Annotated in this window: 45 protein-coding genes, 2 tRNA genes and 1 pseudogene (2 of these 48 running past the window's edge); 27 read left to right on the top strand and 21 right to left on the bottom strand. The window is 41.4% G+C overall.

Annotated features, from left to right (window positions below):
- The 3 genes from EGS47_RS13540 to EGS47_RS13530 all read right to left on the bottom strand — a co-directional run.
- On the bottom strand, window positions 1-1,381 hold the 5' portion of the coding sequence (locus EGS47_RS13540) for a TolC family outer membrane protein (RefSeq protein WP_171394544.1). Its footprint begins 128 nt before the window's first position; only the first 1,381 of its 1,509 coding nucleotides appear in the window; it begins with the start codon at window positions 1,379-1,381; the stop codon falls past the left edge of the window.
- 147 nt (window positions 1,382-1,528) lie between these two features.
- Window positions 1,529-12,727, bottom strand: coding sequence for a tandem-95 repeat protein (locus EGS47_RS13535; RefSeq protein WP_125269731.1), 11,199 nt, complete (start codon window positions 12,725-12,727; stop codon window positions 1,529-1,531).
- 302 nt (window positions 12,728-13,029) lie between these two features.
- Complete coding sequence (locus EGS47_RS13530) at window positions 13,030-13,455, bottom strand: hypothetical protein (RefSeq protein ID WP_104794793.1); 426 nt, start codon at window positions 13,453-13,455, stop codon at window positions 13,030-13,032.
- Between the two features lie 328 nt (window positions 13,456-13,783).
- Here EGS47_RS13530 and EGS47_RS13525 point away from each other — a divergent pair.
- Window positions 13,784-14,549, top strand: a pseudogene (locus EGS47_RS13525) (IS5-like element ISAba31 family transposase).
- Window positions 14,550-14,769: 220 nt separating this feature from the next.
- On the opposite strand, the gene lptB reads toward EGS47_RS13525, so the two are convergent.
- Genes lptB through EGS47_RS13500 form a run of 5 tightly spaced genes read right to left on the bottom strand, consistent with a single transcriptional unit; the run spans window position 14,770 to window position 18,155 of the window.
- Window positions 14,770-15,516 (bottom strand): LPS export ABC transporter ATP-binding protein, encoded by a 747-nt coding sequence (lptB, locus tag EGS47_RS13520; RefSeq protein ID WP_004986798.1) that lies wholly within the window; start codon window positions 15,514-15,516, stop codon window positions 14,770-14,772.
- A complete protein-coding gene (lptA, locus tag EGS47_RS13515; RefSeq protein WP_004986800.1) occupies window positions 15,516-16,064 on the bottom strand; it encodes a lipopolysaccharide transport periplasmic protein LptA in 549 nt (182 codons plus the stop codon). The genes lptB and lptA overlap by 1 nt, the downstream gene beginning before the upstream one ends.
- On the bottom strand, window positions 16,048-16,596 hold the full coding sequence (lptC, locus tag EGS47_RS13510; protein WP_004996841.1) for an LPS export ABC transporter periplasmic protein LptC: 549 nt from the start codon (window positions 16,594-16,596) through the stop codon (window positions 16,048-16,050). The genes lptA and lptC overlap by 17 nt, the downstream gene beginning before the upstream one ends.
- Before the next feature lie 38 nt (window positions 16,597-16,634).
- Window positions 16,635-17,174: a KdsC family phosphatase gene (locus EGS47_RS13505; protein ID WP_004986805.1), complete on the bottom strand. Its 540-nt coding sequence runs from the start codon at window positions 17,172-17,174 to the stop codon at window positions 16,635-16,637.
- Between the two features lie 3 nt (window positions 17,175-17,177).
- Entirely contained in the window at window positions 17,178-18,155 is a 978-nt protein-coding gene (locus tag EGS47_RS13500; protein ID WP_004986806.1) for a KpsF/GutQ family sugar-phosphate isomerase, read from the bottom strand.
- A gap of 211 nt (window positions 18,156-18,366) precedes the next feature.
- Here EGS47_RS13500 and cysS point away from each other — a divergent pair, with 211 nt between their 5' ends.
- Both cysS and EGS47_RS13490 read left to right on the top strand, forming a co-directional pair.
- Window positions 18,367-19,788 (top strand): cysteine--tRNA ligase, encoded by a 1,422-nt coding sequence (gene cysS / locus EGS47_RS13495; RefSeq protein WP_119686881.1) that lies wholly within the window; start codon window positions 18,367-18,369, stop codon window positions 19,786-19,788.
- 64 nt (window positions 19,789-19,852) lie between these two features.
- Window positions 19,853-19,928: transfer RNA gene (locus EGS47_RS13490), tRNA-Gly, on the top strand.
- A 118-nt stretch (window positions 19,929-20,046) separates the two neighbouring features.
- Here EGS47_RS13490 and EGS47_RS13485 read toward each other — a convergent pair.
- The 5 genes from EGS47_RS13485 to tauA form a co-directional block, all read right to left on the bottom strand.
- Entirely contained in the window at window positions 20,047-22,482 is a 2,436-nt protein-coding gene (locus EGS47_RS13485) for a membrane-bound PQQ-dependent dehydrogenase, glucose/quinate/shikimate family (RefSeq protein WP_004986809.1), read from the bottom strand.
- A gap of 423 nt (window positions 22,483-22,905) precedes the next feature.
- Complete coding sequence (tauD, locus tag EGS47_RS13480; RefSeq protein WP_004986814.1) at window positions 22,906-23,751, bottom strand: taurine dioxygenase; 846 nt, start codon at window positions 23,749-23,751, stop codon at window positions 22,906-22,908.
- Window positions 23,752-23,766: 15 nt separating this feature from the next.
- A complete protein-coding gene (gene tauC / locus EGS47_RS13475) occupies window positions 23,767-24,642 on the bottom strand; it encodes a taurine ABC transporter permease TauC (RefSeq protein WP_104794791.1) in 876 nt (291 codons plus the stop codon).
- Complete coding sequence (locus EGS47_RS13470; protein WP_104794790.1) at window positions 24,639-25,442, bottom strand: taurine ABC transporter ATP-binding protein; 804 nt, start codon at window positions 25,440-25,442, stop codon at window positions 24,639-24,641. The genes tauC and EGS47_RS13470 overlap by 4 nt, the downstream gene beginning before the upstream one ends.
- 12 nt (window positions 25,443-25,454) lie before the next feature.
- Entirely contained in the window at window positions 25,455-26,483 is a 1,029-nt protein-coding gene (gene tauA / locus EGS47_RS13465; RefSeq protein WP_004986820.1) for a taurine ABC transporter substrate-binding protein, read from the bottom strand.
- A 274-nt stretch (window positions 26,484-26,757) separates the two neighbouring features.
- Between tauA and EGS47_RS13460 the strand changes: the two genes are divergently transcribed.
- From EGS47_RS13460 to pal, 11 genes are all read left to right on the top strand, one after another.
- Window positions 26,758-28,098 (top strand): deoxyguanosinetriphosphate triphosphohydrolase, encoded by a 1,341-nt coding sequence (locus EGS47_RS13460; RefSeq protein WP_004986824.1) that lies wholly within the window; start codon window positions 26,758-26,760, stop codon window positions 28,096-28,098.
- 56 nt (window positions 28,099-28,154) lie between these two features.
- Window positions 28,155-28,760 (top strand): Holliday junction branch migration protein RuvA, encoded by a 606-nt coding sequence (gene ruvA / locus EGS47_RS13455; RefSeq protein ID WP_004996820.1) that lies wholly within the window; start codon window positions 28,155-28,157, stop codon window positions 28,758-28,760.
- A 6-nt stretch (window positions 28,761-28,766) separates the two neighbouring features.
- The gene (gene ruvB / locus EGS47_RS13450) at window positions 28,767-29,768 is read left to right on the top strand and encodes a Holliday junction branch migration DNA helicase RuvB (RefSeq protein WP_005004883.1); all 1,002 of its coding nucleotides are present in this window, start codon (window positions 28,767-28,769) and stop codon (window positions 29,766-29,768) included.
- A gap of 335 nt (window positions 29,769-30,103) precedes the next feature.
- Window positions 30,104-30,391, top strand: a complete 288-nt coding sequence (locus tag EGS47_RS13445; RefSeq protein ID WP_005004884.1) for a Bor family protein — start codon at window positions 30,104-30,106, stop codon at window positions 30,389-30,391.
- A gap of 15 nt (window positions 30,392-30,406) precedes the next feature.
- Window positions 30,407-30,703 carry a Bor family protein gene (locus EGS47_RS13440; RefSeq protein WP_005004885.1) on the top strand — a complete coding sequence of 99 codons (297 nt, stop codon included), beginning with the start codon at window positions 30,407-30,409 and terminating at the stop codon, window positions 30,701-30,703.
- A gap of 213 nt (window positions 30,704-30,916) precedes the next feature.
- The gene (gene ybgC, locus EGS47_RS13435; protein ID WP_004986831.1) at window positions 30,917-31,324 is read left to right on the top strand and encodes a tol-pal system-associated acyl-CoA thioesterase; all 408 of its coding nucleotides are present in this window, start codon (window positions 30,917-30,919) and stop codon (window positions 31,322-31,324) included.
- A gap of 26 nt (window positions 31,325-31,350) precedes the next feature.
- Window positions 31,351-32,049: a protein TolQ gene (tolQ, locus tag EGS47_RS13430; protein WP_005004888.1), complete on the top strand. Its 699-nt coding sequence runs from the start codon at window positions 31,351-31,353 to the stop codon at window positions 32,047-32,049.
- Window positions 32,049-32,495, top strand: a complete 447-nt coding sequence (gene tolR / locus EGS47_RS13425) for a protein TolR (protein ID WP_125269730.1) — start codon at window positions 32,049-32,051, stop codon at window positions 32,493-32,495. Before tolQ ends, tolR begins: the two co-directional genes overlap by 1 nt.
- 3 nt (window positions 32,496-32,498) lie before the next feature.
- Complete coding sequence (gene tolA, locus EGS47_RS13420) at window positions 32,499-33,848, top strand: cell envelope integrity protein TolA (RefSeq protein WP_125269729.1); 1,350 nt, start codon at window positions 32,499-32,501, stop codon at window positions 33,846-33,848.
- 98 nt (window positions 33,849-33,946) lie between these two features.
- Window positions 33,947-35,230 carry a Tol-Pal system beta propeller repeat protein TolB gene (gene tolB / locus EGS47_RS13415; RefSeq protein ID WP_035272143.1) on the top strand — a complete coding sequence of 428 codons (1,284 nt, stop codon included), beginning with the start codon at window positions 33,947-33,949 and terminating at the stop codon, window positions 35,228-35,230.
- A gap of 62 nt (window positions 35,231-35,292) precedes the next feature.
- Window positions 35,293-35,862: a peptidoglycan-associated lipoprotein Pal gene (pal, locus tag EGS47_RS13410; protein WP_004986839.1), complete on the top strand. Its 570-nt coding sequence runs from the start codon at window positions 35,293-35,295 to the stop codon at window positions 35,860-35,862.
- Window positions 35,863-35,919: 57 nt separating this feature from the next.
- On the opposite strand, the gene EGS47_RS13405 is transcribed toward pal, so the two are convergent.
- A complete protein-coding gene (locus EGS47_RS13405; protein WP_005004901.1) occupies window positions 35,920-36,111 on the bottom strand; it encodes an NF038105 family protein in 192 nt (63 codons plus the stop codon).
- 179 nt (window positions 36,112-36,290) lie between these two features.
- Here EGS47_RS13405 and EGS47_RS13400 point away from each other — a divergent pair, with 179 nt between their 5' ends.
- The 5 genes from EGS47_RS13400 to EGS47_RS13380 all read left to right on the top strand — a co-directional run bounded on the left by EGS47_RS13400 (window position 36,291) and on the right by EGS47_RS13380 (window position 39,568).
- On the top strand, window positions 36,291-37,262 hold the full coding sequence (locus EGS47_RS13400) for a class 1 fructose-bisphosphatase (protein WP_004986849.1): 972 nt from the start codon (window positions 36,291-36,293) through the stop codon (window positions 37,260-37,262).
- A gap of 50 nt (window positions 37,263-37,312) precedes the next feature.
- Window positions 37,313-38,089 carry a TrmH family RNA methyltransferase gene (locus EGS47_RS13395; RefSeq protein ID WP_049176157.1) on the top strand — a complete coding sequence of 259 codons (777 nt, stop codon included), beginning with the start codon at window positions 37,313-37,315 and terminating at the stop codon, window positions 38,087-38,089.
- A 169-nt stretch (window positions 38,090-38,258) separates the two neighbouring features.
- On the top strand, window positions 38,259-38,882 hold the full coding sequence (locus EGS47_RS13390) for an RNA polymerase sigma factor (protein WP_004986856.1): 624 nt from the start codon (window positions 38,259-38,261) through the stop codon (window positions 38,880-38,882).
- Window positions 38,869-39,189: a hypothetical protein gene (locus EGS47_RS13385; RefSeq protein WP_004986858.1), complete on the top strand. Its 321-nt coding sequence runs from the start codon at window positions 38,869-38,871 to the stop codon at window positions 39,187-39,189. Before EGS47_RS13390 ends, EGS47_RS13385 begins: the two co-directional genes overlap by 14 nt.
- Window positions 39,179-39,568: a DUF3106 domain-containing protein gene (locus EGS47_RS13380; RefSeq protein ID WP_119686883.1), complete on the top strand. Its 390-nt coding sequence runs from the start codon at window positions 39,179-39,181 to the stop codon at window positions 39,566-39,568. The genes EGS47_RS13385 and EGS47_RS13380 overlap by 11 nt, the downstream gene beginning before the upstream one ends.
- Window positions 39,569-39,616: 48 nt before the next feature.
- Here EGS47_RS13380 and EGS47_RS13375 read toward each other — a convergent pair whose 3' ends face one another.
- Complete coding sequence (locus tag EGS47_RS13375) at window positions 39,617-40,873, bottom strand: GGDEF domain-containing protein (protein ID WP_119686884.1); 1,257 nt, start codon at window positions 40,871-40,873, stop codon at window positions 39,617-39,619.
- A 151-nt stretch (window positions 40,874-41,024) separates the two neighbouring features.
- Here EGS47_RS13375 and pyrC point away from each other — a divergent pair, with 151 nt between their 5' ends.
- The 5 genes from pyrC to EGS47_RS13350 all read left to right on the top strand — a co-directional run bounded on the left by pyrC (window position 41,025) and on the right by EGS47_RS13350 (window position 45,396).
- On the top strand, window positions 41,025-42,059 hold the full coding sequence (gene pyrC / locus EGS47_RS13370; RefSeq protein WP_119686885.1) for a dihydroorotase: 1,035 nt from the start codon (window positions 41,025-41,027) through the stop codon (window positions 42,057-42,059).
- Entirely contained in the window at window positions 42,044-42,709 is a 666-nt protein-coding gene (gene rnt, locus EGS47_RS13365; RefSeq protein ID WP_034697642.1) for a ribonuclease T, read from the top strand. The genes pyrC and rnt overlap by 16 nt, the downstream gene beginning before the upstream one ends.
- Before the next feature lie 18 nt (window positions 42,710-42,727).
- Window positions 42,728-42,803: transfer RNA gene (locus tag EGS47_RS13360), tRNA-Glu, on the top strand.
- A 120-nt stretch (window positions 42,804-42,923) separates the two neighbouring features.
- Window positions 42,924-44,342, top strand: a complete 1,419-nt coding sequence (locus tag EGS47_RS13355; protein WP_119686886.1) for an amino acid permease — start codon at window positions 42,924-42,926, stop codon at window positions 44,340-44,342.
- Between the two features lie 130 nt (window positions 44,343-44,472).
- Window positions 44,473-45,396: a hypothetical protein gene (locus EGS47_RS13350; protein ID WP_162897722.1), complete on the top strand. Its 924-nt coding sequence runs from the start codon at window positions 44,473-44,475 to the stop codon at window positions 45,394-45,396.
- A gap of 54 nt (window positions 45,397-45,450) precedes the next feature.
- Here EGS47_RS13350 and fdhD read toward each other — a convergent pair whose 3' ends face one another.
- The 4 genes from fdhD to hrpA all read right to left on the bottom strand — a co-directional run bounded on the left by fdhD (window position 45,451) and on the right by hrpA (window position 53,986).
- Window positions 45,451-46,248, bottom strand: a complete 798-nt coding sequence (gene fdhD / locus EGS47_RS13345) for a formate dehydrogenase accessory sulfurtransferase FdhD (RefSeq protein ID WP_119686888.1) — start codon at window positions 46,246-46,248, stop codon at window positions 45,451-45,453.
- A gap of 59 nt (window positions 46,249-46,307) precedes the next feature.
- Window positions 46,308-48,719 (bottom strand): FdhF/YdeP family oxidoreductase, encoded by a 2,412-nt coding sequence (locus EGS47_RS13340; RefSeq protein ID WP_119686889.1) that lies wholly within the window; start codon window positions 48,717-48,719, stop codon window positions 46,308-46,310.
- A 272-nt stretch (window positions 48,720-48,991) separates the two neighbouring features.
- Entirely contained in the window at window positions 48,992-50,101 is a 1,110-nt protein-coding gene (locus EGS47_RS13335; protein ID WP_119686890.1) for a beta-ketoacyl-ACP synthase III, read from the bottom strand.
- Window positions 50,102-50,131: 30 nt separating this feature from the next.
- The gene (gene hrpA, locus EGS47_RS13330) at window positions 50,132-53,986 is read right to left on the bottom strand and encodes an ATP-dependent RNA helicase HrpA (RefSeq protein WP_119686891.1); all 3,855 of its coding nucleotides are present in this window, start codon (window positions 53,984-53,986) and stop codon (window positions 50,132-50,134) included.
- A 434-nt stretch (window positions 53,987-54,420) separates the two neighbouring features.
- Here hrpA and ahpC point away from each other — a divergent pair, with 434 nt between their 5' ends.
- A complete protein-coding gene (gene ahpC, locus EGS47_RS13325) occupies window positions 54,421-54,984 on the top strand; it encodes an alkyl hydroperoxide reductase subunit C (RefSeq protein ID WP_004986882.1) in 564 nt (187 codons plus the stop codon).
- 183 nt (window positions 54,985-55,167) lie between these two features.
- A complete protein-coding gene (locus tag EGS47_RS13320; protein WP_004986883.1) occupies window positions 55,168-55,374 on the top strand; it encodes a KTSC domain-containing protein in 207 nt (68 codons plus the stop codon).
- Between the two features lie 101 nt (window positions 55,375-55,475).
- On the opposite strand, the gene EGS47_RS13315 is transcribed toward EGS47_RS13320, so the two are convergent.
- Together EGS47_RS13315 and EGS47_RS13310 are read right to left on the bottom strand one after the other, a co-directional pair.
- Complete coding sequence (locus EGS47_RS13315) at window positions 55,476-56,063, bottom strand: O-methyltransferase (protein ID WP_125269728.1); 588 nt, start codon at window positions 56,061-56,063, stop codon at window positions 55,476-55,478.
- A gap of 20 nt (window positions 56,064-56,083) precedes the next feature.
- Window positions 56,084-56,299 (bottom strand): DUF1653 domain-containing protein, encoded by a 216-nt coding sequence (locus tag EGS47_RS13310; RefSeq protein WP_004986886.1) that lies wholly within the window; start codon window positions 56,297-56,299, stop codon window positions 56,084-56,086.
- A 225-nt stretch (window positions 56,300-56,524) separates the two neighbouring features.
- Here EGS47_RS13310 and ahpF point away from each other — a divergent pair, with 225 nt between their 5' ends.
- On the top strand, window positions 56,525-57,671 hold the 5' portion of the coding sequence (gene ahpF, locus EGS47_RS13305; RefSeq protein WP_005004919.1) for an alkyl hydroperoxide reductase subunit F. 413 nt of this gene lie beyond the right edge of the window; the window shows 1,147 of its 1,560 coding nt (coding positions 1-1,147); it begins with the start codon at window positions 56,525-56,527; its stop codon lies beyond the right edge, outside the window.

The raw sequence follows: 57,671 nt of genomic DNA, 5'->3' as shown, positions 1-57,671 counted from the left end.
TGTTGGCCGCATGAATAGCCATTTCTGCGTTGAGCAAATCCAGTACTGAGCGCGTCCCCAGTTTATATTGTTCCTGATATAGCTCACGGGTTCTGACCGTGGTTGCTTGTCGTTCTGACAATACTTGTATTTGTCTTTGTTTGTTTTCGATGTTTTCGCGTGTGGTACGCAGTTGATCCAGTACATCTAGATACACGGTGTTGACTTTGGAGCGTGCCGCTTCTTCTGCATAGCTGGCAAATTTTACTTGGGCAGCCACTGCACCCCCCTGAAAGAAGTTACTGGAGGCTTCCAGCATGATGCTGTTATAAAAGCCATCGTCTTTGTTGTTATTGGGATTGACCCCATTTAGGGCCTGACTCAGTGAACCTTTGACAGATAAGGTCGGATAGAGGCTGAGCTGAGTTTGTTTTTTTTGGGATTTGGCAACTTCTACTTCTGCCTGTGCTGAAATCATTTTTGGGATGGTGTTAAATTCCGGGTCTCTAAAGAGATCAGAGGATTGCACCAGATTTTCTGGAATCGTCCAGTTTTTATTGCTGACATCAAAGCCCAAAAGTGTGCGTAGCCGCTGTTGGTATTGTCGCAGTAAGGATTGTTGGGCGATCAGGCTCGATTGTGCCGATTGTAAGTAAGATTCAGCCTGTACAGGGTCAGCCTGACTGCTAATCCCTGCGTTAGCTCGCAAGTTGGCAATATCCAGAATGCGCTGGATACCTGCCACCTGTTGTTCTCCGATCTGACTGATGCGTTGGTAGCGTTCAATATTGATCACCGCAGAGGCAACCTGATAGGCAATGTCATCGATGCTGACCAGTACGTTGGCCTGTTCTACGATCAGTTTGGCTTTTTGGGTATCGACACTGGATTTGACTTTGCCAAAGTCATACAAGAGTTGGGTGGCACTCAAGGTCAGGAGCTGGCGACCGCGTTCGCCTGTGGTTAAATCACCTGTACTGATCCCAGCTGTGAGTTGTGGGTAGTACTGGGCTTTGGCCACATCGATATTGGAGTTTTGTGCAGCAAGACTAGCAATACTTTGGCTGATCTCAGGGTTGCGTTGTACACCGATCTTTACTGCATCTACAAGATCAATTTGGTGATTTGCTAAATTGCTTGTCGAATATGCTTGTGTTGAAGGAGTTGAAAAGCTTCCCACTACAGGTAAACGATCTAAACTAGATGTATCTACTTGAAAGTTAGATAAATCCTGAAAACTTACTTTATTAAAATTATTATCTGGTGTTGAGTGAAACAGGTTTTCTACGCTTTGTTTAAGTGATTTACCCACCGTGGAGGAAGAGTCTGCATAGCTAATAGGTATATAAAAACCACATAATAAATAAAGAGGAATTCTTATAAAATGCCGCCATTTGTTCATTCTTTTATTCCAGAATTTGAACTTAATATTCAAGTCAAAAATTGTACTTGATTTCAAGTACAATTTTATCATTTCACTAAATTTTATTTCACCAATAAAAAAACTGCTTCATGACTGAAGCAGTTTTTAAAAATGTCTTAATTCGGTTTAACCGATGATGATTTGATGATTATTCAATAGATCCTGTAAGTTTACTTCAGTCGTTGTATGATTCTGTAGAACAACAAGTTCAGACCAGTTTTGTACAGCGCCTTGAGTACCATCACGGTCTACAGAAAGAATGACATCGTTACCGCTCTGAGTAAACTTAATGTAATTCGCAATATTACTATTATTTGCTAATAATCCATCAAAGAAGCCTGTACCAAACTTAATCACGTCAGCGTTCCCATCTGTTGTCACATTTCCAACATGAAAATCAATCCATGTATCACGACCATTTCCAGCATTGGCATCAGCAGTATTCAAAACATTATAGAGAACGGTGTCATTGCCTTGACCAGTAGATAAGATATCATTACCAGCTCCACCATTTAGCGTGTCGTTTCCACCTTGACCATAAAGAATGTCATTACCATTTCCACCATTCAGTGTATCGTTTCCACCTCTGGTATCAGTAGCAACATTAAAATCACTATAATGATCTTTAATATATTGATATCTTTCAAGATCAGTCGGTGTATGACCCAAAGTGACTTGTAATTGTTTATCTAATGCCGCCATCCCTGAACCAAGAGCATCAGGTTGAGAGGCCGAGTTAAAGTTACGGGTTCCACCAAAAGTAAGTGCGTCAGTATTAATTACATCACCAAAAATAATGTCGTTACCATCACCTCCATTAATGGTGTCATTTCCAACAGGATTTAAAGTTGGATATAACCCCCCAGCTTGTAGCGCGTACTGTAATTGATCAGCCGTCATTACAATATCTGGCTGTCCACCAGATCCAGTCACAGTATCATTGCCTGAACTTACATTCCACTGAAGATCATCAATTTGTGCTTGATAATTTGCAGTACCATTTTTATCTTCAACTGTAAATACAAAGCGATAAGCTCCTTCACTGGTAATAATACCTGTTTGCATAGTGAGCGCATTTGTATTGGTCGCATGATCATTTGCAGAAGCATTCGAACCTGTTTCGACACTCGTCCAAGTCCCATCATTATTTTTCTTCTGTAGAGTCCAAGTAAAGCTATCATTTGCAATCCAGTTTTGCTGTGTATAACTGAATGAAATATAACCTTTAGATACCTTAGTATTATCTACAATAATCTCAGGTCCTTCATATACTGCTGCTTTACCATTTACGGCTACATTGTCTTTTAAAACAAGACGGTTATTACTTGAACCCGATGCTGTAACAACCCCGTCTGTATTACCAGACTGCACTTTCCAATTGCTGCGTGCATTTAAACCTGTATCATTATTGAAATTGGCGATTGTAGTCACAGTTGGTGAATTACTAGAACCAGCATCAACAGTAATATTTCCCACAGAATCACTGTTATCAAATAACTGTAACCACGATTTATCAACAGCATTACCAATCCCGATCGCATTGACTTTGCTAATATTACCTAAGCCAACATTACCTGTAGTAGCATTATAGCCATTGTCAAATGTGGTTTTAGATTCACTTAATACAGTTTGTTGATTACTATTTGTAGATTCAGTATTACCATTCATACGCGATGTAGGATCACCATCGGTAATAAAGAATGTTAGATTCTGATAATTATTGGAAGTATTTGCAGCACCAGTGCTTGTGTTTACAGCTGTAGAAGGTAAACTTTTAAACCATTCAACCGTTTTACCGAAAGCAGCTTCATAGTTTGTTCCACCTCCAGCTGCAAGATTATCAATAGCTGTATTAATTGCACTCCAGTTCCCACTTTTCACATCATTGATACTAATTCTAACACTAGTTGATGCACTAGATGAAAAACCAATTAAGGCGATATTTATCTCTCCCCCATTTACCGTGCCATCAGCATCAGCAAATGGTAAGACAGTATTTTGAATATACTGTTTTAACCCTGCTTTTAATAGGTTAATACGTTCATTGGTAGTTCCAGAATCACGATCAAGGTCATCAGCCATACTTCCAGAAACATCCAAAAGAAAGGCAATATTGTAGTTGGTACCTGGAACAAGAACTGTTTTGACTCCCCCTGAATCTCCCAGTAAAACATCATCACCATTACCGCCATTAATTATATTATCACCATTATTTGCAGTAGATCCTGGAGTCCCTGGAGCGACAATACTACTTACATCTATCTTGGTCGTTGCAATATTACTATCAGCACCACCAATATCTGTTAGTTTAACTGAAATCTCACGAGTAACCACCGATGTAGTGGTACCAGAACCTGTACTAAATGTAATTGCCTTAATCGCAGTTTCATAATTAGCAAGCGTACTCGTTCCACTCAAAGTAATTGTATTACCTGATTGTGTAGCAGTAATACCACTTGGTAATGTACCTGCTTGTAACACATCGCCAGATTGAGTATTGGTTAATGTAATGGTTGCCCCTGAAATCTGTTGAGGGACTGTGGCTGCATCAACATCAGTAATTTTAATGTCTGTGTCTGCTATCGAAATGGCAGCAGCGCCTGCAAGATAACTTGTACGGTAATTACTGCCAGTTTCACCTGAGCTGTCATTGGCATCAAGATCAAGAACTGGTGCATCATTCACCGTAGTCACCGTAATCGTGCCTGTCGCATTGCTGCTTGAGACTAAACCATTGTTGTCGGTTGCACTGTATTGGAAGTTGGTGCTGCCATTCCAGTCTGCATTCGGTTTGAAGTAGATCGTCGCGCCATTTGAAGTCGCTGTGATCACATCTGTCGTCGTTAATGCAGTGCCTGTCCCAGCAGAGTTGCTGTAGAAGCTGCCATTGGATGGAAGTGTGCTGAGTTTGAAGCTTGCAACTGTACCATCGACATCTGTACCGCTTAAGTTAACTGCAATGATGTTGTCTTCGTTACCCGATGCGGTGGTCGCTTGTACCACTGGTGCATCATTCACCGCAGTTACCGTAATCGTGCCTGTCGCATTGCTGCTTGAGACTAAACCATTATTGTCGGTTGCACTGTATTGGAAGTTGGTGCTGCCATTCCAGTCTGCATTCGGTTTGAAGTAGATCGTCGCGCCATTTGAAGTCGCTGTGATCACATCTGTCGTCGTTAATGCAGTGCCTGTCCCAGCAGAGTTGCTGTAGAAGCTGCCATTGGCTGGAAGTGTGCTGAGTTTGAAGCTTGCAACTGTACCATCAATATCTGTACCGCTTAAGTTAACTGCAATGATGTTGTCTTCGTTACCCGATGCGGTGGTCGCTTGTGCCACTGGTGCATCATTCACCGCAGTTACCGTAATCGTGCCTGTCGCATTGCTGCTTGAGACTAAACCATTGTTGTCGGTTGCACTGTATTGGAAGTTGGTGCTGCCATTCCAGTCTGCATTCGGTTTGAAGTAGATCGTCGCGCCATTTGAAGTCGCTGTGATCACATCTGTCGTCGTTAACGCAGTGCCTGTCCCAGCAGAGTTGCTGTAGAAGCTGCCATTGGCTGGAAGTGTGCTGAGTTTGAAGCTTGCAACTGTACCATCGACATCTGTACCACTGAGGCTCACTGCAATGATGTTGTCTTCGTTACCCGATGCGGTGGTCGCTTGTGCCACTGGTGCATCATTCACCGCAGTTACGGTAACTGGAACAGTTACTGTCGTGCTGCCACCTTTGCCATCAGCAACCGTCACTTCAAAGCTGTCTGAACCGTTGTAGTTCGCATTCGGGGTATAGGTATAACCACCTGTTGCTGGATCGATGCTGACGGTACCATGACTTGGATTGGTGCTTACTGTATAGCTTAAGCTATCTCCATCAACATCTTGTCCAACCACATTGCCAGTCACTGCGGTATCTTCATCTGTAGTCACTGAATTGGCAGTCGCTGTCGGTGCATCATTTACCGCAGTTACCGTAATCGTGCCTGTCGCAGTGCTGCTTGAGACTAAACCATTGTTGTCGGTTGCACTGTATTGGAAGTTGGTGCTGCCATTCCAGTCTGCATTCGGTTTGAAGTAGATCGTCGCGCCATTTGAAGTCGCTGTGATCACATCTGTCGTCGTTAACGCAGTGCCTGTCCCAGCAGAGTTGCTGTAGAAGCTGCCATTGGCTGGAAGTATGCTGAGTTTGAAGCTTGCAACTGTACCATCAATATCTGTACCACTGAGGCTCACTGCAATGATGTTGTCTTCGTTACCCGATGCGGTGGTCGCTTGTGCCACTGGTGCATCATTCACCGCAGTTACGGTAACTGGAACCGTAACAGTCGTCGTTCCGCCTTTGCCATCAGCAACCGTCACTTCAAAGCTGTCTGAACCGTTATAGTTCGCATTCGGAGTATAGGTATAACCACCTGTTGCTGAGTCAATGCTGACGGTACCATTTGCTGGTCCAGTCGCAATCGTATACGTCAACGTATCACCATCTACATCCTGTCCAACCACATTGCCTGTGACAGGTTTGTCTTCGTCTGTGATGATTGAGTTTGCAGTCGCTGTCGGTGCATCATTCACCGCAATTACGATAACTGGAACAGTTACTGTCGTGCTGCCACCTTTGCCATCAGCAACCGTCACTTCAAAGCTGTCTGAACCGTTGTAGTTCGCATTCGGGGTATAGGTATAGCCACCTGTTGCTGAGTCAATGCTGACGGTACCATGACTTGGATTGCTGCTTACTGTATAGCTTAAGCTATCTCCATCAACATCTTGTCCAATCACATTGCCATTGATTGGTGTATCTTCATCTGTAGTCACTGAATTGGCAGTCGCTGTCGGTGCATCATTCACCGCAGTTACGGTAACTGGAACCGTAACAGTCGTCGTTCCGCCTTTGCCATCAGCAACCGTCACTTCAAAGCTGTCTGAACCGTTGTAGTTGGCATTCGGGGTATAGGTATAACCACCTGTTGCTGAGTCAATGCTGACGGTACCATGACTTGGATTGGTGCTTACTGTATAGGTTAAGCTATCTCCATCAACATCTTGTCCAACCACACTGCCACTCACTGCGGTATCTTCATCTGTAGTCACTGAATTGGCAGTCGCTGTCGGTACATCATTTACCGCAGTTACCGTAATCGTGCCTGTCGCATTGCTGCTTGAGACTAAACCATTGTTGTCGGTTGCACTGTATTGGAAGTTGGTGCTGCCATTCCAGTCTGCATTCGGTTTGAAGTAGATCGTCGCGCCATTTGAAGTCGCTGTGATCACATCTGTCGTCGTTAATGCAGTGCCTGTCCCAGCAGAGTTGCTGTAGAAGCTGCCATTGGATGGAAGTGTGCTGAGTTTGAAGCTTGCAACTGTACCATCAATATCTGTACCACTGAGGCTCACTGCAATGATGTTGTCTTCGTTACCCGATGCGGTGGTCGCTTGTGCCACTGGTGCATCATTCACCGCAGTTACGATAACTGGAACAGTTACTGTCGTGCTGCCACCTTTGCCATCAGCAACCGTCACTTCAAAGCTATCTAAACCGTTGTAGTTGGCATTCGGGGTATAGGTATAGCCACCTGTTGCTGGATCGATGCTGACGGTACCATGACTTGGATTGGTGCTTACTGTATAGCTTAAGCTATCGCCATCAACATCTTGTCCAATCACATTGCCAGTGACTGGTGTATCTTCATCTGTAGTCAATGAATTGGCAGTCGCTGTCGGTGCATCATTCACCGCAATTACGGTAACTGGAACAGTTACTGTCGTGCTGCCACCTTTGCCATCAGCAACCGTCACTTCAAAGCTGTCTGAACCGTTATAGTTCGCATTCGGAGTATAGGTATAACCACCTGTTGCTGAGTCAATGCTGACGGTACCATGACTTGGATTGGTGCTTACTGTATAGGTTAAGCTATCGCCATCAACATCTTGTCCAATCACATTGCCAGTGACTGGTGTATCTTCATCTGTAGTCACTGAATTGGCAGTCGCTGTCGGTGCATCATTCACCGCAGTTACGGTAACTGGAACAGTTACTGTCGTGCTGCCACCTTTGCCATCAGCAACCGTCACTTCAAAGCTGTCTGAACCGTTGTAGTTGGCATTCGGGGTATAGGTATAGCCACCTGTTACTGGATCGATGCTGACGGTACCATGACTTGGATTGGTGCTTACTGTATAGCTTAAGCTATCTCCATCAACATCTTGTCCAATCACATTGCCAATGACTGGTGTATCTTCATCTGTAGTCACTGAATTGGCAGTCGCTGTCGGTGCATCATTTACCGCAGTTACCGTAATCGTGCCTGTCGCAGTGCTGCTTGAGACTAAACCATTGTTGTCGGTTGCACTGTATTGGAAGTTGGTGCTGCCATTCCAGTCTGCATTCGGTTTGAAGTAGATCGTCGCGCCATTTGAAGTCGCTGTGATCACATCTGTCGTCGTTAACGCAGTGCCTGTCCCAGCAGAGTTGCTGTAGAAGCTGCCATTGGCTGGAAGTATGCTGAGTTTGAAGCTTGCAACTGTACCATCAATATCTGTACCACTGAGGCTCACTGCAATGATGTTGTCTTCGTTACCCGATGCGGTGGTCGCTTGTGCCACTGGTGCATCATTCACCGCAGTTACGGTAACTGGAACCGTAACAGTCGTCGTTCCGCCTTTGCCATCAGCAACCGTCACTTCAAAGCTGTCTGAACCGTTGTAGTTGGCATTCGGGGTATAGGTATAACCACCTGTTGCTGAGTCAATGCTGACGGTACCATGACTTGGATTGGTGCTTACTGTATAGGTTAAGCTATCGCCATCAACATCTTGTCCAACCACATTGCCAGTCACTGCGGTATCTTCATCTGTAGTCACTGAATTGGCAGTCGCTGTCGGTGCATCATTCACCGCAATTACGGTAACTGGAACAGTTACTGTCGTGCTGCCACCTTTGCCATCAGCAACCGTCACTTCAAAGCTGTCTGAACCGTTATAGTTCGCATTCGGAGTATAGGTATAACCACCTGTTGCTGAGTCAATGCTGACGGTACCATGACTTGGATTGGTGCTTACTGTATAGGTTAAGCTATCGCCATCAACATCTTGTCCAATCACATTGCCAGTGACTGGTGTATCTTCATCTGTAGTCACTGAATTGGCAGTCGCTGTCGGTGCATCATTCACCGCAGTTACGGTAACTGGAACAGTTACTGTCGTGCTGCCACCTTTGCCATCAGCAACCGTCACTTCAAAGCTGTCTGAACCGTTGTAGTTCGCATTCGGGGTATAGGTATAACCACCTGTTGCTGGATCGATGCTGACGGTACCATGACTTGGATTGGTGCTTACTGTATAGCTTAAGCTATCTCCATCAACATCTTGTCCAACCACATTGCCAGTCACTGCGGTATCTTCATCTGTAGTCACTGAATTGGCAGTCGCTGTCGGTGCATCATTTACCGCAGTTACCGTAATCGTGCCTGTCGCAGTGCTGCTTGAGACTAAACCATTGTTGTCGGTTGCACTGTATTGGAAGTTGGTGCTGCCATTCCAGTCTGCATTCGGTTTGAAGTAGATCGTCGCGCCATTTGAAGTCGCTGTGATCACATCTGTCGTCGTTAACGCAGTGCCTGTCCCAGCAGAGTTGCTGTAGAAGCTGCCATTGGCTGGAAGTATGCTGAGTTTGAAGCTTGCAACTGTACCATCAATATCTGTACCACTGAGGCTCACTGCAATGATGTTGTCTTCGTTACCCGATGCGGTGGTCGCTTGTGCCACTGGTGCATCATTCACCGCAGTTACGGTAACTGGAACCGTAACAGTCGTCGTTCCGCCTTTGCCATCAGCAACCGTCACTTCAAAGCTGTCTGAACCGTTGTAGTTGGCATTCGGGGTATAGGTATAACCACCTGTTGCTGAGTCAATGCTGACGGTACCATGACTTGGATTGGTGCTTACTGTATAGGTTAAGCTATCGCCATCAACATCTTGTCCAACCACATTGCCAGTCACTGCGGTATCTTCATCTGTAGTCACTGAATTGGCAGTCGCTGTCGGTGCATCATTCACCGCAATTACGGTAACTGGAACAGTTACTGTCGTGCTGCCACCTTTGCCATCAGCAACCGTCACTTCAAAGCTGTCTGAACCGTTATAGTTCGCATTCGGAGTATAGGTATAACCACCTGTTGCTGAGTCAATGCTGACGGTACCATTTGCTGGTCCAGTCGCAATCGTATACGTCAACGTATCACCATCTACATCCTGTCCAACCACATTGCCTGTGACAGGTTTGTCTTCATCTGTAGTCACTGAATTGGCAGTCGCTGTCGGTGCATCATTCACCGCAGTTACGGTAACTGGAACCGTAACAGTCGTCGTTCCGCCTTTGCCATCAGCAACCGTCACTTCAAAGCTGTCTGAACCGTTATAGTTCGCATTCGGAGTATAGGTATAACCACCTGTTGCTGGATCGATGCTGACGGTACCATGACTTGGATTGGTGCTTACTGTATAGCTTAAGCTATCTCCATCAACATCTTGACCAACCACATTGCCAGTCACTGCGGTATCTTCATCTGTAGTCACTGAATTGGCAGTCGCTGTCGGTACATCATTTACCGCAGTTACCGTAATCGTGCCTGTCGCATTGCTGCTTGAGACTAAACCATTGTTGTCGGTTGCACTGTATTGGAAGTTGGTGCTGCCATTCCAGTCTGCATTCGGTTTGAAGTAGATCGTCGCGCCATTTGAAGTCGCTGTGATCACATCTGTCGTCGTTAACGCAGTGCCTGTCCCAGCAGAGTTGCTGTAGAAGCTGCCATTGGCTGGAAGTGTGCTGAGTTTGAAGCTTGCAACTGTACCATCAATATCTGTACCACTGAGGCTCACTGCAATGATGTTGTCTTCGTTACCCGATGCGGTGGTCGCTTGTACCACTGGTGCATCATTCACCGCAGTTACGGTAACTGGAACAGTTACTGTCGTGCTGCCACCTTTGCCATCAGCAACCGTCACTTCAAAGCTGTCTGAACCGTTATAGTTCGCATTCGGAGTATAGGTATAACCACCTGTTGCTGAGTCAATGCTGACGGTACCATTTGCTGGTCCAGTCGCAATCGTATACGTCAACGTATCACCATCTACATCCTGTCCAACCACATTGCCTGTGACAGGTTTGTCTTCGTCTGTGATGATTGAGTTTGCAGTCGCTGTCGGTGCATCGTTCACTGCGGCAATCGTCACTGGAACAGTTACTGTCGTGCTGCCACCTTTGCCATCACCAACCGTCACTTCAAAGCTGTCTGAACCGTTATAGTTCGCATTCGGGGTATAGGTATAGCCACCTGTTGCTGAGTCAATGCTGACGGTACCATGACTTGGATTGGTGCTTACTGTATAGCTTAAGCTATCGCCATCAACATCTTGTCCAATCACATTGCCAGTGACTGGTGTATCTTCATCTGTAGTCACTGAATTGGCAGTCGCTGTCGGTGCATCATTCACCGCAGTTACGGTAACTGGAACAGTTACTGTCGTGCTGCCACCTTTACCATCAGCAACCGTCACTTCAAAGCTGTCTGAACCGTTGTAGTTGGCATTCGGGGTATAGGTATAGCCACCTGTTGCTGAGTCAATGCTGATGGTACCATGACTTGGATTGGTGCTTACTGTATAGGTTAAGCTATCTCCATCAACATCTTGTCCAACCACATTGCCATTGATTGGTGTATCTTCATCTGTAGTCACTGAATTGGCAGTCGCTGTCGGTGCATCATTCACCGCAGTTACGGTAACTGGAACAGTTACTGTCGTGCTGCCACCTTTGCCATCAGCAACCGTCACTTCAAAGCTGTCTGAACCGTTGTAGTTCGCATTCGGGGTATAGGTATAGCCACCTGTTGCTGGATCAATGCTGACGGTACCATGACTTGGATTGGTGCTTACTGTATAGCTTAAGCTATCTCCATCAACATCTTGTCCAACCACATTGCCAGTCACTGCGGTATCTTCATCTGTAGTCACTGAATTGGCAGTCGCTGTCGGTGCATCATTCACCGCAGTTACGGTAACTGGAACAGTTACTGTCGTGCTGCCACCTTTGCCATCAGCAACCGTCACTTCAAAACTGTCTGAACCGTTGTAGTTCGCATTCGGGGTATAGGTATAGCCACCTGTTGCTGGATCAATGCTGACGGTACCATGACTTGGATTGCTGCTTACTGTATAGGTTAAGCTATCGCCATCAACATCTTGTCCAATCACATTGCCAGTCACTGCGGTATCTTCATCTGTAGTCACTGAATTGGCAGTCGCTGTCGGTGCATCGTTTACTGCGGCAATCGTCACTGGAACAGTTACTGTCGTGCTGCCACCTTTACCATCAGCAACCGTCACTTCAAAGCTGTCTGAACCGTTGTAGTTGGCATTCGGGGTATAGGTATAACCACCTGTTGCTGAGTCAATGCTGACGGTACCATGACTTGGATTGGTGCTTACTGTATAGGTTAAGCTATCTCCATCAACATCTTGTCCAACCACATTGCCAGTCACTGCGGTATCTTCATCTGTAGTCACTGAATTGGCAGTCGCTGTCGGTGCATCATTCACCGCAGTTACGGTAACTGGAACAGTTACTGTCGTGCTGCCACCTTTGCCATCAGCAACCGTCACTTCAAAGCTGTCTGAACCGTTGTAGTTGGCATTCGGGGTATAGGTATAACCACCTGTTGCTGAGTCAATGCTGACGGTACCGTGCGTCGGCTTCTCTGAAACACTATAAGTAAGATGATCACCATCTGGATCCGTGACATTGATAATTACACCAGTTTTAGGTACATCTTCAATGACACTTATAGGTTGTTGTTTATTAATTTCGAGAACTTGTGGTGCTTTATTGACTGATTCATTATTATCTTTCCCACTACTTCCACTGCTTCCCAAAGCAGTTCCACCTATCACGGCGAGTCCACCAGCAATCCATGGAAGAAGCGCACCTGAGCTACTGCCACTCGCAATCGGCAAAAGAACTTCTAAACCAGAAATTTCTTTAAATAATGGAGCACCATTGTTCCAGTCAAACCACAAAAAAGCACAATCATTATCTTCAAAAACTAAATCTGAAACGATCTTATCTTCATATTGTACAAAGAAATTTTGGATGGTAATGACATCGCCATTTTGCAGTTTTAAAATTAAATTATTACCATCTTGAATAAACTCAGCAACATCTTCTCGATGTAAGTTAACCTGAACAATAGCCGCCGCTTTTAATATGACTTGCGAATTATCTATCGTATTCTTTACTAAAGATTTTTTTTCAGTTACTACAAATTTTGTCATGTCTTATCCCCAATAATGAGTAAACCCATTACTAAACCCTTGATAAATAATTTATGATTTACTTTCTTTTAACGGCTCAGATCTCTGAGTATGAGTTCTTTAAGAAAGCTCGAATTCGTCCATTAACCATTTTTGAGCCGCCAAATTTCACTTAAAAACGATTACATTTTTTAGATACAATCATTCTTTTGAAAAATTGAATCTGATTTTTTAAAATTTTCAGCTAAATAAAGCACTTACTTCAAAATTTCATATCTATAGATAAGATTTTTTGCATCAAAATTTAGATATACTTATAGAAATCAGCTAACTCCTTGAGTGCTAATTTGCGTAATAAATGGCTTGTCATTTTCATCAATTGAAATTTTAAAATCTGGAGCTTTAAGCTGATTATTTAAATTCAATTTGAATACATAAGTTGCACATTCTGTTTTACAACTCTTAACTTTTAGGACATAGGCATCAGGTTTCAAATAATAATTTGCTTTATTATTAATATAGAAAGTTCCAGCCTTAAAATCATCGATATAAAAATTAATTGGACAGACCTGTCTATTTTTATCATCGTTTAAACAAAGCTTATTATCACGATAAACATGAATTACCTGATTACTATTTCCATCTTTTTGTTGAAATAATAAATTTGAAGGCTTTTTATATGTACTTAAAGGCGTACCACAAGCCGTGATTAAAAGGCTAAGAAGAACAAGACTACCGCTACGAATCATAAGAACCCCCATAAAATGTTAAATTTTGCATAGATATTACAACATAAAAATTACAATAAAAAGATAAATTAATCACATTTTTTAAAAAAAAGACTAACAGTGATACGCTTATAATCTGACTAAAAAGTCATCACTTTTATTTATAAGTTTTATTGATATGCAGAATTTATTTTTGAATATTTTTTACAAAAATTTATTTTAAAAAAAATGGTGAGTCTTTATTTTATAAACAAATATTATTTTTTATTTAGGGTGTGTTGACACTTTTAGCTTAAAAAAATAGCGAAGTAGTAAAATCAAATCGCCGAACCCAATTTTACTATTCGCTATGCCTCGTACCATGCTGACAGATCAACACTGGCAAAAGTTGAAAGTTATTCTGCGTAATTTATCCATTCACCACAACTCAAATTTACGCAATTTTATTGAAGCTATTCTCTATAGAATTAGAACAGGCTGTCCGTGGCGAGATATTCCTTCTTGTTTTGGTCATTCCAACTCTATTTTCAAACGTTTTAATCGTTGGTCAAGCAGCGGTAAGTTACTTAGATTATTCAAATTACTAGCCTCATGCCCCGATATGGAGTGGATTTTTATTGATGGCTCTCATGTACGTGCTCATCAACATTCTGCCGGCATAGCGAATCAATCTATTTCTAAAAGTGTAGGAGGAAACTCCTCAAAAATACATTTGATTGTTGATGCACATGGCAATCCTATTGATTTCATGATTACCGATGGAACCACACATGATGTTAAAGTTGCACCTGATTTAATATCAACATTAGATTTAAAAGAGACAAAAGTGGTATGTGCAGATAAAGGCTATGATTCAGAACCACTGCGTGAACAGATCAGGAAAACAGGGACTAAAGCGAATATACCAAAGAAAACAAATAGCCAATCGAACAATGACCATATGGACTGGTATTTATATAAAATCAGGCATTTAGTTGAAAATATGTTTTGTAGATTAAAGCAATTTAGAGGAATAGCTACTCGATATGACAAGCTCAAAAGAAATTATCAAAGTTCTGTTGCTTTAGCCTGTATATTTTTATGGCTACCTTTATAGGGTTAATTATGAACAGTAAATGTCAACAGACCCTAGTTAAAATTTATATGATTATTCAAATATAATATAAAAATTCAATTACATTCCCTTTAACTAAAAAATTGCATGGAATAAATATACAATTCATCATTAATATAATCTTAATAATCATAATGTTTTTATATTAAAAAAATAATCCCCTTTCTGTTTTTCAACAAAAAGGGGACCATTTCAATCCAACAAGAGCAGTTACTTAAAAGTTAAACTGTAAAATCATCACCTAAATAGACTTTGCGAACTTGTTCATTTTCGAGAATATCCTGCGGAGAGCCCTCTGCGATGACGGATCCCTCACTCACAATATAAGCATGCTCGCAAATTGCCAATGTTTCACGTACATTATGGTCAGTAATCAGAACACCAATCCCTCGTTCTTTAAGATTACGAATAATCTCTTTAATATCACCCACTGAAATAGGATCAACCCCCGCAAAAGGCTCATCTAACAACATAAATTTTGGATCAGCCGCCAAAGCGCGAGCGATTTCTGCACGACGACGCTCACCACCCGAAACACTCATGCCAAGCGAATCTTTGATATGACCAATTTTAAAATCCGCCAATAATTCATTTAAACGCTGTTGACGTTGTTGTTTATTCAAATCTTTACGAGTTTCCAAAATTGCCATAATGTTTTCGGCAATGGTGAGCTTTCTAAAAATAGAGGCTTCTTGTGGTAGATAACCAATACCTTTTCTGGCACGTTCATGCATCGCAAGATGAGATAAGTCTTCATTGTCTAAATGAATTTCTCCTTTATCCATACGAACCAAGCCAACCACCATATAGAAACTGGTCGTTTTCCCTGCACCGTTTGGACCAAGCAATCCCACAATTTGTCCACTTTGCATTTGAAAGGACACATCTTTAACCACCCAGCGTTTATTATAGTTTTTTGCCAAGTGTTTGATACAAAGAGTTTGTGGTTTTTGACGTGTTTGCTCCATTAATCACGTGCTCCCGGAAAACTTTTAGAACTTGATGGTGGAATAATCAGTTGAACACGATTTGAACTTGAACCTTGTGCTTCAATATCACCTTTATTCATACTATATTTTAAGCTATTGCCTCGAATGCTAGCTCCATCCTGAAATAAATAAGCATTGCCTGTTAAAGTAATAATGCCTGTATCTGCGTTATAAATAATTTTCTGTGCTTCACCACGTGCGACCCCTTTTTCAGCACTAATCTGTTGCTGAAATTTGGATGGTCGACCATTGGCAGTAATGGTTTGAATTTCACGTTTGGAATTCAGTTGTGCAACAATCGAATCCGCCTGTAATTTCATAGTGCCCTGTTCGATCACCACATTTCCGGTATAGGTTGTAATGCCTGTTTTATCATTATAGGTGGCTTTGTCAGCGACCAATGAGATAGGCTGACTACGATCTGAAGGGAGCGCCAACGCAGATGCAGACATCACGGCAAAGATCGTAAAACCTGTCACTTGTTTCAGGAAAGTCGAACAAGAAATCGATTTAAGAGTTTGGTGCATACTTTCCTCGAATATTAAAAAATTCGTATTGGCTATTTTCCAGATCTGCTTTTAAACCATTGCTGACAAAAGAAGCCTGTGGTGATTGCACATCCACCTGATGTGTCGTTTCAATTTTTTTTGTTTTCGGATAGGTCGTCAGCTCATCCGTTCGAAAAACAATTTCACCTTGTTCAGCAATTCTTGTTGCAATAACATCACCTGAAAGAATAACCTTTTCGTTATCATCATAACCATTTGCAACTTTTGAAGAAAAAGTCGCATTCACTTGTCCATTCTCATACATTGATGCATGTAAATTTTCAAGTTTTGACGTTTGTTTCTGCATATCCTGTTCAAGTCGATCGACCTTTGCACGAATATACAAATGACCAAGATCGTTCGTCTGAGTCAAATTGATATCATTTGCTGTATAAGTCATATTGCGACTATCATCAGCATCCAGTTTGTTCGCATTGCCACTGTAGTAATAATAGCCACCACTTACAGCTGCGATTGCAATCGCCACGATATATAAAACTCTAGTATCCATAAGCGGCGTAATATCACCTTTTTCTCTGGCTTAGAATATTAATGGGGTACAGTCAGATATTTTGCAAGAAGTTCTTCGTAAACTCCTTTTGCATTCAGTAACATATCACAGACTTCACGCACTGCTCCACGACCGCCCATCGCTTGAGTCACCAAATGAGCACGACGGCGTAATTCTACATGGCCATTTGGAACAGTCACGCACATTCCTGCAAGTGAAAAAGCCGATAAATCAGGCCAATCATCACCCATATATAAACAATCAGAAGGTGCTAAATTAAATTGCGCACATGCTTCACGCAACGCCACGCCTTTATCTTCACGCCCTTGAAAGATCAGATCGACGCCTAAATCAGACATCCTTTTTTCAACAATCTGACTTTTACGACCTGTTATGATAATGACTTTAAGACCAGCTTGCTGAACCAGTTTCATCCCCAAACCATCACGAATATCAAAAGATTTGATTTCATCGCCACTATTGGTCAATGTCACAAATCCATCACTCAAGATACCGTCCACATCTAAAACCAGTGCCTGAATATGACGAGCCTGTTCAAGTAATGCATAAGATGCCATGAATTAATTTACCCCTGCCTGAATAAGGTCATGCATACTGATCACACCAATGACTTTATTTTGATCATCAACAACTACAAACTGACTAATTTTTTTAGCATTCAGTTGTTGTAATGCTTCTACTGCACGAGCTTCCTGAGAAATCGTCGCAGGATGTTCAATCATCACCGCAGACACAGGAAGTTTGACATCAAAACCTTGTTGCTTATCAATTAGACGACGTAAATCACCATCCGTAAAGATACCTAATAAATGATCTTGTTCATCAACAATGGTCGTCAAACCTAAACGTTTGTTTGAAATTTCGTAGAGGACCTGATTCATTGGAGTATCAGGAGATACTTTTGGAAGCTCCTCACCGGTATGCATTAAATGTTTTACATGTAAAAGTAAACGTTTACCTAAAGCACCTGCCGGATGCGAACGAGCAAAATCGTCGGCAGTAAAGCCTCGCGCTTCCAACAATGCAACCGCGAGCGCATCACCTAATACCAATGTCGCAGTGGTACTTGAGGTGGGTGCAAGCCCTAATGGACAAGCTTCGTTTGACTCACCCAAAGTTAAAGCTACATCTGCATTTTTTGGCATTGGACCTGTATCATCACGGCTAATGGTGATCAATGGTACTTCCAGATGTTTAATCAAAGGCATCAGCATCATGATCTCATCACTTTTGCCTGAATTGGAAATGGCAATGAGTACATCACCCCGTACTAACATTCCCAAATCACCATGCCCCGCTTCACCAGGATGCATAAAAAACGAAGGTGTACCCGTGGAAGCAAAAGTGGCTGCCATTTTTCGACCAATATGACCAGATTTACCCATACCTGTCACGACTACACGACCCTGACACTGTAGAATAATTTCACAAGCCTGATCAAAACGATCGTCTATTTGACTTGCCAATACATCTAGGGCATGTTGTTCTATCGCAATGGTTTCCAGTGCAATTTTCTTAAAATCGGTGGTACTGGTCATAAAATATGAGCTCAAACAATTCGCTACTGCCAAACCGACAATAGACTTTTTAACTAAAAATTTTGCGCTATTCTAGCACATCTCATTTCTTGTCACGTTTTTAAATGTACAAGTTTTCACTTACTTATAAAAATTATGGATAAACCTTTGTGAAATATGTGGCTTACGTTAAGATGTAACACTATTTTTGGTGAATGTTTTTAAGAGTCTTATGCAACCATTCGTTTTATATAACTCAGAGCAACGTAAAAAAGTTGAATTTGTCCCACGTGTTGATGGCCAGATAGATATCTATGTCTGCGGCATGACGGTGTATGACTACTGTCATATTGGACATGCTCGAGTCATGGTTGCTTTTGACTATATTATTCGTTTTCTGCGTAGTCAGGGCTGGAAAGTACGGTATATCCGTAATATCACCGATATTGACGATAAAATTATCAGTCGTGCCAATGAAAATGGTGAAACGATTCAGGAACTAACCGCGCGTTTTATCACTGCCATGAATGAAGATGCAGCCAGTCTTGGTTGTGCTGAACCTGATGAATCGCCAAAAGCAACCGAATACATCGATCAAATGCAAAGTATGATTGGGACTTTGGTCGAAAATGGCACCGCTTATCCTGCTGCCAATGGTGATGTTTATTATGAAGTCACTAAATTTGCCAAATACGGTCGCCTATCGGGACGTAAACTGGATGATATGCAAGCAGGAGCCAGTGAGCGTGTTGATGTCGAAGTCGAGAAAAAACATCCATTTGACTTTGTGCTATGGAAACATGCCAAAGCCAACGAGCCGTCATGGCAATCCCCTTGGGGCAATGGTCGTCCGGGTTGGCATATTGAATGTTCAGCCATGTCAACTTGCTGCTTAGGCAATCACTTTGACATTCATGGTGGTGGGTCAGACTTATTATTTCCACATCATGAAAATGAAATCGCGCAAAGCGAGGCTGCAACAGGCGAACAGTATGTGAATTATTGGATGCATGTGGGCTTTATCAATGTCGATGGCGAGAAAATGTCAAAGTCTTTGGGAAATTTCTTTACCATTCGTGATGTAATGGAAAAGTTTCATCCTGAAGTGATTCGCTACTTTATTGTGTCTTCGCACTATCGTAGTCCTGTGAACTTTTCAGATACTGCGTTAAAAGAAGCGAAAACTGCACTCACTCGCTTCTATCATGCTTTTAAAGCTTATGAACAAACCTATGGTCAAATTCATTCTGACCAGTTAGATCATGAGTTTATAGAACGTTTTAACTCAGCCATGCGCGATGACTTTAATACACCAGAAGCCATGGCGGTTCTGTTTGATTTGAATCGTGAACTCAATCGAGCGGTGAAAGAGCAATGCGCTGAACAAGCGGCGCTTTATTATGCAACTTTGCGCCATTTAACGACAATTCTGGGCTTGGTTCAGCATAATGTTGATGAATTCTTAAAATCAGATATTGGCCAACAAGCACTCAGCTTGAATGACGATGAAATTGAAGCTTTGATTCAACAACGTCATGACGCAAAAAAAGCAAAAGATTTTGCCAAAGCCGATGGTATTCGCCAGTCTTTACTTGAAAAAGGTGTTGCACTTGAAGATACCCGCCAAGGAACCGTTTGGCGACGTGCTGATTAAATCGACAATTAAAATGGATGGATGTTGACAGTTAAATGAAACTGTCTATAATGCATCTCACATTGCGGGAATAGCTCAGTTGGTAGAGCACAACCTTGCCAAGGTTGGGGTCGCGAGTTCGAGTCTCGTTTCCCGCTCCAAAATTTTAAAAAGCCCTAATCAAAAGATTTGGGCTTTTTATTTATCTATACCAAAACCATGCAGACTAAAATAAAAAAACGGACTGATTAACAGTCCGTTTTTTCACATAAAACCCGATTATTTTTTCAGTTTATAAGCAATTACATAATCACCTACTGGTGTTTTCATAAAGTGATGTCCACCCGCCATGATCACAATATATTGCTCTCCATTGATGGCATAAGTCATCGGTGTTGCTTGACCACCCGCAGGCAAATTTGCAGTCCAGACGAGTTTACCTGTACGGTTGTCCAAGGCGTGTAATTTATTATCTGTTGCAGCAGCAACAAATGTTAAACCACCGGCTGTAATAATTGGACCGCCGTTATTTGGTGTACCAATATTAATTGGCAAGTAAGTTGGCAAACCAAACGGGCCATTGTGTTCAGCACTACCGAATGGGTGCTGCCAAAGTACTTTTTTGCTATGTAAATCAATAGCCGTAATCATGCCATAAGGTGGTTCGTTACAGAGGACTTGAGAAATTGGAGCATAAAATGGTGATACATTAATTCCATAAGGGGTATCAGCCATCGCACCATTTCCTTCAGCACCGCCACCACCTGATTTATAACTTGGGTCATCAATTGACTTTAAGCCCTGCTTATTGGCTTCTGTACGGGTAACCAATTTGTCGTACATTGGTGTCACATTCCAGTTTGCAATCATTAAACCAGAATGAGGATTTACCGCTACACTGCCCCAATCACTTCCACCATTGTAGCCAGGGAATTCAATCCATGGTTTATCGATACTTGGGGGTGTAAATTCTCCAAGATAATTTGCCTGTTTAAATTTAATACGACACAGCATTTGATCAATTGGAGAAATTCCCCACATGGTTTTTTCCTGAAGATCAGGCAAACCTAAACGTGGAATCTCGACAGACCACGGTTGAGTTTTAGCACGAGGATCATTTGGCACAGCATGATAAGCCTTTGCATCGTTTGGTACAGGTGCTGGTCGTTCTTCAACTTTGGTTAAAGCTTTACCAGTAGCGCGATCAAGAATAAACGTCTGACCACGCTTGGTTGGCATAATCAAGGCTGGAACTTTTTTTCCTGAAGCATCTGGATAATCCACCAATGTTGGCTGAGAGCCGATATCATAATCCCATACATCTTTATGTGCAGTCTGGAAGACCCATTTTTCACGTCCCGTATTTACATCGAGCGCAACAACTGCTGAAGACACACGATTTTCATTAGCGCTGCGCATCGCACTGTAATAATCCGCAGCCGAGTTCCCTGTTGGAACATAAACCAATCCTAATTTTTCATCGCCAATCATGGCAGCCCATGAGTTTGGTGTACCACGACTGTATTGCTCACCTGTTTTAGGTTCAGTGTTGTCATTTGGACGATTGACATCCCATGCCCATTTAAACTGACCTGAATCTGCATCATAGCCACGGATTACACCAGAAGGTGCCCATCGACGCTGTCCATCAAGAACCTGATGATTGACTACAATTACACCATTAATGATTGGTACAGGTGCAGTAACCGCAAGTTGACCAGGTACCCACTTACCAATACCTACAGATAAATCAGTTTGACCATGCTGACCAAAACCTTGACACGACTCACCTGTTTCTGCGTCAACCGCCAGCAAACGCATGTCTAAGGTACCAACAATAAGTTTGTTGTGACAAGCCTGTCCTTCGGGAATAGTTTTAGATTGATAAAAAGTGACTGCCTTACATGCAGCGGTATATGGAATATTTTCATATTTCACACCAGACTTGTGTTCCCAGATTTTTTTGCCTGAGGCTGCATCCAATTTAATAATATTATTGGTCGCACTACATAAATATACGGCATTACCCACTTTAATTGGCGTGGTTTCAGCAGCCCATTTATTGGTTTGACCTGCCTGAGGCACATCACCTGTCCGATACGTCCATGCCACCTCAAGTTTATTGACATTGTCAGGAGTAACTTGGTTAAGCGGTGAATAGCGGGTCGCATTTTCATCACGACCATAATATTGCCAGTCAGTGTCAGGTTGAATTGTTGTAGCATTTGATGAATTGGTGCTAAAAGACTGCGCTGAAATTTCCTGCCCTGACACATAGGATGAATGTGGATAAAAAGCCAGACCACCCGCAACAACAAAGCATAGAATAATAAAGCCAGTTAAACTATATGAAATTTTCTTACTCGCTCCTGAACCAATATTTGGCATAAGTAAGCTCATAAAAAATGCAAAAACAGCCACTATAGCGAGCCGAGGCACCCAGCCCCAGTAGCGTGTACCCGCTTCCCATATTGTCCAGATCAGAGTGTAGAAGAAGAACAGCCAAAAAAGTTTTACACCTAATTGATCATTTTTAAGCAAATAAACACTAGAAGCGATTAAGATCACTCCATTGATGACGTAGTACCACGAACCTCCTAAATACGCTAAATAGATACCGCCAATGAATAATGTAAGGGCAAATAACAGTAAGATCACCGAAAATATTTTTACGGGTATACTGCTGTTTTTTCTATAGATGGAAGAATGAACCATAGCTTTAAACCTTATTAATTTTATTTAGTATGGGAGTCGCTATTACATCATTTTAAGAATTAAAAACGCTCATGGTATCGTTGCTTAAATGTGTTCTGAAACTTAAAGTTTTCTTAAAAAATAAAAGAACTTCTGCCGTAAAATAAAAAATAATTTACATTCAAAAAGTTAAATAACATTTATATAAAAAGACATTCATTTTAGCCTTCTATCTTATCTGCAATAAAATAGGATGACACAGGCCATAAATATGTTTTCGCAAAGTTTAACAGCCTTCTTTCATCAGTCCTTTTTATTTCTTCCTTTGGAGGAAAAATAAAGAGAGTTCAAACAATTATGAAAGAAGTCTAATCATTTATTAAAATTATGATGTGAATAAAAAACCCCATCATTCAGATAGGGCTATTCGCTATTTTTATAAGGTTAACTGGCTTGTTGATAATAAGGTGTATCGCCATTTATAGTTGCGCGATGCATAATTCGATGTGCATCTCCATAATCAAACAATGCCTTATGCTGAGTACAGCGATTGTCCCAAATCGCGACATCACCTTCTTGCCATTGCCAGCGCAAATGAAATTGTTCCTGAGTAGATTTCTCAAATAAAAACTCTAATAATTCATCACTTTCCTGTTGGCTTAACTCATTTATTCGGGTAGTAAAACCTTCGCTCACAAATAAAATCGGTTGTCCTGTCACAGGATGTGTTCTGACGACAGGATGAATAACAGGTGGATTACGTTTAAACGTTTGTAGCAGTTTTTCACGTTCTACCTCATTTGTTGCAAATCGTTCAATTGGGAAGGATTTTCGAATATCGTGAGTTGCCGTTAATCCTCTCAGCTTATGCTGCAAGTTGATATCAAGTCCAGTAAACGCAGCAACGCCACTTGACCACAGTGTATCACCACCTGTTGCAGGGATTTTTATCGCTTGCAGTACGCAGCCTAATGGCGGAGTTTGACTAAAAGTGACATCGGTATGCCAAAGCTCGTTATCGCGTAAATCCTGTTGCCAACTATCCAAAACTAACACTTCAGGTACATCTTCAATGGAAGGATAAATCGGATGGATATGCAAAGAGCCAAAACTACGCGCCAATGCTGCCTGAGCTTGTGGCGCTAATTGCTGCTCACGAAAAAAGATCACATGATGTTTCAATAAAGCCTGTTGAATTTCAGTTGTGTGCTGTTTGTTCAAATGATTTAAATCAACGCCAGTAATGATTGCGCCAATGGCTGGTTTGATTGTTTCGATAATTAAACTCATTTTATCGCCTATACCCTATAACTGCTGGCCATACCAGGGAGATAATTGCTGTTGTAACCAACGTAAAAATAATTCAAAACTGACCGCAACCACAGCAATCACGATAATCCCTAAAATCACCGTATCAGTAATTAAAAATTGCGCAGCCGATTGCACCATAAAGCCAATACCACGATCAGCTGCCACCAATTCTGCTGCGACCAATGTTGACCAACCCACACCAAGTCCAATTCTGATTCCTGTTAAAATGTGTGGTAAGGCTGTAGGCAAAATCACTTTCCAAAACACTTGTGCCTGTGTTGCACCGAGTGACAAAGCAGCACGTTCACGATTCAGCTGATGACTGATCACGCCATGTGTACTACTGATAATTACCGGTGCCAAAATCGAGAAAAAAATCAGCAAAATTTTTGTGGTTTCGCCAATACCAAACCAAATGACGAGTAATGGTAAATATGCCAAAGGTGGGATAGGTCGTAATAATTCAACCAATGGATCAAGCACCGCTCGCGCATATTTATTCAGCCCCATCCATAATCCAACCGGAACACCGATTGCAATGGCAGCAAGCAATGCAAATAAAACTCTGGAAATACTGGCCGCCAAATGTTGCCAAAGTGTGGCTTTCATAAAACCCTGCTGACTGACTTCCAAAAACTTTTGCCAGACTGCTTGGGGACTCGGTAAAAATAATGCAGGCACAAGATGTAAAGCAGTAATCAAAAACCACAGCAATAACACACTAAAAACACTCAACGCACTTAATGCCAGACGATGATGTCGAGTTAACCACACGCGAAAATTTCCGAAAGAACGCTGTGTTGGACGTGCTGTCGTATTACTCTTTGCGATCTGATTTTTGTAACTGACCGACTCAGTTCGACTATTCATGTCAACACCTCATGGCTAGGTTGTTTTCGTGGTTGCTTTTGTTCGCGTAGTCGCTCAAACAACTGTTCCCGCAAAGCGATAAATTCTGGATCAGATTTAATCGAACGAATCGACTCTCCTGCCCGATAACGCTCCGCAAAATTTAATTGCAATGTCTGCACAATTTTTCCAGGATGAGCGGTCATCAACACCAACTGTTGGCTCAGTAATAAGGCTTCTTCAATATCATGGGTGATCAGGAAAAAGCCCTTATTTTGCTGAATCCATAAATCCAGAACCAGCTGTTGCATCGTTTCACGTGTAAAGGCATCCAACGCTGCAAAAGGTTCATCCAATAGAATAAAAGGCGCATGACTGACCAAAGCACGCGCGATCCCCACACGCTGCTTCATACCGCCTGAAAGCTCCCAGATATTGCCTTTGGCTACATGAGACAGCCCCACAATGTTTAAAATCGAGGTCACTTGTTGTTCGATTTCGCTTTCCCTTAACCCTTTAAGCTCCAAAGCGAAACCAACATTTTGCTCGACATTGAGCCACGGTAATAAGGCATGATCCTGAAAGACCACCGCACGACGTGCATCAGGGCCGTTCAAAACTTCATCATCAATTTTGACTTGGCCTGTATCTACTTTTTGGAAGCCCGCCAAAATATTGAGCAATGTGGTTTTACCGCAGCCAGATTCCCCCAAAATTACATTCAAAGTGCCCGATTCAATCGAGAGATTGACATCCTGCAAAACAGGTAATGATTGCTTTGGAAACTGTAATTGCACATGTTCAGCTTTCAAGGTACTCATGGCACACTCCAATTATTGCAAAAAGGCGGTCGTGACATTTTCGGCATAACTTGCTTTAACTTGATCGACCTTGCCCTGACTTTTCAAAAAAGTCGCTGTATCGAAAATATTTTTAGCAAACTCGCCTGATAATGTTTTTTGTTGCTGTTCGAGATTGAGATAATCATTTCCTGACAATAACAATGGAATATCTTTTGGATATGAACCTGTCAGTTTGGCAATCTTGTCGATATTTGCTTGATCTTGCACAAATGCTTGCGGATTTTGCTGATAAGCATCGATTTGTTTCAGTGTGGTTTTAACAAAAGATTTGATGAAATCTGGATTCTTTTCTGCAAAGTCTTTACGCACCACCCATAGGTCATAAGTCGGCGCACCCCATTCCCCCACTTGTTTAGAGTCAGTAAGTACCTTCCCTGTTGCTTTGGCTTTGCTTAAAGCAGGTTCCCAGACATAAGTGGCATCAATATCGCCACGTTCCCAAGCCGCGGCAATTTCTGGTGGGCGTAAATTAATAATTTTGACCTGATTTTCAGAAATTCCCCAATGTTTCAGTGCAGACAATAAACTGTAATGGGTGGTTGAAACAAAAGGCACCGCAATGGTTTTACCTATTAAATCCTGTGGCGACTGAATGTTAGATTTTTGACTGACCACCAATGCCTCTGATCCACCCAGTTTTGCAGTAATTAAAAACACTTCAATAGGGACATTTCGGCTTGCTGCTGCAGCCAAGGGACTTGATCCAATATTGCCAATCACCACATCGCCTGAAGCCAACGCATTGACGACATCTGAACCCGCATCAAATTTTTTCCATTGAATGTGCTGCTTACTGTCTTTTTCATAATCACCGTTTGCCTGTGCAACTTTGCTCGGATCAACACCAGTTTGGTAGGCAATAATCACCGATTGACCACCGACACTTTGTGCAGCAGGTGTTTGATCTTGACCTTTACGATTTTGATAAATAATAAATGTAACAATCGCCACAAGGACGATTGCTGTAATCCATAAAGGTTTAGAATTTTTCTTACTCATAACATTTGATAAAAGTCGCTATTGTTATCAATGGTATGGCACTCTGCTTTATGATTTAAAATAATAAAAAATGGATTGCTTATGAATATTTTTAAAATAGAAATAATAAAACATGGCTCGATTCAATCATTCTTCCCAAGCTTATAAAATATCTATAAAGTGCTTGGATAAATTGATAAAAATACAGATAGCAGACAAATCATGTCGCACTACCCTAGTGCTTTCAATATTTTTTTGGCATGATGCAAAGTAGATCTCTCAAGAACAGTTATAAATGGAACAAATGCGTTGGATGGAGCTGCTTTCAGCAGTTCGTTTAGGTAGTAAAAAAAGTACAACAGAACTGGGACGAAGCCCTTTTCATAAAGATTATGATCGGATCATATTTTCACAAAGTTTTCGTCAGCTTAATCGTAAAACACAGGTTCATCCTTTCGCACTCCAAGATGGTATCCATACTCGTTTAACCCATTCCCTTGAAGTGTCTTGCATCGGGCGGTCGCTCGGCATGATGACCGCTGAAAAAATTAAGGATGATTTACCTGCATGGATTTCACCATCCGATGTCGGAGCCATTATTCAGGCGGCATGTCTCGCCCACGATATTGGCAACCCACCCTATGGACATGCAGGTGAATATGCGATTCGCGAATGGTTTGACGATGCTTCACATAACGATTTCCTAAAAGAACTTAGCCCTGAAGAAGAAGCTGATGTGCGCCAGTTTGAAGGGAATGCACAAGGTTTACGCTTATTAACACGTATTGATTATCATCCTGATGATGGCGGTATGCGTCTGACTCACGCTACGTTAGGTGCTTATTTAAAATATCCTTGGTTGTCTAAAACCATTGAGTCACAAGGCGACCGTCCTTCCAACCAACGTGCAAAATTTGGTTGCTATCAGACTGAAAAAGAAATTTTGGTCGAAATTGCTGATCAGCTTGGACTGATTCAATTGGGTGAATATCATTACTGTCGTCATCCTCTGACTTATTTGCTCGAAGCAGCAGATGACATGTGTTATGCACTGATTGATCTGGAAGATGGTATTATTTTAAATATGCTGACTTATGAAGAAGTTGAGCCTATTTTTCTAAATTTAATTGCAGATTATGGGATTCCTGACGAATTGGGTCAACGTAATACCACTTGGCAACAAAAAATTGCCGCTTTGCGTGGACGAGTCATGAAACGCCTGGTTGCTGAGGTTTCCAGTGCCTTTGCCCGACATCATGTTGAAATATTATCAGGACAATTACAGGGAACACTTTTAGAATATTGCCCTGCGGATATTGGCGTGGGAATCGAAAAAGCCAAAGATTTGGCGCGCAATAAAATTTTTGAGCATCGGCAAAAGTCCGATCTGGAAATAATTGCACATAGTAGTTTGCAATCGATTCTGGATGCATTTATTCCATTGTCCGTACCGCAAAAAGCTTTGAGTTTTAAAGAGAAACGGCTGATGTCCATTTTGCAGCAATTTGGTGCCAATTTTCAGGACAATCACTACCAAAATATTATGCAAATATTGGATATTATTAGTAAATTTTCAGATCACCAAGCTTATGATCTCGCTCAGGTACTACAAGGTCGTCGTGCCAGTTTTATGTAATGTCGGGATGATTTCGGACATCTAATTTTTATATTATTTTAGGAAATAAGTTTTCAATGATCGGTTGTTTAATTGGTGAAGTATTTGCACTGGAAGCACCTACGGTACTCCTGAATGTCAATGGTGTTGGCTATGAAATTGATACGCCACTTTCAACATTTTGCCAACTCCAAAAAGGGCAAAAAGCAACCTTGTGGACGCATTTAGTGGTGCGTGAAGATGCTCAACAACTTTATGGTTTTTTAGAAGCACAGGAAAAGACCATTTTCCGTACCTTGCTGAAGGTTAATGGTGTTGGCCCTAAAATGGCACTGGGTATTTTATCGACTTTAAGCGTTGAGCTTTTGATCCAAACCATTGAACATGATGATATCAATACCTTGGTGAAAGTTCCGGGTGTGGGTAAAAAGACTGCTGAACGTTTGATGATCGAACTTCGTGACCGTTTCAAAGCACTTGCAAATCAAGGCAGTGCGACCTCAAACAATAGTATTTCGCAAATTCAGTTTGTATCTAACTCTCCTGTTGCCGAAGCGGAAGCTGCATTACAATCATTAGGCTACAAACCGATTGAAGCACAAAAAGCAGTGGCTGCGGTGAAAGCTGATTATACTGAAGCCGCAGACTTAATTCGTGCTGCACTCAAATCAATGATGAAGTAACCAATCATGCATGACCGTTTAATTAGTGGCAAAGAAAAACCAGAAGATCAATTCGATCGTGCCATTCGACCAACTTCTTTGGCAGACTATATTGGTCAGCCCGTGGTACGTGAGCAAATGGAAATTTTCATTGGTGCTGCGCGTGGTCGTGGTGAAGCACTGGATCACACCCTGATTTTTGGTCCACCCGGACTCGGTAAAACCACACTTGCCAATATTATTGCCCGAGAAATGGGAGGCAATTTAAAATCCACTTCTGGGCCTGTGCTGGAACGGGCTGGTGATTTGGCTGCCATGCTCACCAATCTTGAAGAAGGCGATGTGTTATTTATCGATGAAATTCATCGTCTTTCTCCTGTTATTGAAGAAATTTTATATCCAGCGATGGAAGACTATCAACTGGATATTATGATTGGCGAAGGTCCAGCGGCACGTTCAATTAAACTGGACTTACCGCCGTTTACACTGGTTGCTGCAACAACACGCGCAGGCTTGCTCACCTCACCGTTGCGTGATCGTTTCGGGATTGTGCAACGTTTGGAATTTTATTCGGTTGAAGATTTAACGCATATTGTCACTCGCTCTGCCAACTTAATGGATGTACCGATTACCCGAACAGGTTCCGAAGAAATTGCGCGACGTTCGCGTGGTACACCACGTATTGCCAATCGTTTATTACGTCGTGTACGTGACTATGCTCAGGTCAAAGGCACAGGTGAAGTCACTCAGGACATGGCACAACGCGCACTGGACATGCTTAATGTCGATAAATCTGGCTTAGATACACTCGACCGACGTTACCTGAGTATGATACTGGAACGCTTTGAAGGTGGTCCCGCAGGAGTTGAAGCCCTTGCTGCCGCAATGGCTGAAGATAGTGGGACTTTGGAGGATGTCATTGAGCCGTATTTGATCCAACAAGGCTACGTGATGCGAACTGCACGAGGCCGAATTGCGACCAATCAAGCTTATGCGCAATTTGGAATCACCCCACCTGAGCAGCGATAAGCAAAACAACGTTTTGCCGCTGCGCAAGACGAGAAGCTATGCTTCGAGTAAACGCGTTAAGAAAACTTCAAGCATCTTTTTAAGGCTTTTTAGCGGCGCAAGACGAACAGCTATGCTTTGAGTAAAAGCGTTAAATAAACTTCATGCATCGCTTTAAGCTTTCTTCCGCAAAACGAAGAGTAACTTTGGAAATCAAAACTAAAAATGTTATTCCCTAGCAAAGTGTAACTTTTGTTTTTAAATTCAAAAACCTAGTAATTATCTTTACAATAACTTACAATCCAGTCGCTTTTAAAGCCCTGTTTTAAAAGAAAATAGTACAATCTGGAGTAAAAATGAAAAAACTAGTTTTTGTAGGCCTTATAAGTTTATTGAGTTCTGGGTGTGCTACTCAGACTTATTTACTATCCAATCAAGGAAATAGCGCGCCATCATATAATAAAATGCAAGCTTTTTTTGTTTCAGGCATTGGGCAAGAAAAACAAATTGATGCAACTAATATCTGTGGTGGCGCAGATAAAGTTGCAAAAGTTCAAACCAAAATAACCTTTTTGAATGGTCTTCTTGGACAAATTTCATATGGTGTATATACACCACGTCAAATCTTAGTTTATTGCAAATAGCACTGGAGAAAAAATATGAAAAATATCATGGCAATACTAATGATTGGCAGTATAGTATTAACTACAGGCTGTGCAACACAAACTGGCCTAATTCATAAAAGTGCATCTGTAACACCTAAATACTCTGAATCACAATCATTTTTTCTTTCTGGTATTGGACAGGAAAAACAAGTTAATGCAGCAAATATCTGCGGTGGAGCAGATAAAGTTGCAAAAGTTCAAAGTAAACTTGAACCAAAGGACTTATTCTTTGGAATCATTACTTTAGGCATTTATACACCACATACAGCAAATGTATATTGTCAAGAATAATTTTTTAAAACTACCTTAATCATACTAAGGTAGTTATTACATCTTAATCCACAGATAATCTTAAAATTAAAATCAACTGAATCGAGCTTGTTTAATTATTAGACGTAATTATCATCTCCACCAACAAGATGTTATTTATTACTATTTCCATCCTGTCATTGAAGCAATATCATTCCCTCAATTGCTCACAGTATGTAGAAATAGGTTAAAAATATGGCTAATCTTTTTGAGTTCAAAATTCGCGTATATATTGAAGATACAGATGCTGGTGGTATCGTTTATCATGCCAATCATATCCGCTTTATGGAACGGACTCGTACAGAATGGCTACGTGCTTCTGGCATCGATCATTATTGGCATCAAAAAGATTATAATTTTGTCGTACATAAAATCGCATTGAAATACATGCGTCCGATTATGATGGACGATATGATTACTGTTACAGCGAGTGTACTTTCATGTAAAGCTTCGTCATTTGTATTGCAACAAAATATTTATCGTGGTGAAATCATGCTTGCTTCTGGCGAGGTTGAACTGGCATGTTTAAACACAGAAATGCGACCACGCCGACTCCCTGATGAAATTCGCAATCTTATTCTTCAAGAACTGGAACAAGATTAAAAAAACATACTTTGGCACATGTAACTATGGCAACACAGATCCAATCTTCTCTACATATTTCTGATCTTATTTTACAAGCAAGCCCTGTCGTTCAGGCAGTCATGCTTTTATTACTTTTGGCATCAATTTATAGCTGGTATCTGATCGCCAAGTTACATATGGGCTATAAGAAAGCGGCACAACAAGATGAGCATTTCCAAAAAATGTTCTGGTCGGGTGCTGAACTCAATACGCTTTATAACAATGCTCAGTTAAATTCAAAACGTCATGGTCTGGAAGATATTTTTTATCAAGGCTTAGGCGAGTTTTTTAAACTAAAAAAACGTCATGCTACTGCAAACCAGACCATTGAAGGAACTGAACGTATTTTACGTGTCGGTTTAAGCCGCGATCAAAGTATCCTTGAACAAGGGCTTGGTGCATTGGCCAGTATTGGTTCAGTTGCGCCTTATGTCGGTTTATTTGGAACCGTTTGGGGCATCATGAATGCGTTTATTGGCTTGGCTGATGTCGATCAGGTAACACTTGCTACCGTTGCGCCAGGGATTGCCGAAGCCTTGATTGCCACTGCAATCGGTTTATTTGCAGCCATTCCTGCGGTACTCGCTTTTAACCACTATACCGCGAAAGGCGAAGCGATTTATTCAGATCGTGCGCTTTTTGCTGAGGAAATGGTGGCATTATTACAACGTCAGTCTGTGGGTTCTACACAGGAAGAAGTTTAATGACCATTCAGCGTTCAGGACGCTTTGAGCGTATCAAAAAACCATTAAAAAGTGATATGAATGTCGTGCCGTATATCGATGTGATGCTCGTATTACTGGTGATTTTCATGGTAACAGCACCGATGATTACCAGTGGGATCAAAGTTGATTTACCGCAAGCGACCAATACTCCGATTGAAACCAAAGAACCCGCGATTGTCACATTAGGACAAGACGGCAATATTTATCTGAAATATAAAGAACATAACGAAGAACAAGTTTCTTTATCTCAGTTAAAAGAAATTTTAGGTGATGCACAAACTCAAGCAGACGAAAGCAATCAAAAAATAACGGTATTGGTTAACGGTGAAAAAACCAGACCATATGGTGATGTGGTTTCTTTAATGTCAAGCTTGCAAGAAGCGGGTTTAACCCAAGTTGGTCTACTCACTGAGCCATTAAAGTAAGTTATGAAGAATTTTCAAAAGCCACCTTTTCAGGAAAAAGCAATTGCAATTGGTTTTACGCTTGGCGTACATGCCCTTGCAATTGTCGGCTTGCTTTATTTAGGTTTAAGTAAACCGCCTGAACCACCTAAAAAAATCACAACTGTGCTGGTCAATCCTGCGGATTTAGCGATTCCTGTTCAAGAAACAGAAACAACGAGCACCCAAGTTGCTGAACAAATTCAAACTACACAAGAACCTGAAGTTACAGCACCTGTTATTCCAAGCAGTCCAACACCTCCCCCTGCTTTAACCAAATCCACTGAAGCCATTGAAAAAGCCAAAGCGGAAGCAGCAGAAAAGGCGAAACAACAAGCCGACGCGAAAGCTGAAGCTGCTGCTAAAGCAAAACAGCAAGCTGACGTGAAAGCCAAAGCAGAGGCCGCGGCTAAAGCACAACAACAAGCGGATGCTAAAGCAGAAGCAGTGGAAAAGGCGAAACAACAGGCAGATGCCAAAGCTAAGGCAGAGGCCGCGGAAAAAGCGAAACAACAGGCGAATGCTAAAGCTGATGCAGCAGCAAAGGCAAAACAACAAGCGGATGCCAAAGCTAAAGCTGATGCAGCAGCTAAAGCAAAACAACAAGCGGATGCCAAAGCTAAAGCTGATGCAGCAGCTAAAGCAAAACAACAAGCGGATGCCAAAGCTAAAGCTGATGCAGCAGCTAAAGCAAAACATGAAGCGGATGCCAAAGCCAAAGCTGATGCAGCAGCAAAGGCAAAACAACAGGCAGATGCAAAAGCTAGAGCAGATGCGGCAGCAAAGGCAAAACAACAGGCAGATGCAAAAGCTAGAGCAGATGCGGCAGCAAAGGCAAAACAACAGGCAGATGCAAAAGCTAAAGCCGATGCTGCGGCAAAAGCGAAACATGAAGCAGATGCAAAAGCTAAAGCCGATGCAGCAGCAAAAGCAAAACATGAAGCAGATGCCAAAGCGAAAGCAGAAGCGGATGCCAAACGAAAAGCTGAGGCAGATGCGGAAGCAAAAGCCTCGGCTGCCAAGCAAGCCACTGAAGAAGCGGCTCAGAAAAAAGCTGACGCTAAAAAAATTGCATCCACAGCAAAACGTGATTTTGAGCAGAAAATCTATCGCACTTGGGATATTCCAATGGGATCATCGGGTAAAAAAGCAACTGCTCGTGTCACCTTAACCGACAGTGGTGCTGTTGCCTCCGTGATTGTAAATGCAAGTGATCCAGATATGAAAGCGAGTGTAGAAGCTGCTGTTCGTTCAGCCGCACCTTACCCGATGCCTTCTGATGCAGATGCACGTCGTGAAGCAAGAACTTTCACATCAACATTTACTGCTAAATAATATTTTGGTCATAATTACATGGTTTAAATGGATTTTGACCCTGTAATTATGCTAAATACTTTTATTCCACAAAAATGAGCCGCTCTCACAATACGACTATGGATATGAATCGCAAACATCTCTTATCAATCGCTATCATTACTGCACTGAGTTCAGCTTTTGTTCCCCAAGCATTTGCACAACTGCATCTTGAAATCGCCAAAGCACCAGAACAAGCACCTAAAATTGCGATTGTTCCCTTTGCCAATGATCAATCCATTTATCCTATTGTTGAAAATGACCTAAACCGTTCGGGTCGTTTTACCAGTGCATCCAATAATTTACCTGTTACAGGTGCCATTGATCAGATTCAGACAGATGCATGGCAAGCGGCGGGTATTCCTTATGTTGTTGTGGGAAATATCAAGCCTGCCGCCAATAATAGCTCTGAAGTGCATTATCAACTTTATGACGTACAAAAAAAGCAGTTTTTGTTGAATGAATTATTAACCGTACCCAATTCGCGTGTGCGTCAAGCTGCACACATGATCAGTGATGCCATTTATCAGGCATTAACAGGGATTCAAGGTGACTTTAGTGGCCGTATTGCCTATGTCCTACGTAACCCCGCCACACCTGAACAGCGCTATACTTTACAAATCGCAGATACTGACGGCGAGCAGCCTAAAACGGTGTTGTCTTCGCGTGATCCGATTCTTTCACCTGCATGGACACCTGACGCAAAAAAAATCGCGTATGTTTCGTTTGAAACAAAACGTCCAGCGATTTATTTACAAGATTTGGCAACAGGTCAACGTGAAGTGTTGGCTAGCTTTAAAGGTCTAAACGGCGCGCCAAGTTTTTCACCTGATGGTAAGTCGATGTTGTTTACTGCATCTATGCATGGCAACCCAGAAGTCTATCAAATGAATCTGGAAACCCGTCAACTGCAACGGATGACCAATGACAGTGCGATTGATACAGAAGCTCGTTATGCGCCAGATGGAAAGTCTTTTATTTTTACTTCTGATCGCGGCGGTTCAGCACAAATTTATCGCTATAGTTTTGATGATGCTTCTGTTAACCGACTCACTTTCCGAGGTGCTTTCAATGCCCGTGGAACTTTAAGTGCAGATGGAAAAAATATTGCACTGGTACATCGCCCATCGGGTAGCAATTACAAAGTGGCTATTATGAATATTTCGACGGGCATCGTAAATATTTTGACCCCAACCAGTTTAGATGAATCGCCAAGTTTTTCACCAAATGGCCAAATGGTGGTTTATGCCACTCGCGAAGGTAATCGTGGGCTACTCTCTGTGATGTCCACAGATGGTCGATTCCGCATGAATTTACCAAGTGAACAAGGCGAAGTTCGTGAACCTGCTTGGGCACCTAAATAAATTGGTCGCCTAAATGACGATAAAGCACTTATATTTTTTAACTGAATTAGATGGAGATCACAATGAAAGCCGTTAAATTATTCGTTTTACCCGTACTCGCAACTGCTGTCATTATGACAGGCTGCGCAAGCCGTAAACCTGCTGCTGAAATTCAAGCAGGAAATAATCCAAATAGTGCTGGCACTGTCAATACATCTGGGTTGAGTGACGATGCTGCATTAAATGCTCAGAACCTAACAGGTGCGTCATCAAAAGGTGTGACTGCCGCAAATCGTGCTGCACTTGCAAAACGTGTGGTTCACTTTGATTATGACAGCAGTGACTTATCTTCTGAAGATTATCAAACGCTACAAGCGCATGCTCAGTTTTTAATGGCAAATGCAAATTCACGTGTTGCGCTCACTGGGCATACCGATGAACGTGGTACACGTGAATACAACATGGCTTTAGGTGAACGTCGTGCCAAAGCCGTTCAAAGCTTTTTGATTACCAATGGTGTCAATCCGCAACAATTAGAAGCGGTGAGCTATGGTAAAGAAATGCCTGTAAATGCAGGGCATGATGAAGCAGCGTGGAAAGAAAACCGCCGTGTAGAAATTAACTACGAAGCTGTTCCACCCCTATTGAAATAATGATTCTTTAGATCATCAAAATCGCTTAAAGTCTCAGACTCTAAGCGATTTTTTAATTTAGGGACTTTGTTGTTCCTGCTCTGCCTTAGGCGGATGCATGGATTCAATTAAATCGTGTTTATTAAACTCTTTATATTCAGGTTTTGCCTCATACCCCTTCCACGCTTCATCTACAGACTCTTTTGAAATTTCATCGAGACTAATCGCTTCGTTTGGGGTTGGCATCGCACCGAAAGTTTTGGTCGTCATGCCTCGTCTCCTCTGGTACAGATTTTTCATGTCCTTATTGCTATTCAACATAGCACGTTGCCAAACACTTGCAAGCATAAAATCGCAACAAATAAAGTCATATAATTTTTCTTTTAGGTCGATCTCATCTACACTATAGCCATTTCTAAACGACCCTTTTCATTTTGGAGTTTTCCTGTATGTCAAACCTGAATTTGACGCAATATTTACAACAACAATCAGGCCATTTGACACCTGAACTTGCTCAAGTGATTGAAACCATTGCCGCTACTTGTAATACCATTGATCAGGCATTACAAAAAGGTGCTTTGGCAGGCATTCTGGGGAGTGCAGAAAATGAAAACGTTCAAGGTGAAACCCAGAAAAAACTGGATGTTATCTCAAATGATTATTTAATTGATGCATTAAAAGTTCACCCACATGTCGGTGGTTTGGCGTCTGAAGAACTCGATGATTTCACACCCGCTCAAGCAAATGGTAAATATTTGGTGTTATTTGATCCACTTGATGGTTCTAGTAACATTGATATCAATATGTGCGTCGGTACCATCTTTTCAATTTTACCTGCCAAAAATGCAGTCACTCAAGCGGCTGATTTCATGCAAGCTGGAACTGAACAAGTTGCAGCAGGTTATGTTTTGTATGGCCCATCTACGATGTTGGCTTTAACTGTTGGCAATGGTGTTGCATTCTTTACTTATGATCCAGAAAGTCAGCAATTTATTCTGACGGCTGATCAAGTCAAAGTCAGTGAAGAGACACAAGAATTTGCCATTAATGCTTCTAACCAGCGTCATTGGGAGCAGCCTGTAAAACGTTATATTGATGAACTTCTTGCAGGAAAAACCTCAGTTCGTGCAAAAGACTTCAATATGCGCTGGGTCGCATGTATGGTGGGCGATATTCATCGTATTTTATGTCGTGGCGGTATTTTCCTTTATCCTTATGATTTAAAAGATCCAAAGAAAGCAGGACGTTTACGTTTAATGTATGAAGCCAACCCGATGAGCATGCTGATCGAACAGGCTGGTGGCGCATCTACGACAGGCCGTGTCCGTATTTTAGAGATTCAGCCCACTGAATTGCATCAACGTGTCCCTGTGATCATTGGCTCTAAACAAGAAGTTGAGCTGGTAACCAGTTACCATTAATTATTTTTTATAGCGATGATGCTTCACCGCATCATCGTGGATTTTCTTTTATGGCTATTATTTTTCTTGAATCCAAAGACAACGCTAAAATTAAGCATTTGCGCAGTCTCATTGAGCAACAAGCCTACCGAAAAAAACAACGTCAAACGGTGCTTGAGGGAACTCATCTGTGCCTGTCATGGTTGCAGGAAAAAGGCAAACTTGTCTCGCTTTTTACTACTGAAGCTGCTTTAGAGCATTCAGACATACAAGCGATTATTGAACAATATAATGGCGCTGTTTTTGTCATTAGTGAAACTTTGTACAAAGATATTAGTACATTGGGCACCAGTTTGGCTTGTCTCGCGGTGATAGATTTACCGCAAAGTAGCACAGCGCTGGATTTTCAGGCAGATACGCTTATTTTGGAAAATATTCAGGATCCAGGTAATGTAGGTACCCTTTTACGCTCCGCTGCTGCTGCCAATATCAAACAAGTTATTTGTACTAAAGGCTCTGCATCGCTTTGGTCACCTCGCGTACTCCGTGCAGGTATGGGTGCGCATTTTAGTTTACATACCTTTGAAAATATTGAACTTGAAAGCTTACTGGATCAATTTAACATCCCAGTATTCGTTACCAGTTCACATCGTTCAAATAGTTTATACGAACAAAATTTAACCAATCCTTGTGTCTGGATTTTAGGTAACGAAGGTCAAGGCGCCTCTGATTATGCCCTCGCCCATGCACAAGCAGTCGCGATTCCACAGCCTGGCGGACAGGAATCTCTTAATGTCGCAATTGCAGGCTCAATTTGCTTTTTTGAAATGGTTCGACAACGTCTTTAAATCGTTAATTTATATTAAAGCGGCTCAATCATTTGAAAAAAATCATTTAAACTTAAATCTGTCAAAATAACATCTTATATTGTCAACCTATTCTTTCTTTTCTGCGTTATATAGTAGGTAACTGTAAAAAAGGAAGAATGGGGATCGAATGACAGGATTTTCCATTTCTATGGACTTAGCGCCAAAGCAGTCTGGATCAGAAGTTGATAGTGTTCATGTGAATACGGCTGAGCATCGCCTAAAACATTTTATGAATGAAGTCACAGGACGCGCGCTGGTCATGATGGAAAGTGCAACACAGGGGCAACAAGGTATAGCGATGGATTTGGTACAGGAAGCTTTTATTTCTTTACACAAATCTTATGCCGATAAAACTCTTGATGAATGGTATCCCCTGTTCTATACGATTTTAAATAACAAATTACAGGACTGGCGACGTAAAGAAGCGCGCCGATCTAATCCTTTTTCTTTTTTTAAAAAGGTGAGTCTTGATAGTGATAATGATGAAGTCATTGAGGTTGTTGATGAAACAACGCTGAATCCTTCAGATTTTTTAAGTCAGGAAGTCACCATTGAAGAAATTCAAGAAGCCATTGCAGAACTTCCGCTACGTCAGCAGCAAGCATTTATGTTACGTGCGTGGGAAGGTTTTGATACACAAACCACTGCACAGATCATGAATTGTAGCGAAGGCAGTGTAAAAACACATTATCATCGCGCTATTCAAGGGCTTCGTACTGCTTTAGCTCATTTAAATCCATCTTTGGGAGGTTCATCAGATGAATCGAGATGATTTTACCAAGCAGGTAACGTCCAAGCTTGATGGACTTGCACGTCACCATAAGCATAAACCTCAGGTCATCGCCAACGTTTTGGATACAATTAAGCGAGAACCACGTTCTTTTTATCATATCTGGAAAATGTCTGGCTTTGCTCTCGCTGCGGCGATTACAGGATTTGTCATTTTACCTGCTAGCTTTGATACGTCGGATCAATCACAAAATCAGGTGATGGCAAGTCCAAAACTTTCACCACAAATGGTGGAAGATTTGGAAATGCTGAGTGTTTTAGGTGAGGATAAAGTTCCACATGGTAGCTAAAAAAATAGCATTAGCACTTTGTGCACTTGGTTTCTTACAAACCAGTTTTGCAGGATTTGAACGCTTTTGGATATTTTCAAAAAGTGCAGATACGCAGGTGAATGAAACATGGAATACCTTATCTGAAAATGAACAACGTGCATTAATCAAACGTTATCAATCATTAAAGGATGATTCCAAAGATCAAACCGTTGATTTACAGCAACGGATGGACTGGTTTACGCAGTTACCTGAGCAAGAAAAGCAAAAAATGCGTGATGCATGGCAGAAAATGAGTACTCAAGAACGCAATGATTTACGCAAACGTATGCAAAAAGCCCCCTTAGAGGAACGGGCTGCCATCCGCGAGGAATATATTGAAAAATATTTGATGCCCTAAATGACGCTCATAAAAAAACCAGTTTAAAAACTGGTTTTTTTATTCCCCTTAAATTTTGTTGCCACGTATAGAGTGATAGTAAATCTGGTTACGACCTAATTTTTTTGCACGATACAAAGCTTGATCGGCATAGGACAGTAGTTCTTGCTGATCAATATTTGTCTCCCCCCGATAAACGGTAATTCCTAAACTAATTGTGACTTGATCTGAAATTAATGACTTTTCGTGTAGAATTTCAAGTTTTTCAATAGATTTATAAATATTAGATGCAACTGCATAAGCGCCTTGTGCATCAGTTTCAGGCAATAACACGACAAACTCCTCTCCACCATAGCGAGCGACAAAATCCATATGCCGAATCGAGTTTTTGATCGCTTTAGCCAAACTAGCAATCACATGATCCCCCATCTGATGACCATAAAAATCATTATAGTTTTTAAAAAAATCGATATCGATGAATAATATACCCAACGAACTCTTATCTCTTCGTGCCTGTAAATAAAACACATCCAGCATTTCATCGAAAGTTCGTCGATTAGAAAGTTGGGTTAATCCATCATGCTGACTCAGATGTAAAAATTCAGAGGCATGAATGCGCTGAATATTTTCATTAATTTCAGAAAGTTTTGCATTTAAAAACAACATTCTTTCTTTAGATACCAACATTGAACTAATGGCAAAACCTAATAAACAACTCCCGATTAAAGCGCGCGTTAAAATCACCAGATGAAAATCAATATTAAAAACTGTAAGCCACGTCAACGTAATCAATGCAGATAGCATTCCGACCATTAACATATGTATAGGTTTTAGCCCACTCAGAATAAAACCCAACATATATATAAATGAGATCAATAACATTGCCTGATTTTTAAGTGCTTCACTCTGCACAGTCATCATCAGAATTGATGTGACAACAATTGCCCAAAGCACGATCGTATAGGCTGCCTGATAAAAATATGGCCTTAATGATGAAATTTTGGCAAAAGCGACATAAACCAATAAACATACCGCCCCATTGATCACGCTTAAAAGACATCGAACAAAATCTGAAATAAAATATTGTTTCTCGATGACCATATAATCACCAGGAACCGTCAATAACATAAAAATAATATAGGTGACGAGACCGCTCCAAAAAAATTGAATAGTATTTAGCCGTGTACGCTCAATATGCATATTCCAGAACTGCTTTTCCAATACCCTTGGTAAAGCCCGATTGGTCTGTTTTTCACGTACATGTGAAAGCTGTTCAACTTCTTCTTTTCTTTTATGAAGCTCGTCAAGGTTGTATTTATAATCCATTACACCCTGCAAGAAATCATCCTTATTTGAATAAAAATAATACACTTAACATGACTTTTATCAACCTGATTTCGCTTTTTATCCATAAAACTGTTTACCATTTTGAGCATATATGGATTATCATCTGTTTTATTTTTCAGTTTGAATCGCCTTGGATACTATTACTCTTCTTCAGCCCGATGACTGGCATGCTCATTTACGTGATGGCTTAGCACTACAACGTACTGTTCCTGATTTAGCTCGTCAATTTGCCCGTGCAATCTGTATGCCTAATCTGGTTCCACCAGTAAAAACTGTTGAAGAAGCACTGGCCTACCGTGAACGCATCATGGCGCATGTACCTGAAGGAATAAATTTTGATCCGCGTATGGTGTTGTATTTCACTGATCAAACATCTCCAGATGAAGTCCGTAAAATTAAAGCTTCAGCACATGTCAATGCAATTAAGCTCTATCCTGCTGGTGCAACCACCAATTCAGACAATGGGGTCAGTGATATCCGCAAAGTCTATGCGGTGATTGAACAACTCGAAGAACATCAGGTTCCATTATTACTGCATGGTGAAGTCACTCATCATCATGTAGATATTTTTGATCGTGAAAAACGTTTTCTTGATGAAATTTTATCGCCATTATTAAAACAATTTCCAAAGCTTAAACTGGTTCTTGAACACATCACCACCAGTGAAGCTGCACATTTTGTACTTGAACATGATCGCAATGTCGCAGCAACCATTACTCCACAGCATTTGTTATTTAATCGTAATGACATGCTGGTTGGTGGAATTAAACCGCACTTCTACTGTTTGCCTATTTTAAAACGTCAAACTCACCAACAAACACTGATTGAAGTTGCAACCAGTGGTAATCCAAAGTTTTTCTTGGGTACAGATAGTGCACCGCATTCGAAAAATGCCAAAGAAAATGCATGTGGCTGTGCGGGCTGCTATAGTGCCCCAACCGCAATTGAGCTATATGCACAAGCGTTTGATCAAGTCGGTAAAATTGAGAGACTTGAAGGATTTGCCAGCCACTTTGGCGCAGATTTTTACGGTTTACCGCGTAATACGACGACGATTACATTGGTCAAAGAGGAACAAACCATTCCAGAACAACTCGATTATCTGGATGGTGAAAAAATTATTCCACTGTATGCAGGTAAAACTCTTCAATGGAGGAAAGTGTGAACCAACAAATCAGCGCTCCACCCGTGATTGGGCAGCGTTTTCGTGGTTTTTTACCTGTTGTGGTCGATGTCGAAACGGCAGGTTTTAATTCACAAACAGATGCTTTACTCGAAATCGCCTGTATTCCGATTGTTTATAACGAAGCGGGCCAGTTTGTACCTGGTGAAGCTTATCATGCGCATATCAATCCATTTGAAGGCGCCAATCTCGATCGAAGATCTTTAGATTTTATTGGGATTGATCCTTTTAACCCTATGCGTGTGGCTATGGCTGAAGATGAGAAAACAGCGCTACGCCGTATTTTCAAATCTATCAATGAAGTCCGTCGTCAACAGCAATGTACCCATGCTGTACTGGTTGGTCATAATGCTCATTTTGATCTTGGATTTTTACAAGCAGCCATTGCACGGACATCAACCAAAAATCAGAATCCATTTCATAGCTTTTCAGTTTTTGATACTGTCACTTTAAGTGCGGTGATGTTTGGTCAAACTGTTTTGGCAAGAGCCTGTATTCAGGCTGGAATTGAGTTTGATGGTAAAGAAGCCCATTCAGCTTTGTACGATACCCAAAAGACGGCTGAACTGTTTTGCTATATTTTGAACAAACTCGCACCCTACTTACTTGACACTTTACCGGCGGATTCTTAAGATACCGCCATCCTCAACGTCCCTATCGTCTAGAGGCCTAGGACATCGCCCTTTCACGGCGGTAACCGGGGTTCGAATCCCCGTAGGGACGCCATTTTTTAAATCCATTCTTTTTTATTGTGCTTATTGGCTATTGTTTGTCTGCCTCAAGATTGCACATTTCTAATTTTTCTCTACAATAACGCGCTTCTCCATTTTGAACGTGACGTTGTGTATGCAACCATCTGAATCTTCAAATACCGCCTCATCCAATGATTCTGCGCCGTTAAAACGAGCAATGAGTACCCGCCATTTAGTCATGCTTTCTTTAGGCGGTGCAATTGGTACAGGTCTTTTTTTGGGCTCAGGTGAGGTGATTTCACAAACAGGTCCGATTGGTGCAATCCTTGCGTATATACTCGGTGGATTGATTGCTTATATGGTCATGCTGTGTTTAGGTGAATTGGCCGTACACATGCCTGTTTCTGGTTCATTTGGTGCTTATGCTGCCCAATATATTGGTCCTAGTACAGGTTATATGGTGTCATGGCTCTACTGGCTGACATGGACAGCAACGCTAGGCACAGAGTTTACTGCGGCTGCCTTACTGATGCAGGAATGGTTTCCCCATATTTCAATGTGGATCTGGACGCTTATTTTTGCTGTCACTATTTTTACACTTAATCTGAGTTCGACTAAAATTTTTGCTGAATCCGAGTTCTGGCTCTCTCTCGTTAAAGTAATAACAGTAATCAGTTTTATTATATTGGGCTTACTTGCTATCGTTGGGCTAATACCCTTTCATGGTTATGAAACAGCGCCTTTATTTAGTAACCTGACCGCTCAAGGCTGGTTTCCTCAAGGACTCATGCCAATTTTCGCAACCATGCTGATTGTGAACTTTGCTTTTTCAGGTACAGAGCTGATTGGTGTTGCAGCAGGAGAAACCAAAGACCCTGCGGATAATGTACCTAAAGCAATTAATGCTGCGATCTGGCGCTTACTGATTTTCTTTGTCGGGACAATCATTGTGATTAGCGCTTTATTGCCTTTTGAGCAAGCAGGTTTAGGTGGTCATAGTGTGAGTAATAGCCCATTTGTCACCGTGTTTAATTACATTGGGATCCCTTATGCAGATGATATTATTCGTTTTGTGATTATTACTGCCCTATTATCAGCAGCAAATTCAGGTTTATATGCTGCTTCACGGATGATGTGGTCACTCTCTTCACAGCAACATTTACCGCGTATTTTTTCTAAACTCACAAAAAGTGGCACACCTATTGTTGCCTTAATTGTGACTATGTTCGGTGCAATTCCAGGATTATTATCTGAACAATTTGCCCCTGAAACGATTTTTAAAAATCTCTTGGGCGTAGCAGCGTTTACCATGGTTGTGGTTTGGATGAGTATCTGTTTAAGCCAGTTTAATTTCAGAAGACAATGGTATAAAACAGGTCATACCATTCAGGATTTAAAATTTGCAGCACCATTTTTTCCGATTGTGCCCATTCTAGGATTTTTCTTCTGCTTGATTACTTGCCTAAGTATGGCGGCAGATCCTGAAATGTGGACGGGTTTTATCGGTTGTCTTATTTTTATTGCGCTATGCTACGTGAGCCATTTTATATTTTATCGTAATACAAAAAATTAAACGCTAATAACTTCATTTTTCTAGCAAAAGTGTAGCAAATCGCTACACTTTTTTTGTTTGTATGGCTGGTATCTCCAGACCTCTCAATGCTACAGTCAAATCAAGCATAAGAATAATTGATACCATGACAATGAAACTAATTTTTATACACGGTGCACAACAACAAGGCTTTGATGCTCAAGGCTTACAAGATCACTGGTTAAATATTTTTAAACTCGGTTTGGATCATCTTGATGTTCAGGTTCCATTTCAAAATCTTAATCTAGCTTTCCCTTACTATGGTGATTTAATACATCAACATCGATTGGCACAATTAGATACGCCCTTAGATGCTTTTATGCCACAAGCATGGCAAGACTGGCATTTGCCCTATTTACAAAATCCTGAACCGCAACAGATTGATCAGGATCGAAAATTAATTCCTTTATTGGCGAAACACCATGAGGAGTTAAGTTTAACTTCGCGTTTATATTTGTTTTCGCATTTAGCCAAAGATCATGTATTACGTGAATTTGTGATGTTATTAAACAAATTTCCCAAATTGCATGAAAATATGTTGCATCGATATATTCTGGAAGTGTATTTATATCTCGCCAATCCAGATTTTATGAATGATGTACATCAGCGTGTGATTCAATCTTTTGACGAAGATGAAGAATACATTATTGTGGCACATTCACTCGGAACGGTGATTGCCTATAATTTACTGCAACAGCTTTCAAAGAAAGTAAAAATAAAGCGCTTCATTACTCTTGCTTCACCACTGGCTTTTCGAGTGGTGCAATCCAGACTAAATCGTCCAACAGAACAACTCGAAGCCTTGCAAGGAGATTGGCATAATTTTTATTCGCATGAAGACTATTTGACCACTTTTCCACTTGATCATAGTTTTTTCAATTTTCAACCGTCGATTATCAATCAAGGAATTTCGACTTTTGCGCATAAACCTCATGAGATCGTAGGTTATTTACAGCATCCTTTAGTGGTACAAAGCATTATTGAATCGATTTGCCCAAATGAAGCCTTGAGGCTAGATCCAGAACAAGCGAGTTAAAACTCAAGTTTTTCAGTGAAATTGGAAAATTCAGCACAAAGTAAATTTTACATTTTAATCGTTATATAGCACATAGCCGTGTCCTCGACAAAATGCAGCCAAAGCCAAACCTGAATGTTTAGCCATCTCAATCGCCAAACTGGTGGGGGCAGAAATACATGCGAGTAAGGCAATGTTCAGTCGAGCACATTTTCGTACCAATTCATAACTGGCTCGACTGGTCATGAACACAAAACCATTGGAAACATCCAATTGTTGCTGTGCAATATATCCAAGTAACTTATCCAGTGCATTATGTCGTCCTACATCTTCAAACAAAATGCAAATTTCACCATTCACTACCCATGCAGCGGCGTGTGCTCCTCCAGTCAATGCTGTGATTTTTTGTTTTGCATTTAACTGTAAAACTGCTTGTGGAATATCATTGAGCCATGTCGATAAAAATTTGGTACTGACTGACGTTACATCCTGATGAAGCTGTTGTAGACTTTCTATCCCACAAAGCCCACAACCAGTTCTTCCAGTCATAGCACGACGATGCTGCTTCAATGCCGCAAAAGCACGCGATGAAATCGTCATCTCCACCTGAATACCTAGCTCATTTTCTACAATGTCAAGTGTGTAGAGTTCAGCGAGATGTTGCAGAATACCTTCCGATAAACTAAAACCTTTGGCAAAGACGTCAAGATCCGTCGGAGTCACCATCATCACGGCATGAGAAATTCCATTGTAAACCAGTGCTACAGGGGTTTCTTGCACAACATCGTCTAACTGCTCCTGAACACTTCCATGACTATAACGCTGAACGATCAAAGGTTCATAACCTAATGGCGACTGTAAGGTATCATCCATCGATTTTTCCTTATCAGGAAACGGCGCTTTTGACACGCCATTTCCACATGAATAGAACACTAACTGACTTTCGCCGTAGCAATAATTTGATCGGCTTTTTCAGGATCAACCTCTGCCGCTAGATTGAAATGTTCAGGTGCATGTCCTGCATGCAAAATCACTGGCACACTTTTAGAAGCTGGTATCTTGGCGTATTTGTCATGGCTACTCAGCGCCACAAGTGGATTAGTTTCAGGATAGTAAGCCGCCAAACTTCCACGCGGGATGTTATAAGGCACAATCCGAAAACTATGCACGATGCGCTTTATTCCATCTGAATAAATACTTTCAATATCGACCCATTGATCAGGCTGGAAACCTGCTGCTTCAATATCCTGTTCATTCATAAATAAGACACGGCGCTGTCCATATACTCCTCGATAACGGTCATCCAGACCATACAAAGTCGTATTGTATTGATCATGCGAACGTGTGGTCATGAGTGTATAGACTTTAGCTTCAGTGTAGGCATCTGCATAACGATGTTCGTGATCTGCATAAACTTCCGAAATCGGAGTAATTAAAAATTGTGCCTTGCCACTTGGCGTATTCCAGATATGTTGATTGGCAGGATGTTCTAAATGAAAACCACCGGGTTGATAAACACGCTGATTAAAGTCATGAAACTCATCAAAGACTTCCGAAATTGCATCACGAATACGATCATAACTTTCGATATACCAACGCCATTTGATTTGACTCTTAGGCAAGGTTGCTTCGGCAATTCTGGCGATAATATCGGGCTCAGAGAGTAAATCTGATGAAATCGGTTCATTGCGTCCAGCAGACAAATGTACATTACTCATAGAATCTTCGACGGAAATCGACTGTGGCCCATGTTTTTGGATATCAACTTCAGTACGCCCCAGACAGGGCAACATCAAGGCATCTTGTCCACAAACCAGATGACTTCGATTCATTTTTGTAGTGATATGTACCGTCAAATTACAAGCACGTAAGGATTGCTGAGTATATTCAGTATCAGGTGTGGCAACCGCAAAATTCCCTCCTAAGCCAATGAAAACTTTGACCCGCCCTTCTGCCATCGCTTTAATGGTTTCAACCACACCCATGCCATTTTCTCGCGGAGATTGAATACCAAACACCCGATCAATATTGTCCAGCATTTTAGGACTTGGCAGTTCATTGATACCCATGGTGCGGTCACCCTGAACGTTACTATGACCACGAATTGGTGCCAAACCCGCACCAGGACGACCGATATGCCCTCGCGCTAACATGAGATTGGCGAGCATATGTACATTGGCTGTACCATGACGATGCTGGGTAATGCCCATGCCCCAACAGAAAATGGCACGTTTGGATTCAAGATAAAGCTTGGCTAATGCCTCCAGATGTTCAGGGCTAAGACCTGTATGCGGATGAATGTCTGACCATAAGGTATTTTGCACTTCTGCCAGCATTTCTTCAAAACCAACCGTATTCACCGCAATAAATGAGCGATCAAATACGCTTTCCTTCGATTTGGCAATCGCCTGTTGATCCCACTCTAGCAGGTGTTTAAGCATTCCAAACATAATGGCATAGTCACCGCCCACTTTCGGTTGAAAATAATAGCGGCTAATCGGTGTGCTACCATTGGTGATCATTTCCAAGGGTGCTTGTGGATCCTGAAAACGCTCCAAGCCACGTTCTTTTAAAGGATTAATTGCAATAATAGTTCCACCGCGTTTCGATACTTCTCTTAAGGTCGCGAGCATTCGAGGATGATTGGTCCCCGGATTATGCCCGAAACTAAAAATTGCATCCGCCTGATCGAAATCATCTAGTGTCACTGTCCCCTTACCTAAACCAATCGAATCTTTTAAACCGACGCTGGTGGTTTCATGGCACATGTTGGAACAATCAGGAAAATTATTGGTGCCATAACTTCGCACAAAAAGCTGATACAGGAAAGCAGCCTCGTTACTGGCTCGTCCTGAGGTATAAAATGCGGCTTGATTAGGATCATCCAATGCCTGTAGATGCTTGGCAATCAACTCAAAGGCCTCATCCCAGCTAATTGGAACGTATTTATCCGTTACGACATCGTAACGCATCGGATCGGTAATCCGCCCTGCATCTTCCAGAAAAAAGTCACTTTGTTCAGTTAACCAGCTTACCGTATGTGTTGCAAAAAACTCAGGACTGACACGTTTACTGGTGGCTTCAAATGCAACTGCTTTTGCACCATTCTCACAAAAATTAAAAGCATGCGCATCTTTCTTCTCTGGCCATGCGCATCCCGGACAGTCAAAACCTGTCGGCTGATTAATATTGAGCAGTGAAATAGAACCTTTTTTGAACGTTTCCTGACGTTTTAAATTTCGAGCTACACTGAGTAAGGCTCCCCAACCTCCAGCAGGTTGATCGTAGGGTTCAATTCTTGCATAGCCATGATCGTGTTCTGGCTTTTGATTATCATGATCCATCACTTCACCTGCTGTTATTTATATTGTAAGAGACGATTAGACACATTAAATTCATCATCGAAAGCAAATCGTGGTTCTATATTTTCTGGTTCTATATTTTCTGGTTCTGGAATTTTATATATCTGGGTTCAATGTTTGGACTTAATGTATCTTGATCTTTGAATGAATATCTACTTTTCAAACCCGATTTTCAATGCGTTATTACATAAATCTAAACAGATCAAAATAAAAAACTCCACAAAAGTGGAGTTTCAAAATTTTAAAATCAGAACTTAGCCTGCTTTGCGCTTTTGTACAATGAGCGAACCGACTGAGTAACCTGCACCAAATGAACAAATCACACCATATTCACCCGCATCGACCTGATTACCCGTACGATGCAAGGCAATGATCACCCCAGCCGATGAAGTATTGGCAAATTCATCCAAAATAATCGGTGTACGATCAGCTTCGGCTTCTTTACCCAAAACTAATTTTGCAACCAGTTGGTTCATATTGGCATTGGCTTGATGCAACCAGAAACGTTTAACATCATCCGCGGGGATCTGCATTTTTTCCAGTTGACCTGTAATGATTTTGGCAACCAAAGGACAAACATCTTTAAATACTTTACGGCCATCCTGACGGAACTGTTTGTCGTCACGACTGGTTTCTTCACTGCTGTTTAAGAAGCCAAAGTTATTACGGATATTATTGGAGAACTGAGTAAACAAATGAATATCTAGAATTTCAAAACCTTCTTTGGTTTCGGTGTCTTCAATAATAGTAGCGGTGGCAACATCACCAAAAATAAAATGACAGTCACGTGAACGATAATCAGTATGTCCTGATGTAATCTCAACATTGACCAATAATACGCGGCGCGCACCTGATTTAATCGCATCAGCGGCTTGTTTTAGACCAAAAGTTGCGGCTGAACACGCAACATTCATATCATAAGCATAACCTTGAATGCCTAATGCTGACTGAATCTCAATGGCAACGGCAGGATACGCACGCTGGATATTTGAACAAGCCAAAATCACTACGTCGATATCTTCAGGCCCTACGCCTGCATTTTGCATGGCTTGTTTGGCTGCAATCACGCCCCACTCTGCTTGTAATGAAAGCTCGTCATCGCTACGTTCACGCAAGTGTGGACGCAATCGTGCTGGATCAAGTACCCCTGATTTTTCAACCACATAACGACTTTTAACACCAGATGCTTTTTCAATAAAATCAGCACTTGAACCACGACGCTCAGGCAACTCGCCTGCGGCTATTTTATCTGCATTTTCTGTATTGTAACGTTCCACATAAGCATTAAGCGTTTCAACCAGTTCTTCGTTGCTGATTGTTTCGGTCGGATGAAATAGACCAGTTCCAGTAATACGGATGCCCATGTAAAACTCCTTGTTAAGAATGTAAGTATTCTAACCGATTCCTTGTTTTTCCCATAGTTTTTGTAGCCGAGTGGGAGAAACAGGCATCTTGGTTTTCATCGGTTGAGAAAATAAGGAAATTCGAAATTCCTCTACCATAAAGTATAGCTCTTTAATTTGAGGATTGTTTTTAAACTTAAATAGTTTATCCATCCATGGATCAACGTCTTTAATTGCAGCTTCATCACGTTGCAAATTATTCGGCAAACGCTCCAGACGCATCAACAATGCTTTTAAATAACGTGGATATTCAAGCCAAACCTCTGAGCTACGGGTATAAACAAAATCACTGAGTTGCATCAAATCCAGTTGATCTTCAATATCATCGATACTGCGTCCGAAAATCTCGGTATCTAGCATCATGAGTTGACGGCGTATGCTTTGCCACTGAATAAAAATATCCGAAATGACTTGAAGCGCCTGTTGCCCATGCGTTAAAAACGTCTGCTTAACGTCCTGTAATAATTGCTGAAACTCAGCCTGATTGACAGGCAGTTGATCGATACTCAGTTGCAATGTCGCATAGACCAGCATCTGTTCAAGTTTGGCTTTGTCACTCAAAGGAGAATAAGCCAAAGCCAATGGTTTAGAGATTTGCTTTTTCAACTGTCTGACCAGATCACCCAGTTGCATATGTACTAAACCAATAATCCCTTCTCGATGCTGTCTGATCGCTTCAACCTGATCATTAAAGGTTTGGATCACCACGCCAGATTCATCTTTTTGTTGCAATTCAGCAAACTTTTTGACTGGAACTAAAGCCTGATATTGCTTGACCACCACGCCTGTAACTTTCTGTGACGCTTCAAACACAAAGCTTTCTGGGAAAGTTTTAAACTCGCCTTGCATTTGTTTGACTGGTCGATGGGTTTCAGTACGGCAACGTGCTTTTAATTCAGCTAAATCACGACCTTTTTCAATCACTCGACCTTTTTCATCAACGACTAAGATAAAAGGCACCAGATATTGGTCAATACGTTCAAAAGAAAAATCTTTTTCGGTGATCTGTTCACCACGTAGCGCAAACGCCAGAAACTTAAAAATATGCTCGCGCAAATGGGTTGCATCGACACTTTGCATCAGTTTTTTAGCGGTATCTGGAATCGGGACTAAATGTCGACGTTTGTCTTTGGGTAAGGCTTTGAGTAAGGCCTCGATCAAATCCAGCCGCCACCCCGGAATGCCCCACGACCATAAAGCTTCATCAACTTGGGCTAAAGCCTGCACAGGAATTTTGACCGTTGCACCATCCTGATCATGACTTGGATCAAAACGATAAGTAGTCGCTAAACGTAAATCACCATTGTGTAAATAATCAGGAAATTGTTGCGTGGTAGGTCGATCACTTTGCCAAAGCGCATCATCTTCAACAAATAAATAACGCGGCTGTTTAGGTTCAATCGTCGCGCGCCAATCTTCAAAACTGCTTCGACTGGCAATATCAGTAGGCACACGTTCTGCATAAAACTGATAAATCGTTTCTTCATCGACCACCAGATCACGTCGGCGTAATTTGTCCTCAACCCGTTCGACTTCTTCAAGTTTGAGTAAATTATGTTTTAAAAATGGCGGCATGATGCCCAGATGACCAGTCGTCAATGCATCTCTGAGAAAAATTTCACGCGCTGCTGGATGATCGACTTTTTCAAAATTAATTAAACGTTTCGGTTCAATAATTAAACCGAACAAAGAAATCTGGGCATAGGCCTGCACAATTCCCGCTTTTTTCGACCAGTGTGGCTCAAAATAATGATATTTCAACAAATCACGCGCCGCGAGCAAAATCCATTCGGGATCAATCTTGGCCAGTGTACGCAAATACACCTGAGACGTTTCCACCATTTCAAAGGCCATTACCCACGGCGTATTGGATTTGTGCAAAGTACTGGCAGGAAAGACTTTGGCTTTTTGCTGACGCACTGCCATATAAATATTACGTTCATCAGTTTTATTGGCCACAAAAGACAATAAACCCGTGAGTAATGCACGATGCAGATTTTCATAACTGGCTTTTTTATCGTTAAAAGACAGTTTGATACTTTGCGCTAAATCGACCAATTGCGCATGGGTTTGTTTCCATTCACGTAAACGTAACCAGCTTAAAAAATGCTGACGGGCAAATTGACGGCGTTTATTTTCCGTTGCCATGTCAGGATTATTTTGCAGGGTATCCCAAAGTTTTAAATAAAACAGAAAGTCTGAATCTGCTTCACGGAACAAAGCATGCTTTTGATCCGCCTGCATTTGTTTGTCTGCGGGACGTTCACGCGGATCTTGTACCGCTAGCGCACTGACCACGACCAAAATTTCATTGAGTACACCGAAATGAGAACCACCGACAATCATCCTCGCTAAACGCGGATCGATCGGCATGCGTGACATCATTTGTCCAACTTTGGTTAACTCATGTTTGCGCTCGTTCATCGCACCAAGTTCAACCAGAAGTTTACGACCATCATTGACTAAACGATGATCAGGCGGTTCAATGAAATCAAATTCCTCAACGGTTCCTAAGCCCAGACTTTGCATCTGCAAAATTACCGAAGCCAAATTCGTTCGTTTAATTTCAGGTTCGGTAAATTCAGGACGACTGAGAAAATCTTCTTCGCTATATAGACGAATACAAACCCCTGGGGCAATACGACCACAACGTCCTTTACGCTGATTGGCCGCCGCTTGGGAAATTGCTTCAATCGGTAAGCGTTGCACCCGTGAACGGTAGCTATAACGGGAGATACGCGCAAAGCCACTGTCAATCACATAGCGAATATTCGGTACCGTCAACGCAGTTTCAGCCACGTTGGTGGCAATAATAATGCGCCGACCTTTACCGCTTGGACTAAAAATCTTCTGTTGCTCACCCAGACCTAAACGTGCATACAACGGTAAAATTTCAGTATGACGTGGGCCGTGTTTTTGCAAGGTTTCCTGTAACTCTCGAATTTCCTGTTCGGTACTGGAAAAGATTAAAATATCGGCGTGTTCAGGATGTCCTTTTTCTTCGGCATCAGCAAAGCATTCTTCGACCGCTTGTACTACCGCACGTGGCAGATTTTCTTCAAAATCATCAAACTCATCGTCATCACTACCTCCAATACTGAGTTCAGAAATGGGGCGATAACGCACTTCGACTGGAAAGCTACGCCCTTCGACTTCAAAAATTGGGGCATCATTAAAATAACGACTAAAGCGATTTACATCCAAAGTTGCCGAGGTCACGATCACTTTTAGATCTGGACGTTTTTTTAAAATTTGCTTGAGATAGCCCATGATAAAATCGATATTCAGCGAGCGTTCATGTGCTTCATCGATAATAATCGTATCGTATTTATTTAAGTAGCGATCATGTCCCAGCTCTGCAAGCAAAATACCATCGGTCATTAAGCGAACGATGGAATCGTTGGAACCCTGTTCATTAAACCGAACTTTAAAACCAATCGATTCACCCAGTTTTTCCCCGACTTCTTCTGCAATCCGTTGTGAGACACTCCGCGCAGCCAAACGTCTAGGCTGAGTATGGCCAATCATGCCTGTAGCACCACGCCCTGCCAACATCGCAATCTGTGGCAACTGGGTGGTTTTACCCGAACCTGTTTCACCTGCCACAATGATCACTTGATGCTGTTGGATGGCGTCAATCAAACGATCCGCATATTGCGTGACAGGCAAATCCTGATTGAGTTTTATTTTGGGAAAACGAGCAATTCGCGCTTTCACCTGAGCATTTGATTTTTCGAATAATTGTTGATATTGCTCTAAATTTTTTTCTTTACCTTTGCCTAGTCGATTTAAACGATGTCGATCACGCACCATCACCCATTGATTTACATCTAAATCACGCTGCACAGATAAAATTTCCTAAATATTGATAACAAGCGATCTATTTTACGCGGTATAACCTGATAACGAAAGCCATTAGACTTCTTTCATCAGTCCCTTTTATTTCCTCCTATGGGAGAAAAATAAAGAGGGTTGCAACAATGATGAAAGAACTGGTTCATTTCTCACAAATTCATTGTTTTTTTACATTTTCACCTTGAATTTTTTCTCAATCGCCTGCATGTTCTAATGCAAATCAAATTTATAGGCGATTGTCATTTTCAGATCATAATTTTGCGCTGAAATGATGGAAACCATAATGTGGTGATGGTCATTTTACAGGATTATTAGTTTTTCCGATTCTAATCATGAAAAAATACCATTTCCTCAATAAAATAAAATTCTTTATGCTAAATCAGAATTTTAGAGTTTAAATATAAACCTCAATCATGGAGAAAATGATGAGCTTAATTAATACAGAAGTTAAACCATTCACAGCAACTGCATATCACAACGGTCAATTCGTTGAAGTTTCTGAAGCAAACTTTAAAGGCAAATGGTCTGTTGTTTTCTTCTATCCAGCTGATTTCACATTTGTTTGCCCAACTGAACTTGGTGACCTTGCAGACAACTATGCTGAATTCCAAAAATTAGGCGTAGAAATCTACTCAGTTTCTACTGACACTCATTTCACGCATAAAGCTTGGCACGATTCTTCTGAAGAAATCAAAAAAATCCAATACGTTATGGTTGGTGACCCAACTTGGGCACTTGCTAAAAACTTTGAAGTTCTGATTGAGTCTGCTGGTCTTGCTGACCGTGGTACTTTCGTAATCGATCCAGAAGGTAAAATCCAAATCGTTGAAATCAATGCAGGTGGTATTGGTCGTGATGCGCAAGAACTTCTTCGCAAAGTAAAAGCAGCGCAATACGTTCACTCTCACCCAGGTGAAGTTTGCCCTGCAAAATGGAAAGAAGGCGACGCAACTCTAGCACCTTCAATTGATCTAGTTGGTAAAATCTAATTCTTTAGATTTTAAATAGATCTGGAGCCACCCTTTTGGGTGGCTCTTTCATTTTAAGTGATTAATTTATCATGAATTAAACTTTTACAATTCTCATCTATAGGTGCAGCATCAATTACATTAATGTTCAAATGAGTAGCACGATCTTTTATCGTATGCTGCTCACCTTTAGGGGAGAATTCTATGGAAAAATTGGTTGCCGTCACTTCCTGGAAATACAATGCGGCTTCACGTTATCTAAAAATTTTTTATAACAATGGCAAAGGTGAACTGTATCACCCCGTACCAGAATTTATTTATGACAATTTACTGCGCTCACAAGATAAAACCGCTTTTGTGCAGAAATATTTAGAATTTGATTTACATTTTAGTCGACTGTCGATTTTTTAAATCATAACAATTTTTTATACGACACATTCTTTATCTTTAGGCAAGGCACGATCGTGTTTATTTAAGCTGAGTCACCTTGCCATACAAGCCCATTTGATCATTTATTTTGCCACCACCATAAACAAACCTGCGCCAAATGAAATGGTACTGGTTAAAAAATCTCCATCCTGTTTAATCATATTTAAAAAAGCTTTGACCTCAGCCGCGTGGGAAATCACATTATCCACCATCAAGACTCCACCGTTTTTACGCATTAAACGCTTAAGATCATTCCAGTAATTTGGATAATAACTTCGCTCTGCATCCAATAAAATAAAATCAAAGGTGGTTTGGGCTTGTTGTAAATATTGAGCGGCATCTCCCACCCAAAACTCAATAACTGTGTCCAGTTTGAGTTCCTGCGCGTAGTTTTTTGCCTGTTGGCTGCGTTTTTCTTCTATTTCGAGTGTAACAATGTTTGCCCCAGTTGCCTGTGCTGCTTTAGCTAACCATAAAGTTGAATAACCTGTCGATGTGCCTATTTCTAAAATAGATTTGGATTGTTGTGTGCGAATTAGCATCGAAAGAAATTGCGCGGAATCCGGCTCGATATTCCGAAAACGTTGAAGACGATCAGACTGCTTGGCATCGTGTTGTTGAAACTCATCGTATAATTCGGATAGACGCAATAAAAATTCACGATTTAGCATACACTCACCTTTAGAGCTTTTTAAACTTGATGAAGAAAATTAAAACGCGGTACTGGCTGACCATCCACATCAACCGTTTCAATAAACATGGTCAAAGGCCTGACCCAAATAGAATAATCACCATATAAACATTGATAAACGACCAACTCTTCTTCTGTTTCACTATGTCTAGCCACATGAAAAACCTGATAAAGATTACCTTTATAATGTTGATAGATTCCTGCCTGTAGTTTCATGCTGATATTCCTTAAGTATAAGGTTGATCATCTTATCTCATCTCAAGATGTCATTTATATAACAAAGTGATTTTCACTAAGTATGAATCAATAAAGCGTGATTTTTATTACAATCTCATTATTCAGTAAACCGATTAAAACTATAAAAACATACTGTTTCACCTATTTAAAGTTTTATCGTAATATTCTCAACAAGTTAAAAATTTTCTCCTTTGGAGCTTTACAATGTTAGATCAAAATATCAAAACTCAGTTAAAAGCCTATTTAGAACGTTTAGAAAGTCCTATCGAATTGGTCGCTGCTCTGGATGATTCAGACAAAGCTGCCAAGATCAAAGAATTAGTCACTGAAATTGCGGAACTCTCTGATCAAGTCACGGCTCGCTTTGATGGTCAAAATACACGCCGTCCAAGTTTTGGTATTGCCAAAGTCGGTGAACAACCACGGGTATTCTTTGCGGGCTTACCGATGGGTCATGAGTTTACTTCATTGATCTTAGCTTTGTTACAAACTTCAGGTTATGCACCGAAAGTCTCTGATGAGGTGCTCAACCAGATTAAAGGTTTGAATCTTAAAGCAGACTTTGATGTATTTGTGTCTTTAAGCTGTCACAACTGTCCAGATGTGGTTCAGGCACTGAATCTAATTGCGATTTATAACCCAAATACCACTGCGACCATGATTGATGGTGCCTTCTTCCAGGATGAAGTGGAACAACGCAAAATCATGGCTGTTCCGATGGTATTCCAAGATGGCAATCATATTGGCCAAGGTCGTATGACCTTAGAAGAAATTGTGGCAAAACTGGACAGTGGTGCTGCTGAAAAAGATGCAGCGGCAATTAATGCCAAACAGGCTTTTGATGTATTAGTGGTGGGTGCGGGTCCTGCGGGTGGTACTGCGGCGATTTATGCAGCCCGTAAAGGCATTCGTACAGGCATGATCGCAGAGCGTTTTGGTGGTCAGGTCATGGATACCATGGACATTGAAAACTTTACTTCTGTACAAAAAACTGTAGGTCCACAGTTTGCTGCGGATATGGAAAAACATGTACGTGAGTACGATGTGGACATTATGAATCTGCAACGTGTCAGTAAAATTGTCGGTGCAGATCAAACTGCTTCAGGTCTGGTGGAAGTTGAATTGGAAAATGGTGCCAAAGTTGAATCAAAAACCGTGATTTTATCGACAGGTGCGCGCTGGAGAAAAATGGGCGTTCCGGGTGAACAGGAATATGCGACTCGTGGTGTAGCGTATTGTCCACACTGTGATGGTCCATTGTTTAAAGGCAAAAAAGTTGCGGTGATTGGTGGTGGTAACTCGGGTGTTGAAGCGGCAATTGATTTGGCAGGTATTGTGGAGCATGTGACTT

The organism is Acinetobacter sp. FDAARGOS_515, assembly GCF_003938865.1.
Taxonomy (GTDB): Bacteria; Pseudomonadota; Gammaproteobacteria; order Pseudomonadales; family Moraxellaceae; genus Acinetobacter; species Acinetobacter ursingii.
This window is presented reverse-complemented; position numbering and strand designations above follow the sequence as displayed.

Bases quoted from the DNA above. Each gene is read 5' to 3' on its own strand.
- EGS47_RS13535 (WP_125269731.1), bottom strand. From the start codon at position 12,727: ATGACAAAATTTGTAGTAACTGAAAAAAAATCTTTAGTAAAGAATACG.
- EGS47_RS13530 (WP_104794793.1), bottom strand. From the start codon at position 13,455: ATGATTCGTAGCGGTAGTCTTGTTCTTCTTAGCCTTTTAATCACGGCT.
- lptB (WP_004986798.1), bottom strand. From the start codon at position 15,516: ATGGAGCAAACACGTCAAAAACCACAAACTCTTTGTATCAAACACTTG.
- lptA (WP_004986800.1), bottom strand. From the start codon at position 16,064: ATGCACCAAACTCTTAAATCGATTTCTTGTTCGACTTTCCTGAAACAA.
- lptC (WP_004996841.1), bottom strand. From the start codon at position 16,596: ATGGATACTAGAGTTTTATATATCGTGGCGATTGCAATCGCAGCTGTA.
- EGS47_RS13505 (WP_004986805.1), bottom strand. From the start codon at position 17,174: ATGGCATCTTATGCATTACTTGAACAGGCTCGTCATATTCAGGCACTG.
- EGS47_RS13500 (WP_004986806.1), bottom strand. From the start codon at position 18,155: ATGACCAGTACCACCGATTTTAAGAAAATTGCACTGGAAACCATTGCG.
- cysS (WP_119686881.1), top strand. From the start codon at position 18,367: ATGCAACCATTCGTTTTATATAACTCAGAGCAACGTAAAAAAGTTGAA.
- EGS47_RS13485 (WP_004986809.1), bottom strand. From the start codon at position 22,482: ATGGTTCATTCTTCCATCTATAGAAAAAACAGCAGTATACCCGTAAAA.
- tauD (WP_004986814.1), bottom strand. From the start codon at position 23,751: ATGAGTTTAATTATCGAAACAATCAAACCAGCCATTGGCGCAATCATT.
- tauC (WP_104794791.1), bottom strand. From the start codon at position 24,642: ATGAATAGTCGAACTGAGTCGGTCAGTTACAAAAATCAGATCGCAAAG.
- EGS47_RS13470 (WP_104794790.1), bottom strand. From the start codon at position 25,442: ATGAGTACCTTGAAAGCTGAACATGTGCAATTACAGTTTCCAAAGCAA.
- tauA (WP_004986820.1), bottom strand. From the start codon at position 26,483: ATGAGTAAGAAAAATTCTAAACCTTTATGGATTACAGCAATCGTCCTT.
- EGS47_RS13460 (WP_004986824.1), top strand. From the start codon at position 26,758: ATGGAACAAATGCGTTGGATGGAGCTGCTTTCAGCAGTTCGTTTAGGT.
- ruvA (WP_004996820.1), top strand. From the start codon at position 28,155: ATGATCGGTTGTTTAATTGGTGAAGTATTTGCACTGGAAGCACCTACG.
- ruvB (WP_005004883.1), top strand. From the start codon at position 28,767: ATGCATGACCGTTTAATTAGTGGCAAAGAAAAACCAGAAGATCAATTC.
- EGS47_RS13445 (WP_005004884.1), top strand. From the start codon at position 30,104: ATGAAAAAACTAGTTTTTGTAGGCCTTATAAGTTTATTGAGTTCTGGG.
- EGS47_RS13440 (WP_005004885.1), top strand. From the start codon at position 30,407: ATGAAAAATATCATGGCAATACTAATGATTGGCAGTATAGTATTAACT.
- ybgC (WP_004986831.1), top strand. From the start codon at position 30,917: ATGGCTAATCTTTTTGAGTTCAAAATTCGCGTATATATTGAAGATACA.
- tolQ (WP_005004888.1), top strand. From the start codon at position 31,351: ATGGCAACACAGATCCAATCTTCTCTACATATTTCTGATCTTATTTTA.
- tolR (WP_125269730.1), top strand. From the start codon at position 32,049: ATGACCATTCAGCGTTCAGGACGCTTTGAGCGTATCAAAAAACCATTA.
- tolA (WP_125269729.1), top strand. From the start codon at position 32,499: ATGAAGAATTTTCAAAAGCCACCTTTTCAGGAAAAAGCAATTGCAATT.
- tolB (WP_035272143.1), top strand. From the start codon at position 33,947: ATGGATATGAATCGCAAACATCTCTTATCAATCGCTATCATTACTGCA.
- pal (WP_004986839.1), top strand. From the start codon at position 35,293: ATGAAAGCCGTTAAATTATTCGTTTTACCCGTACTCGCAACTGCTGTC.
- EGS47_RS13405 (WP_005004901.1), bottom strand. From the start codon at position 36,111: ATGACGACCAAAACTTTCGGTGCGATGCCAACCCCAAACGAAGCGATT.
- EGS47_RS13400 (WP_004986849.1), top strand. From the start codon at position 36,291: ATGTCAAACCTGAATTTGACGCAATATTTACAACAACAATCAGGCCAT.
- EGS47_RS13395 (WP_049176157.1), top strand. From the start codon at position 37,313: ATGGCTATTATTTTTCTTGAATCCAAAGACAACGCTAAAATTAAGCAT.
- EGS47_RS13390 (WP_004986856.1), top strand. From the start codon at position 38,259: ATGGACTTAGCGCCAAAGCAGTCTGGATCAGAAGTTGATAGTGTTCAT.
- EGS47_RS13385 (WP_004986858.1), top strand. From the start codon at position 38,869: ATGAATCGAGATGATTTTACCAAGCAGGTAACGTCCAAGCTTGATGGA.
- EGS47_RS13380 (WP_119686883.1), top strand. From the start codon at position 39,179: ATGGTAGCTAAAAAAATAGCATTAGCACTTTGTGCACTTGGTTTCTTA.
- EGS47_RS13375 (WP_119686884.1), bottom strand. From the start codon at position 40,873: ATGGATTATAAATACAACCTTGACGAGCTTCATAAAAGAAAAGAAGAA.
- rnt (WP_034697642.1), top strand. From the start codon at position 42,044: ATGGAGGAAAGTGTGAACCAACAAATCAGCGCTCCACCCGTGATTGGG.
- EGS47_RS13355 (WP_119686886.1), top strand. From the start codon at position 42,924: ATGCAACCATCTGAATCTTCAAATACCGCCTCATCCAATGATTCTGCG.
- EGS47_RS13350 (WP_162897722.1), top strand. From the start codon at position 44,473: ATGAAACTAATTTTTATACACGGTGCACAACAACAAGGCTTTGATGCT.
- fdhD (WP_119686888.1), bottom strand. From the start codon at position 46,248: ATGGATGATACCTTACAGTCGCCATTAGGTTATGAACCTTTGATCGTT.
- EGS47_RS13340 (WP_119686889.1), bottom strand. From the start codon at position 48,719: ATGGATCATGATAATCAAAAGCCAGAACACGATCATGGCTATGCAAGA.
- EGS47_RS13335 (WP_119686890.1), bottom strand. From the start codon at position 50,101: ATGGGCATCCGTATTACTGGAACTGGTCTATTTCATCCGACCGAAACA.
- ahpC (WP_004986882.1), top strand. From the start codon at position 54,421: ATGAGCTTAATTAATACAGAAGTTAAACCATTCACAGCAACTGCATAT.
- EGS47_RS13320 (WP_004986883.1), top strand. From the start codon at position 55,168: ATGGAAAAATTGGTTGCCGTCACTTCCTGGAAATACAATGCGGCTTCA.
- EGS47_RS13315 (WP_125269728.1), bottom strand. From the start codon at position 56,063: ATGCTAAATCGTGAATTTTTATTGCGTCTATCCGAATTATACGATGAG.
- EGS47_RS13310 (WP_004986886.1), bottom strand. From the start codon at position 56,299: ATGAAACTACAGGCAGGAATCTATCAACATTATAAAGGTAATCTTTAT.